This is a genomic window from Lentzea sp. DG1S-22 (assembly GCF_036321065.1).
In the GTDB taxonomy this organism is placed as follows: Bacteria; Actinomycetota; Actinomycetes; order Mycobacteriales; family Pseudonocardiaceae; genus Lentzea; species Lentzea jiangxiensis.
Window position 1 is genome coordinate 1,944,155 of the sequence record NZ_CP143276.1, and the last position, 57,671, is coordinate 2,001,825.

Sequence of the window (57,671 nt, forward strand, 5' to 3'; positions counted from 1 at the left end):
GATCCGTTGGTGCACCGCAGCGGCTCACGTTGGCAGCTTGCCGACCCGCACGACGCGTGGACCCATCTGAGGACACAGGTGAGCGCTACCGACGTCCAGCGGTTCAGCGCGGCGGCCCTCGACGTCCTGAGCGAGGTCGATCCGGTGCTCTCCCTTGCCGGGCCGGAGGTCATGTCGGCGGCCGTCAGAGGCATCGCCCGCACCTTCTCCGACGAGCTGCGCGAGGGAATCGCTCACGGCCTGGCGCGCCTCGGCGACTCCGGAACAACGACCGTAGCGGGCGACGAGGCGAAGACCCACACGGCAAGGGTTGTCGTTCAGCTGTTGAGGAAAGCGAACGACGACCGCACCGGCCTGCTGTGGCGGTCGCTCAGCGACGTGCTCCCGTTGCTCGCCGAGGCCTGTCCGCAGGTGTTCGCCGACGCTGTGGACCAGGCGATGCGCGGCGACAGTCCGGTGCTGCGCACGATGTTCGACGATTCCGAGGAACGGTCGATGTTCCGGCACCCGGCGCACACCGGGCTGCTGTGGGCGCTCGAGACACTGACATGGGCCCCGAAGCACAGCAGGCGCGCGGTCCTGCTGATGGCCCGTCTGGCGGAGGTCGATCCCGGCGGAAAGTGGGCCAACCGTCCGGCCCGGTCGCTGGTGAACTCGCTCATCCACCTTCCGGTGAGCCCCGTGCCGCTCGACCGCCGCCCGGCGCTCATCAAGCAGGTACAGGTGCGTCACCCGGAGGTGGGATGGCAACTACTGCTGGATCTGATCGAGCCACATCCCTTCCTGATGTATCCGGCACGGCCGAAGGTGCGCATTGACTGGACGGGGGTCGGACAGCACCCCTCGGAGACGGCCCAGGCCTACCTGGACAAGGTGCTCGACGCGGTGCTCGTCGATCTGGCCACGGTTCCCCGGCGCTGGGTGGAGTTCCTGCCGCGCATCAGCTGGCTTCCGCAGAGCTGGCGTGATCCGCTGCTCTCCGCCCTCGACGGGGTCGACACGAGTGTCCTGGGCGCACAGGTGACGCGCGAACTGTGGGAGGCGGGCGACGAGGTCGTGCGCCGTGAGCTGGCGGCGACAGACGGGTCTCGGCACCTCTCGCCCGAACACACCGACCGCCTGGGCGCCTTCCTGGATCGGATCGAGCCGGAGTCCGATCCGGCCAGGCACGCCTGGCTGTTCGGCTGGCATCCGCATCTCCCAGGCATCGCCCCGGCAGACCTCGAGCACCACCGGACCAAACTCGAGGAGTTGCGGCGCGAGGTCGTCGCCGAGGAACTGGAACGGCACGGTGTCGACGGAGTCGCGCGGCTGGCCGCAGCGAGCAAGCGAGGAGACCTCGTCGGCATGGTGCTCGCGCAGGTGGCGGGAGACTCGGTGCGGGACGAGGTGTTGGACTACCTGGGGACCCCGTTCGCGAAAGAATGGGTTTGGCGTCGGGCGGCTGAAGGCGGCCAAGAGTGGGTGGCCGACGCAGTGGCAACCTTGTCGGAGGAAACGAGCGCGCGGACCGCTTTCCTGATCGCGCTGCCGGTCGATCTGGCAGCCGAGCCGGTCTCGGCGGAGAGCTGGGAGGTGAGCGACGGCTTCTGGTTGCTGACTCCGGCGTTCCCCTTCCCCTCGGAACGACCTGAGGAGTACCTGGCGGAGATCCTCCAGCGTGGTCGGCCGGACGCCGTCGTCGACGCCCTGTCCATGGCGCTGCACGGAGACGACAAGCCCTGGCGACCTTCCGCTGACTTGATCGAAGCCGCCTTCGACGCACCGTTGAACTCGCCAGGCCGGATCGGCACCCACACCGCGTGGGAGGTGGGAGAGCTCATCAGCCACCTCCACAGCTCGGGGCACGACCTGCGGGCGGTCGCGAGGTGGGAACTCGCCTTCTTCGACCTGTTCCACGACCGTGCACCGGCCGCGTTGCTCGAGGCCATCGCCGCCGATCCCGCCGCGTTCGTCGAACTGCACCGGTTCCGCTACCTGCCAACCGGGAAGCTCAACCCCAAGGCATTCCGCTTCTACCTGAAAGCCGAGCAGCTGCGGTGCGTACCAGGCCAGACCGGCGACCAGGTGGACCGCGAGCGCCTGCTCAGCTGGGTTCGGCACGTCCGAGACGCGCTGCACGACTCCGAGCTGCGGCGCAAGGGTGACCGTGCCATCGGCACGCTGATCTCCGCCGGTCCCCCAGGACAGGACGGAGCCTGGCCGGCCGAGGCGGTCCGGGACGTCCTGGAGCTGCCGGACGCCTACGAACTACGAGACGGGTTCGGCCTCGGTCTGGCCAACAACACCACGTTCTCGACCAGGGACCCGTACGAGGGAGGACCGCGAGAACGGGCGACCGCCCAGCAGTACTCGGACTGGGCGGACCAGATCCAGAACGACTGGCCGTTCACCGCCCAGGTCCTCCGCGACCACGCTGAGTCCCTTCGCACAGAAGGGAAGTACTGGGACAGGCAGGCCGAGGACGACCACGACGAGTAGTCCGGACGCTGGTTCCGCGGCCCGCCACTCACGGCACACGCGGCCCCGAAGCCACAGCAGCTCTGCGCTCATCTGCCGGGGGAATCGATTTCCGTGGATCACTGCCGACATCAGGTGCGCAAGTCGCGCGGACGTTCTCGGGAAGTGATCGGGCATGGTTCGAAGCTACAAATGGCAGCCGCATGACGAGCAGCGCCACGCGATACCGCAGGAGCTGGCTGTCAATGAAGCAGGTCGCACGCTGTGCGGCAGACCCTTCTGTTATCCGGGGGCTCCAAGGTTCCGGCCTCGACCGGCTTCGCATGCCGTCGCGCAGTGTTCACGTCGTTGAGTGGCTCGTCGACGCGCACCACGGAGCGGACGTAGTGCCGTGGCGGGTTGTGAACTTCGCCGGCGATGACCGCCGCATGCGACCGTTGCGGTTGACTTTAGTCAACACTGAAACTACAGAGTAGACAATTCCTGCGCTGGATGCTGCACGAACGCGTTGGTCACAGCACCAGGCGCGAGCAGAGTCGACGAACGTCGAGAGCGGCATGCGGCGGTCACCTTCGATCGCCACGGCGCCGCCACCGCGCACCTGGCCCCGCCCGGCACTCGGGAAGTGACGTGACGCACACCCCGGCGGCACCGGTCCGGGTCTCGCGGGCAGACCCGCAGGGCGACGATGATGCGGGTGGCCGGACGGGCGGGCCGGCGGAGGCGAGGGGCTGCGAGTGGGGTCGATCGGCGCCCGGCGGGTGGTGAGCCAGGACCAGGTGCTGCGCGGCGCGTGCCGGTTCTTCCTGCGGCACGGCCGGGTCGAGATGGACGCGCTGGCGGCGAGCCTGGCCATCAGCCGGGCGACGCTCTACCGGGTCGTGCACAGCCGCGACGGGCTGCTCGCCGACGTGCTGTGGGTGCTCGCGGACCGGCTGCTGGCCCGTGCCCGGCAGGAGCGCACGAACGTCGGCGTCGAGGGCGTCCTGGAGGTCACCCGGCGGTTCGTGGCCGACCTGCGCGCGGCCGGCCCGTTCCGGGCGTTCCTGCGCAGCGAGCCCGACACGGCCATCCGGGTGCTGTTCAACACCGCCGGCGGGGTGCACCGGCGAGCGGTGTCGGCGCAGAAGGAGATCCTGCTCGAAGTGGACGGCGGGCCGTGGTCGGCGGCGGCCCTGGACCAGGTCGCGTTCCTGTACGTGCGGATCGTGGAGTCCGCCCTCTACGCCGAACTGCTCAGCGGCGCGCCGCTCGACCCGGCCCTGGCCGAAACCGCCGCCCGCACGGTGCTGCTGCAGCACCGCTGACCCGGCCACCGCAGCGTGCTGCGACGGCGGTCTCACGATGGCGCCGCGTTCTGGTGCCGGTCGTCCGGGCCTGGCTACGGTCGGTTCCGCACCCATCCCCCATCGCTGTGGGAGCCGGTATGTCCCCTTCCCCCTGGCGTCGCCTCGGTCTGGTCGCGGCCGTGCTCGGCCTGCTGGTCCCGACGTCCGTCCCCGCCTCCGCCTCCGCCTCCGCGCCCGCCGGTCCGGCGCCGCGGGTCGTCGGCCCGTTGCCCGGGACCGTGCCGGGTGACCGGCTGGCCGACCGGATCGAGGACACCTACCCGTTCTTCTCCACGCCCGACGACCTCGCCGCCGCCGGCTACGTCGAGCAGGAATTCCACGTCTCCGGCGCGGCCGACGGCTGGGCCGGCAACGGCACGAAGGTCGCCACCGGTGTGCCGTACGCGACCCGGGTCGTCGTGCGGCGGCCCGCGCACGCCCGCGACTTCAACGGAACCGCCCTGGTCGAGTGGCAGAACGTCACCGCCGGGTACGACCTGGACGCGTTGTGGAACGCCGAGTCCGTCGTCCGCGCGGGCTACGCCTGGGTCGGTGTGTCGGCGCAACGGGTCGGGGTGGACCAGCTCCGCGCGTGGAGCCCCGCGCGCTACGGCGGGCTGGACGTGACCGGCGGCGGTCGGTTCACCGCCGACGAGCTGTCCTACGACGTGTTCACCCAGGCCGGCCGCGCCGTCGAGTCGGGTGCGGTCACGGGCGGCCTGCGGCCCCGGACCGTGCTGGCCATCGGCGCCTCGCAGTCGGCGGCCCGGATGACCGTGCTGTACGACCGGGTCCTGCCGCAGCAGCAGCCGGTGTTCGACGGTTACGGCTTCGTCGTCGGCACGGCGCCGACGCGGGCCGGCGCGGAACCCGTCTTCCAGGTGCAGTCGGAGACCGACGTGCGCAGCGCGACCCGTCCCGCCGACACCGACCGGTTCCGCCGCTGGGAGGTCGCTGGCGCGGCCCACTCCGGCTACGAGGGCCAGGCCTACCGCGTGCCGATCTCCGAACGCGACCTCGGCGGCGCACCGCAGTACGACTGCGACCGGCCGCCGTTCAGCCGGGTGCCGATGCACCACGTCACCGCCGCGGCCTACGACCACCTGCGCCGGTGGGTCGAGCGGGGCACGCCGCCGCCGACCGCGCGCCCGTTGGAGTTCGAGCCGGACGGCGTCACCAAGAAGCGCGACGCGCTGGGCCTCGCGCTGGGCGGCATCCGGTTGTCGCAGGTGACCGCACCCAGGGCGCTGAACACCGGCGACAACACCGGTGAGACGTTCTGCCGCCTGTTCGGCACGCACGTGCCGTTCGACGCGGCGACGTTGGCCCGGCTCTACCCGCACCGCGGGGACTACCTGCACCAGGTGGTGACCGCCGACGTCGCCAACGTGCACGCGGGTTACCTGCTGCCAGCCGACGCGCGGCAGAACCTCGCCGACGCCCTGGCCGTTGGAGGTCGGCGATGAAGGTCCCGTTGCTCGCGCTCGTCGTGGCCCTCGCGTCCACGGTCGCGGCCGTGCCCGCCGGCGCCGAACCGCTCACCCCGATCGTCTTCGTGCACGGCCAGCAGGGGTCGGCGCAGCAGTGGCAGTCGAACGCCAAGCGGTTCTCCGGCAACGGCTACCCGGACGCGCTGCTGCACGCCTACGAGTACGACACGAGCATCCCGACCAACGACCGCGCCGTCGCCGGCCTCGAAGCGTTCATCGCCGCCGTCCGCGCCCGAACGCGGGCGGCCAAGGTGGACGTGATCGCGCACTCGCGCGGCACGACGGTCATGCACAGCTACCTGTCGTCGCCCGAACGGGCCGCGTCGGTGCGCAAGTACGTCAACGTCGATGGGCGCTCCAGCGCCGCACCGCCGGGCGGCGTGCCGACGTTGGCGCTGTGGGGCAGCCTGCAGCCCAACGGGTCCATCGGCGGCGCGACCAACGTCCACCTGACGACGCTGGGCCACACCGAGACCACCACGTCGGCCGACGGTTTCGCCCACATGCACCGGTTCCTGCGCGGTCGGCCCGCGTTGACGACCCGGGTGCTGCCCGAACCGCCCGGCCTGGTCCGGATCGCGGGCCGGGCGACGTACTACCCGCAGAACGAGGGGCTGGCCGGACTGCTCCAGGTTTGGGAGCTCGACCCGCTCACCGGCGCGCGGCGCGGCGAACCGCGGCACAGCGCCCGGACCGGCGCGGACGGCTCGTTCGGCCCGCTGCCCGTCAACGGCCGCGCACACCACGAGCTGGTGGTGCTGCGCGAGGGTCAGGTGCCGCACCACTTCTACTTCGAGCCGTTCGAGCGCAGCGACCGGTTCGTGCGGTTGCAGGTGTCGCGTCCCGGCGGCATCACCGACCACATCGACCGGTGTCCGACGCACAGCGCGCTCACCGTCATCCGCAACCGCGAGTGGTGGTCCGACCAGCCCGACAGCGACCGGCTGGAGCTCAACGGGGTCAACGTCCTCACCGCCGACGTCTCGCCGCGGCTGCGCCAGGTGATCGCCGCGTTCGCGTTCGACGACAACTGCGACCTGGCCTCGACGCCGGGTGCCGCGCTGCCGCCGTTCGCCGCGCTGCCGTTCCTGACGGGCGTGGACGCCTACCTGCCGACGCGGCCGGAGGGCACGATCCGGGTCACCCAGACGGCGCGCGGCACCGGTGGCGGGTCGCGCACGATCGCGGTGCCGAACCGGCCGTCGGACGCGCACGCGGTCACCGTGCAGTTCAAGGATTACCTCGACGTCGGAACCGGAGGACCCCGCGCAACGTCCCCCTGAGCGGAGAAGGGGGTTCGTGCGGTCGAACGGTTGTCAGGGTCTGGCGAAGTCGTCCACCCGGTCGGCGCGGATCTGGTCGGCGCGGATCTGGTCGGCGCTGGGGTCGAGCCCGCCCGACACGTACCCGCTGACCGTCTGGAACCACGGCGGCGAGTTGCTGAACGCCTCCCAGGTGTCAACCCTGTCCTTGATCCGGTCGATCCACCACCGCTGGTTCGCGTCGGCGCCCCAGTCCCAGTGCTCCGGGTTGTCCGGATCCCACCAGTCCACGTCCTCGCGGGTGGTGCCTTCCGGCGCGCGCCAGAAGCCCTCCATCGTCGCGCCGACCTTCATGTAGTCCTTGCGGACGTCCAGCGCGTTCACGCCGCCGATGTTGTAGCGGGTGATGTTGAGCCGCAGCCCGTCCTCGCCGAAGAGCAGGTCGGCCAGGTGGTTGCGGATTTCGTCCGGGTAGCCGCCGGTGATGTTGGCGAACCACACCAGGCTCGTGCCCCAGCCCTCGAACGCCGGCTGCTGGTAGGACGGGTCGGGGCGGACCGTGACGGGCCGGACGTCCGCCTCCTGCCCCGCGGCCTGCGGTGGGCCGGCGGCGGCCAGGGCGCCCGTCAGCACGGGGACCAGACCGAGGTGGGCGCGTCTGCGGGGTGGTTTGCGTGGTTTCATCGTCGTTGATCTCCTCATCACCACTGGAAAGCGCTTGCCTTGCGCGCTGGCCGGGGGCTGGGCGTGGTCAACAGATTCCTGTGGCGCACCCGCGATCTCGCCGCGTGTGGGACTTCTTCCGCATCAGCACGACCGGCTCGATCACCCCGCGCAGGCGGGTGGCGGCGGCGAGGGAACCGTCGGCGATCGGCCGGATGAAACGACGGCGGAACTGCGCCTTGTGCCCGAAAAGCTGCGGGGCGACCAGGTTGAGCAGTGCCCACAGCTCCTCCAGACGATTCTCGACGGGCGTTCCGGTCAGCGCGATCTTCGCGTCGGCCTCGATGGTGCGTGCGGCCTTCGACACCTGGGTGTAGGGGTTCTTGAGCACCTGGGCCTCGTCGAAGACCGCGGTGGCCCACCGGTGCTCCATCAGCACGGGGCCGCGCAGGCGCAGCGTCGGGTAACCGGTGAGCACCACCGTCCTGTCGCCCATCGGCTCCAGCGGCCCGCCGCGCCAGATCATCGTCCGCAGGCCGGGCGCGAACCGCGCGATCTCGTGCGCCCAGTTGCCGACCAGCGAGGTGGGACACACCACCACCTGCGGGCCCTCGTCGGCGCACCCGACGAGGTAGCCGATCGTCTGCAGCGTCTTGCCGAGCCCCATCTCGTCAGCGAGCACCGCGCCGCCGTGCACGTCGATCGTCTCGCGCAACCAGCTCACACCGCGAACCTGGTACGGCCGCAGGTCGGCGGTCAGCGTGCCGCGCAGTTCGGCCGCGACGGCGGTGGTGCGCCGGAAGACCCCCAGCGCGTGCTCGGCCGACGTCACGGCGACCCCGCTGGCGTCGGGGACGGCGTGCCCGGCGATCGGCAGGACCGGGTCGCCGCCCGCGATCCGCGCCCGCCAGGCGTCCACCGACTGGCCGGGTGAGTCGAGCGTCGTGCCGGCGAGCCGGTCGGGCTCGACCAGCGCGCAGTCGATCTCGGACACCTCGAACCCGGCGAGATCGCCGGTCGGGACGGCCAGCGCGACCGTCTGGACGTTCCCGACGGGCGGCGCCTCCCCCACCGCGCTGCTCGACCAGGTCCAAAGGGCGAACATGTGCCGGTCGAGGAGGTACGTCGCCTGGCTGTCGACCTGCACCGAAGTCGTCGTCTCGGTCTTCATCACACTCGCGGCGTCTCGGCGACCCTGGCCTCGGAGCCGGGGATCTCCTCGCTGACCGGCTCCTCCTTCTTCTTCGCGGTGGCGGGCAGGGTGTAGAGCAGCACGACCGCCGCGAGGAGCGCGATGGCCGCGATCCAGCCCGCCCCGAGGTGCATGGCCTCGATGAACGCGTCGTCGGCTGCCTCGGCGAGCGCCGGCTCTCCGGTGACCTCGGCGACGTAGCGCGCCTGCTCGGCGGAGACGCGCGCCTGGTCCTGCACCGGGCCGGGCAGGCCCGCGAGCGCGGGCTCGATCGCGTCCCGGTACGCGATCGCCAGGATCGTGCCGCCGACGGCGATGCCGAGCACGCTGCCGGTCTGGCGCACGGTGTTGGTGACGGCCGATCCGGCACCGGCCTGCTCCAGCGACAGGTTGCTGATCAACGCGGCCGTGACGGGCCCGATCACGATGCCGATCGCGAGTCCCTGCACCAGCAACAGGACCTCGATCCAGAAGAGCGGGGTCTCCAGTCCGAGGAACGCGTACCCGCCCATCGTCAGCGCGGCCGCGGTCATCGCCGGCACGGTGACGAGACGCAGCGACAGGCGCCGGACCAGGCGCGTGGCGAGCGGTGCTCCCACGAGCGCGCCGACCGCGGTGGGGATGCTGGCGAGACCCGCCTCCATCGGCGAGTACCCGAGCGCGCCCTGCAGGTAGAACGCGTTGTAGAAGGTGACGGCGGCCACGCCGAACAACAGCAGGCCGAGCGCCACGTTGCCGCCGCCGAACACCCGTTGCGCGAGCAACCGCGGGTCGAAGCTGGGCGCCTCGGCGCGCAACTCGACGAGGACGAAGCAGCCCACCAGCACCAGGCCGAGGACGATCGGCGCCCAAACGTCGGCGCGGCCCCACTCGGCCACCTGCCCGGCGCGGATCAGCCCGTAGGCCAGCGCCACGAGTCCGGCGACCGACAACACCATTCCGGCGGGGTCGAGCGGCCGCACCACGGGGCTGCGGAAATCAGGCACCAGCACCAGGAGCCCGGCCAGCGCCACCACCGTGACCGGAACGTTGACCAGGAAGACCGAGCCCCACCAAAAATGGTCGAGCAGGAATCCGGCGAGCACCGGACCCGCGGCCATGCCGACACCGGCCGACGTCGAGAAGACACCGATCGCGGCAGCCCGCGCCGCCCCGGTGAACGTCCACATGAGAATGGCCATCATGGCCGGCGTGATCAGCGCACTGCCGACGCCCATGGCGGCCCTGGCCGCGATCAGCTGGCCCGCGTCGCTCGCATAGGCCGCCCACAGCGACGAGCCCGCGAAGACCACCAGTCCGCCGCAGAACACGGTGCGGTGCCCGAACCTGTCGCCCAGCGCCCCCGCGGTGAACATCAGCGTGGCGAAAGCCAGCGTGTACGCGCCGGTGGCCCACTGCAACTCACCGGGATCGGCTCCCAGCCCGCGCACCGGGTCCGCGAGGGTTTCCAGCGCGGTGCTCAGGATCGTGTTGTCCAGCCAGATCAGCACCGAGCACAACATGAGGACGGCAAGAATCAACCGCTGCTTGACTTTGGGCAGCGTTGTAGGCGTGGTCATGACCACCTTCGATAGCGGATCGGCGAGAGCCTGACCGAAACTGGACTGTAAGGAAATGCGTGAGACAGTGTCAAGCTGAAGGTTTATCGCCGAAAACCGTTGCGGTGCAACGAATATTATGCCCTCGGGAAGATTTGCCATCCGTGCGATTGTGTGCCTCCGGACCGCTTCGCCTTTCAACTGATGTCCTTTCTTCGGAGGGTTGCGACTCAACGGAATTCATGCCTCCGGCAGGCTCGCGCAACGGCCGGCCGCTCCGATCGGCTGCCCCGATCACGCTGTTAGGCGCCGTTGTAGCCAGCCGAGCGTTCTACCGCGGCTTTCCGCGAGCACGTTGCGGTGGCCGAAGCTGTCTTCCAGCGCGCCGGCGGTGAACATCAAGGTGGCGAAGACCAGCGGGTGGGACTGGTGGTCTTCGGTGCCGCCTCGTTGTGGGCGGCCTACGCGGGCGACGCGAACCAGCTGATCGCCGCCAGGGCCGCGATGGGCATCGGCGCCGCATTCATCATGCCCGCCAACTTCGCCATCCTCCTGTGACCTTCACCGGACCGGATCGAGCAACGGCGATCGCCATTTCTTCGACGTCGACCGGTGTCGGCATGGCCGCGGGCCCGGTGCTCGCGGGACTTCTGCTCAGCCATTTCTGGTGGGGCTCGGTCTTCCTCGTCAACGTGCCCGTCGTCGTGGTGGCGCTGGCCGGAATCGTGCTGCTGGTACCCAATTTCCGCAGCCCCACCGTGCGACCGCTGGACCCGTTCGGGATCCTGTTGTCGATCAGCGGCCTCTCGGCACTGACCTACGGCCTGATCCGCGCGGGCCAGGTGGACGCCTGGACACGCTGGGACGTCTGGGCGCCGGTCGCGGCCGGGCTCGCCCTGCTGGCCGTGTTCGTGGTCGTCGAACTGCGGACCAGGGAACCGAGCTTCGACCCCCGCCTGCTCGCGCAGCGCATGTTCGGCGGCGGCAACCTGTCCATGTCGCTGCTGCTCTTCTCGGTCGCCGCCGTCACGTTCTACAACGCGTTCTACCTGCAGGGCGCCTTGGGCTTCTCGCCGATGAAGGCCGGTCTGGCCAACGTGCCGGTCGCGATCGGCGCCGTCGTGGGCGCACCGCTGGGCGCCCGCCTGGTCCGCCTGTGGTCACTGCGCGCGGTCGCCGTGCCATCTCTCGCGGTGGGGGCGCTCAGCCTGGGCGCCGTCGGCTTTTTCGACCTCGACACCCCGCTGCTGTGGATCGAGGTCCTGCTGATGGTCCAGGGCCTCGCCGTCGGCATGGTGCTGGCCCCGGTGACCGGGGCGCTGATCAGCAGCCTGCCGCTGGAACGTTCCGGCGCCGGTTCGGCCGTCACCAACACGGCGCGCCAAGTCGGCAGCGTGATCGGGATCGCGGTGGGCGGCACGATCATGTCGATCGCCTACCGGGACGCGATCGAACCCGCGCTGGGTGACGTCCCGAAGGCGGTGCAGGACAGCGTCCGGGTGTCGGCCGAGCAGGCCCGGCACGTCGCCGGCACTCTCGGCCGACCGGATCTCGCGGAGGCGGCAGACCGCGCGTTCATCCACTCCATGCACGTCGGCGCGGTCTGGATCATGGTCATCGCACTCGTCGCCACCGCCGTGCTGGTGTACGCCCTGCGTCCGGCCGGACGGGGCGCGGAGCCTGCCGAGGACAGCCGCTCCGAGGCGGACGCCGCGTCCCACGCCGGGTGAACGGGGGCCTGAGCGGTATCGCGCGGTGGGGCGTTCCGCCGCGCGATACCGCTCAGGACCTGTGATCCGGTTGTCCGGCATGGTCTGTGGTGAGGCGTTCGACCTGGGCGGGCTCAAGAGATTGGAGCGGGGCTCTCAAGGGTGCTGCGGTGGCGAGTGATCGGTGGGTGCGGTGCTCGTTGTAGTGCCGCTCGTACTCGCGCAGTACGTGCTGCAGGTGGATCTGTGACGTATCGCCGTCAGGTTGCAGGCCTGCTCGTCGGCCACCGTGCAACTCGTGACCGTCGTCGGCGTCTGGCGCGTCGCTCTCGGCGAGACGCGGCCGTGGCAGGCGCGAAGGATTTCACCACCACGCGTCTGGTTGCGCTGCGGTCGCTGCTGGAGGTGACCACCTGTGCGGTCGCACTCCAGCCCGCCGCCGAGCAGGTCATCGGCGCCTGCGCGCTGCCTGGCGCAGGTGCCCGACGGGGCGGTCAGGCGCGCTCGACGGAGTCGGCCTGCGGGCCCCGGTCGCTCTGCCGGATGCGGAAGCGCACCCGCTCGCCGGCCACCAGGGGCTCGCCGGAAACCACCGAGACGTGCACGAACAGGTCGGGCCCGCCCGCGTCGGGGGTGATGAAGCCGAAGCCGCGGTCGGCGTCGTAGCGGGCCACCGTGCCGTCGCCGGCGCGGGCCGCGGGCCGGGCGGCCGAACGGGCCTGGCTGGGCGCCGCGGCGGCCTCCACCGGCTCGCCGGCCGCCACGAACCGCACCTCGCGCGCCTGGCGACCCTGGTCCACGGTGACCGTGGTGAACGAGACCCGGTCACCCTCCATCGGCAGATATCGGTCGTCGACCAGGGCGCGCTCGTGCAGGAACACGTCGCCCGCCCCGTCGTCGGCGGCCACGAAGCCGAACGACTTCTCCTCGTCGAACCACAGCACGGAGCCGTCGGCGCCGTCGTCGGCCGCGACCAGAGGGGCCTTGCGGACCCCGGCGTCGAAGCTCAGCGGCACCAGGTGCTGGGCCTGCGGCCCCTTCTCCCCCGCGGTCACGATGAAGGCCACCCGCTGCCCGGCAGCGAGGACGCCCCCGGTGACGATGGAGGAGGAGTGTACGAACACCTCCGCACCCCCGCCGTCCGGCGCGGCGAACCCGTAGCCCTTGGCCGGCTCGTACCAGGAGACGGTGGCGAGCACGCCCAGGGTCGCGTCGGGCGCGGTGTCCCCGGTGACAACGACGTGCAGCGCCTGCGGACCGCGGGGTCCCTCACCGGTCTCGAACTCCACCGTCTGGCCCTCGCGCAGCCCCCGGGCCGCGCCCTCGCCCTGCACCTGCGAGACGTGCACGAAGATGTCGGCGCTGCCGTCATCGGGGGCGAGGAAGCCGAAGCCGCGCTCGAGGTCGTACCAGCGGACGGTTCCCTGCTGCACAGTGCACTCCTGGTCTCACGGGGTGGTTGGGGGTCCAGTGTCCCAGGCGCCGTCTGTGCATCCTGATCCCGACGCGCGGCAGCCCCGCCGTGAGTACACCGCCGAAGCGGACGTGTGGGGTGCCAAAACTCATGCCTGGTGGTCTGACCAGCGCCTCAGGCCTCCGCAGATTCGCACTCGTTGATCAAGCGCCGACCGCCGGGTTGCTGTTTACGACGATCTGTCGTAATGTTTGCGACGGATCGTCGCAAACATGCACCGACACCTCGGATGCAGCGGCACCATGAGAGAACGAGGACAGACATGACCACGCTGAACGATCGCGCCGAGCTCATCGAAGTGATGAGCCACTACGCCGACATCGCAGATCTGAAGGAGTTCGACGCGCTGCCCGGCCGGGTCTACACCGACGAGGTGACGCTCGACTTCTCCTCCGTCACGGGGACTCCGCCCCTGACGATCGCCCTGGGCCAGTACATGGAGGTCCTCCGTGCGAGCTTCGCGCCGTTCAAGGCGACGCACCACGCCATCACCGGTCATGTCATCGAGATCGACGGCGACAAGGCCAGGATCCACGCCCATGTCCGCGCCGAGCACTGGCTGCCGGAGGAGTTCACCGCCGACGGCGTCGGTCCGTGGCTGGTGGTCGGCTTCTACGACAACGAGGCGATCCGCACGCCGAACGGCTGGCGGCTCACGCACGTCAAGCTGACCGCGATTCACCAGGAGAACCAGCCTCGGCTGCCGGACGCCGTGCCGACGGCGTAGGACGAGACCTGTCCCCGCGGACTCCTGAGGAGAACGGCCGGATGCCGCGGATCAAAGCCGCCACCATCGAGGAACACCACGAGATGGTGTGGGCCGACCTCACCGAGGCGATGCGGCACCTGCTGCTCGAACGCGACTACGACTCCATCACCATGGGCCACATCGCCGCGCAGGCAGGACTCGCGCGCAACACCCTCTACAACTACGCCGGCGACAAGCGCGCGCTGGTCCTCGAACTGGCCCGGCGAGCCAGCCGTCCGCTGGCGCACCAGGTGTCCGCGATCGCCGCACGCTCCGCGGACCCGGCTGCCGACAGGATGCGGACGATCATCGAAGCGATCCTGTCGGCCTCCACGAACCACGCCATGCGCCTGATGTTCCTCCCGAACTCCACACCGCTGGTCGCCGATCTCCCGGCAGGGCCGGAGAACCCGTTCACCACCCTTGTGGCCGAAGTGGAGAACGTCGTCCGCGACGGCATCAACGCCGGCGAGTTCCGTGGAGTCGACGACGTCTCGCTCACCGTCGATCTCCTGACCGGCACCATGCGCGCCGGCATCCACCGGATCAGCAGGAACCCGGACGCACTTTCCGCGACCGTCCGCGCGGTGCAGCACGTCGTCCTCGCTGCGATCACCCGCGAACAGGGCTGATCCCGGCTCCGCGGGCAGTATCCGCGCCAGTTCCGTCGATCACCGCACGGGTGATCGACCGCCCTCACCTGTCCTGAGAGGACTTCACCATGAAGGTCATCGCCTACGCGGCCCGCACCGCCGGCGGCGCCTTGCAGCCCTACGAGTACGAGTCAGGACCGTTGGGGCCCAACGAAGTCGACGTGCGCGTGACCCACGGCGGCATCTGCCACACCGATCTCGCCGCCATCGACGACGAGTGGGGCCTTGCCCGGTTCCCGGCCGTGGCCGGGCATGAGGTCGTGGGCGAGGTGGTCGCCATCGGCGCCGCCGTCGACGAGGCGGCGTTGCCGATCGGGCAGCGCGTCGGCGTCGGCGCGCTCGCCGGGTCGTGCTTCCGGTGCGAGTCGTGCATCAGCGGGCGCACCAACCTGTGCCCGCTCCGCGACGCTTTGGTGCTCCGCGGCGACCGCGGCGGCTTCGCCCACCACGTCAGGGCGAGCGATTGGCGGCACGTCTACCCGATCCCCGACTCGATGCCGTCCGAACACGCCGCACCGCTGATGTGCGCCGGCACCACGGTGTTCTCACCGCTGATCGCCAACCGGGTACTTCCGACGCACCGCGTCGCTGTCGTCGGCATCGGCGGACTCGGCCACCTCGCCCTCCAGTTCCTGAACAAGTGGGGTTGCGAGGTCACCGCCATCTCGACCACCAAGGACAAGCAAACCGACGCCGAACGCTTCGGCGCCACCGGCTTCATCGCCTCCCGGGAGCCGGGAGCCCTGCGGGCGGCTGCCGGCTCGTTCGACTTCGTGCTGTCCACCGTCTCCGGCGACCTGCCCTGGGACGACTACCTCGGAATCCTGAGTCCTCGAGGCCGTCTCTGCGTCGCGGGGGTGCCGGAACGGCCCATCTCGGTGTCGGCCCTGGGATTGGTGTCCGAGGCGAAGGAGATCGTGGGAGGCATCGTCGGGACGGTGGCGGAGACCCGGCAGATGCTCGACTTCGCGGCTCGCCATGCCATCCGGCCCGAAGTGGAGATGTTCCCGCTGACCGACTTCGACCAGGCGCTCGACCGGGTTCGCGGGGGAAACGTGCGCTATCGCGCCGTCGTCGACTTCACCTGAGGCAGTCCGGTCCGTCCTGTGGTCACGCCGGATGGATGAGACGGCTTTCGTAGGCGAAGATCACGGCCTGGATCCGGTCGCGGAGCTCGAGCTTGTGCAGGATCCGGCCCAGGTGGGACTTCACGGTCGCCTCCGCGAGGTGCAGGGTGGCAGCGATCTCGGCGTTGGACAGGCCGGAGCCCACCTGGACGAGCACCTCGCGTTCCCGGGCGCTGAGCCTGCTCAGCATCCCGTCGCGGGCGGTGGCGGCGGCACCGGGGATGTGCGGGCGGAGCTTGTCCAGCAGGCGGCGGGTGATGCGCGGGGAAACCACCGCGTCGCCCGCGGCCACGGTGCGGATCGCGGTGAGCAGTTCCTCGGGCCTGGTGTTCTTCAGCAGGAAGCCCGAGGCTCCGGCTTTGAGCCCGGCGAAGGCGTACTCCTCGAGGTCGAAGGTGGTGAGGATCAGCACCCTGGTCCGCGGACAGGTCCGGACGATCTCCCCGGTCGCCTCGATTCCGTCGGTTCCCGGCATGCGGACGTCCATGAGGACGACATCGGGGCGCAGGTCGGCGGCGAGGCGGACGGCGGTGGCGCCGTCCTCGGCCTCGCCGACCGGTGCCAGGTCCGGCTGCGCCTCCAGGATCATGCTGAACGCCATGCGCAGCAGCGCCTCGTCGTCGGCGATCAGGACGCGGATCGTCATGCGGACGCCGCCGCGCCGCCGAAGACGAGGCGGGTGTGCACTCCCCAGCCGCCGCCGGGAAGCGGTCCGGCCAGCACCGTCCCTCCGTAGCCGGCCGAACGTTCGCGCATGCCGGTGATGCCGTGGCCGGAGGAGGCGACGGGGGAAGTCGGCGGGCCGGTGTCCGTGACGGCGACGGTGACGGTCTCGGCGGCGCACTCGATCCGGACCTCCGCCTGTGTACCGGTGGGTGTGTGCTTGAGGGTGTTGGTCAAGGCTTCCTGCACCAGGCGGTAGACGGTCAGCTGCGCGGTGGCGGGGACGTGCGTGTAGCCGCCGTCGACGTCGAGGGCGGTCGGGAGCCCGGCGGTGCGCATCCGGGCCGCGAGGGTTTCCAGTTGCGCGATGCCGGGCAGCGGGTGGCGCGCCGCGTCCGGTTCGTCGGTGCGCAGGACGCCGAGCGAGCGCCGCATGTCGGTCAGTGCCTGCCTGCCTGTTTCGGCGACCTGGAGCATGGCGGCGGTGGCTTTGGCGGGCGACCGGTGCTGCGCGTGGACGGCCGCGTCGGTGAGCGCGACCATGACGGACAGGTTGTGGGTGACGATGTCGTGCATCTCCCTGGTGATCCTGGCTCTTTCCTCGGCGACGGCCCGTCCTCGCACGGCTTTCAGGTAGGCACGGGTGGCCCGGTCGTTCACGCCGAGAACAGTCGCGGCGACGACCATCGCGGTGAGCGCGGCGAACGGGGTCAGGAACGCGCCCTCCGTCGCCCAGCGCAGGCAGGCCAGAACGGCCCCGATCTCCACGACGGTGGCGGCGACGAGTGTGACGCGCCTGCCCGAATTCGCGGCCACCGCGTGGAGCGCCACCAGCAGTGCGATGTCCGCGGGTAGCTGGACGTCCACCAGCCACTGGACGAGGGCCGCGGTCGCCACCACACCGAACACCGTGAGCGGGGCCCGGCGCCGCCACAGGAGGGGCAGCGCGAGTGCGGCGGTGAGCGCGGCGGCCACCGGTAGCTCCGCAGGCGGCCACATGGTCAGGACGTGCAGCAGGAGAAGCGCCGGCAGCAGCGCGTCCCACACCGCCGGCGGCAGCCGGGACGCCCAGCGCCGCTCGGTAGTCACACGGCGATCGTAGGCCGACGGCCCGCCGCGTACATGAGCCTGCCGTCTGACGCCGGCGAGTCGGATTGCGACCGCGGTAGGGGTCCCGACACCTCCCGTGGTCGTAGTCCGGCCGCCGATTCAGGTGCCCGACTGCCACTGGAGACGGCACCGGGATCGCGCCCGGCGAGCGATGCGGTCGCGCGGGTCCGGCACCGACCATGGCCGGGTGACCGAGATCATCACGGGACTGAACCTGTCCCCGTTGGAAGTCCTGGCGTTGCTCAGTGCCGTCGCGCTGGTGGTGGCGCGCTGGCTGCCCGCCGCTGCCCGCCCGCGCGTCACCGTCGCGGCGGGGGCGGTGTTCCTGCTGTCCGCGATCTCGCTGGGCGTGACGGGGATCCGCTGGCAGCTGCTGCCGGTGCTGGCGGGAGCGGCCGTCGCGGCGCCGTTCGCCTTCTCCCCGCTGGTGCGAGACCGTGCTCGGCGGGTCCGCTGGTGGCTGGCGTTGCCGGGATCGCTGGCGTGCGCCTGCCTGATCACCACAGGCCCCGTGACGGCGTGGGCTTTTCCCGTCCCCGTCTTCCCGGAACCGTCCGGTGGCTTCGCGGTCGGCACCCGCGTGCTGCAGTGGACCGACCCGGACCGCCCGGAGACCTTCACCGCCGATCCGCTGGACCGGCGCACGGTCGTGGCGCAACTCTGGTACCCCGCGCGGGACAGTTCGGCGGACGTGGCACGTGCCCAGTACCTCGGACGCACCGAGGACGAAGCGCGCACCGTCTCCGAAGCACTGGCCCGCGGGGTCGGCTTGCCGGGTTTCCTCCTCGACGGCCTGCCGCGCGCCCGCACCCACGCGATTCCGGACGCCCCGGTGGCCGGTGCGGGAGAACGGTTCCCGATCGTGCTGTTCTCCCCGGGATCCGGCGGAGTGCGCACCCAGAACACCGCGTGGGCTGAGCAACTCGCCTCCCACGGCTACGTGGTGGCCGCGCTCGACCACCTGTACGACTCCGCCGCCGTCGTGCTCGCCGACGGCAGGACGATCACCACCGCGACCGTCTCCACCGGCGACCGGGACGAGGACGACAGGCTGGGCGCCGGTTGGACGGCGATCCGGGCCGCCGACCTCGGCTTCGCGCTGACCCGGCTGGAGGGTCTCGACCGAGGTGACGGCGCCGACGCGCTGGCCGGGCGCCTGGACATCGGCCGGGTCACCGCGACCGGTCACTCCATGGGTGGTGCCGCCGCGCTGCAGGCGGCCAGGCGGGACCACCGGTTCGACGCCGTCATCGACCTGGACGGCTATCCTCGCGGTCCCCTGTCGCCCGACCTCGGCCGGCCGACGCTCGCGCTCACCCAAGCCATCACCCCGGACACCGATCCTCGCTACCTGCCTCAGCTCACCGAGGTGCTCGCGCGCGGCACGGCGACCAACTACCGGCTCACCATCCCCGGCGCCGCGCACCTCACCTTCACGGACGGCCCCCTGTACCTGCCGCCGGTGCCCTCGGTGGTCGGCTCGCTGGGCCGCGCCGAGAGCCCACGTGTCGTCGCCGCAGTCGCTCTGACGTTCCTGGATTCCGTTCTGCGCAACGGATCCACTGACCTGGCAGGCACCCTGTCCGCCTACGGCGAGCTCAGCGTGTTCCACCTGGGCAACGGCCGCTGACCGGCTCAGGTTTGGAACGAGCCGATGGCAGCGTTTGAACCGGCCGCTCCCGTGGTATCGACCAAGACCATTTTGTTACTCGTTCCGGAGGGTGCTCATGCAGATCCAGGTCAACACCGACCACAACATCCACGGTGGCGAACGACTGGCCACCTATGTGACCACCGACCTGGAGAGCAGCCTGTCCCGGTTCAGCGGATGGCTGACCCGCGTGGAAGTGCACCTCAGCGAGGACGGGGGCAGCAAGCCGGAGGACAAGAAGTGCGTCATCGAGGCGCGGCCCGGAGGAAAGCAGCCGGTCGCGGTCACCCACCACGCGACCACTGTGGACGACGCGTACACCGGGGCGGCCCACAAGCTGGGAAGGGTGCTGGATTCCCGCTACACCCGCGCCCACGACCACAAGGGCAGTGACAGCATCCGCCACATGCCCGCTCCGGAAGACCCGGAGCTGGTCGGCGCGATCGAGGACGAGCCCCGGGCCTGACACTGCGGTATGGCGCCATAGGCCTCATCGACCGGACCTCGGGTCGGGTGTACCCCGGCCAGTGCCGCTCGCGCGGAACGAAGTCCGCGCGAGCGGAACGGTCCTACGGCACCATCGGGGCGGAGGGCGCCGGCGCCGTCCTCCGCCGGCTCGCCCTTGGACCGGCTCGGCGCTGCGCGTGCCGGACACCGCCTCCACACTGGTTGAGCGGGAGGGTGATCCCCGCGATCGCGGTGGCGGCTGAGGTCCCGGATCGGCACAAGTTGTCCGGTGTCCTCGTGGACCATGAGCAGGTTGCGGACGGCCTGGGTGACCATGCGCGGGTTGGGTGTGCGGTGGTACCGACTACCCATAGGCGCCGGCTGGCGTGCAGGCCACCACCTGCACCGCGGTCATCGAGGCGTTGCAGGAGTTCGTGCTCCGAAGCGGTGCGCGCTCGAACAGGACGGCGTCGACGCCTGGCACCGTCCGTTCCTGGCACGCGCTGACGAGGTTCTCCGACCTGGTGATCGACCTGGCCTCGGACACGAAGTACGCCCGCCTCGTCCTCAAGATCGTTGCGAGAGCAATGCTCGCGGAAAACCTTTGTGGACGGAAAGGCGCTGCCGCCGCCGCGACGACATGATCGATCGCACGTCACGGGTGCACGAAACGGCGGACTCGAGCGTCCACACTCGAATCTGCGTATCGGTGTTATGTCCGGTTTACGGGAAAGATTCACCGTTCCCGCGATGTATCGGTTACCCATGTCATTTGACCTCCATCGGCCCATAACCCGTCGACCGCGGCCGGTCGCGGATCCCGGTCGCAGCTCGGACGCACCGGACGTCGCCGGGACCGGTCCTGCACGCGGCACGGCGGTGGCCGGCCGCCGCCGTGGAGGCGCGGCTACGGTTGCGATACGGATTCGATCAACACGATGATGCGCCGCCCGGGCTGTGCTACGGGGCGTTCCGACATCGCGCACCCGCGGTTCGGCGTCGGCGATTCGGCCGAACCGGTTGACCCGTTCGGCACCTGTTGAGACGCAGCCGACCAAATTCGTATTCGTAATTCAAATAGCCGCATGAAGCGGCAGGAAGACGTTTGACCGCCGCTCCAGGGAAGTGGTGCCAGATGCTCTCGACAAGTCGGGAAGCCGTGCTATAAAACGTCCACCTGGGGGTGCGCGGTAGTGGAAAGACCATCGGTGGCCATGCTGGAGGGAACTGGACGGTTGGTGCCGACGGACCATGGTGATGCGCTCGTTGAACTGGTCGGCCTGCTCGCAGAGTGCTCGGCGGGCGCGGGCAGGCTCGCGCTGGTCAGCGGGGGTTTGGCCTGCGGGAAGACCGAACTGCTCCAGCGGTTCCAGCGGCACGCCGCCGCCTCGGGGGCGTTGTTGCTGACCGCGACCGGCTCACCGGCCGAGCGACCGCTGCAGGCAGGCGTCATCGACCAGTTGTTCCACGGCGCCGGACTGCCGCCGGAAATAGCGGACCGCGTTTCCCACCTCATCACACCGATCGCTGCGGCCGCGAACGACTCCGGAGCGGACGTGCGGGGAATCCACCATTCTTACGTGCGACCCGTGCACGAATTGTGTCAAATTCTTCTCGAATTGTCGCGGGAACGCCCGGTCGTGTTGTGCGTGGACGACGTGCAATTCGCCGACAGCTCCTCGCTGCAGTTCATCCTCTACCTGCGGCGGCGGATGAGGACCGGGCGGGTGGTCGTCGTGCTCGCCGAGTGGCAGCAGCCGCAGCCGACGCTGCCGCTGTTCCACGCCGAGCTGACCCGGCGGCCGCACCACCGCATCCGGCTCGCACCGCTGTCGGTGTGCGGCATCGCCGAACTGCTGCGCGACCGGGTGCCCGATCCCGAGGCGCTCGCGCCTGCCTGGCACGCCCTCAGCGGCGGCAACCCCATGCTGGTCCGAGCCCTGGTCGAAGACTTCGAGGCCGGCCACGACACCGGTCCCGACCAGGTCGGTCCCGCGTTCAAGCGCGCGGTGCTGGAGTGCCTGCACCGCTGGGAGGCGGGGCTGCTCGAGGTCGCGCGCGCCATCGCCGTGCTCGGCGAGGAGCGCACCCCGGTCCTGCTCGGCCGGCTGGCCGGCACCACGCCGGAGGCCGTTGAGCAGGCGGTCGACGTGCTCACCGCCGCCGGCCTCCTCCTCGACGGTCGTTTCCGCCACCGGGGAATGGAGGCTGCGGTTCTCGACAGCACGCCGGGCACCGAACGGGTGCGGCTGCGCGCCCGCGCCGCGGAACTGCTCTACCAGCGCGGCGCGGCGGCGGCCGTGGTGGCCGACCACCTCGTGGCCGCCGACCGGATCACCTCGGGCTGGCCGGTCGCCGTGCTGCGCATCGCCGCCGAACAGGCGCTGATGGGTGACGACGTGGCAGCGGCCGTGCGCTACCTGGAACCCGCGCTGCCCGTGGTCGAGCCGGACGAGCGGCTGGGCGTCACCAGCGTCCTGGTCCGGGCGCTGTGGCGGGTCAACCCGGCCGCCGCCGTCGTGCACATGGACCCCTTGCACGAGGCGATGTGGGCGGGCGAACTGCGCGGCCGGGACGCCATGACCGTCGTGCACCACGCGCTGTGGATCGGGGACGAGGCCACGGCCGTGCGCGCGCTCGCCGTGCTCGACCAGAACCCCGGCATGCTCGACGCGCAGAGCGCGGCCGAGTTGCGGATCGTCTGCCAGTGGTTCCACGGCCTCGATTCGGCGACCGCCGTCGCCGCCGACGTGGTGGCTGACGCGGACCCGTGGGTGGCCGCGGCTCAGGCCATCGGCACCTTCTGGACCGCCGAGTTCCACCCCGACGCCATCGCCAGCGCCGAGCACATCCTGCGGAGCTGCCGGATCGGCGACATGTCGCTGGAGGTCGTGCTCACCGCCCTGCTGATCCTGGTGCACAGCGGTCACCCCGACCGGGCCGAGCGGTGGTGCGACCGGCTCACCGCCGAGGCCGTCCGCGGTGGCGCGGTGACCTGGCAGGCGATCCTGGAAGTCGTCCGAGCCGACATCGACCTGCGGCGCGGAGAGGTGGTGGTGGCCGCCGCACGCGCCGAAACCGCGCTCGCCCTGCTGCCGCACCAGGGCTGGGGCCTGTCCATCGGGTACCCGCTGGCCGTGCTGCTGGAGGCCAACACCGCGCTGGGCCGGCACCGCGTGATCGCCGACGTGATGCGACTGCGCGTGCCCGACGCCATGTTCGCCACCGCCGCCGGCCTGCGCTACCTGCACGCCCGCGGCAACGGCAACCTCGCCGTCGGGCGGGTGCTCGCGGCCATCAGCGACTTCCAGAACTGCGGCACCCGGATGCGGGAGTGGCGCGTCGACCTGCCGGTGCTCGCGCCGTGGCGCTGCGGCCTCGCCCAGGCCAACCTCACCCTCGGCCGCACGGAGGCGGCTCGCGAGCTGATCAGCGAGCAGATGCTGCTGCCGGCCGGGGACCGCCGCACCCGCGGCGCGGCGCTGCGGGTGCTCGCCGCCGCGGGCGAGCCCGCCGAGCGACCCGCGCTGCTGCGCGAGGCCGTGCGGCACCTGCGGCGGGCGGGTGACCGGGTCGAGTTGGCCCGCGCCCTGTCCGACCTCGGTGAAGCGCTCGGCACCGCTGGCGAGCACGGCGAGGCCCGCGGGCTGTCCCGGATCGCGGTGGCCGAGACCAAGGCGTCCTGCTCCGACGCGCTGCCCCTCCCGGTCGACCGGGGGACGGCGACGCCGGTGACGGGCGATCGGTCCTGAGCGAGTCGGAGCTGCGCGTCGCCGAGCTCGCCGCGAAGGGCCACACCAACCGCGAGATCAGCGGCCTCCTCTACATCACCGTCAGCACCGTCGAGCAACACCTCACCAGGGTCTACCGCAAGCTCGGCATGCGCAGCCGGGCGGACCTGCCGCACCGCCTGTCCCCACGGACCGGCGCCGCCCCTCGTGCCTTCGAAGCACGGGGCTGACCTCCGCACCACCCCCGAGCAGACCGAGCAGAAAGAACCCGCCGATGCCCAACCAGTCCCCCTGCCGCGTCTGCGCCGGGACGGTCACCGAGTTCCTCGACCTCGGTTCCCAGCCGCTGTCCGACGCGTTCCGGCTGCCCGAGGACACCTCCGTCGAGTTCACCTACCGCCTCGCCGTGGGCGCGTGCGCGGACTGCGCGATGGTGCAGCTGATGGAAGAGGTGCCCAGGGAGAAGATGTTCCACCAGGACTACCCCTACCTGTCCCAGGGGTCCGCGGTGATGCGCGAGCACTTCCGCGCCCTGGCCGAGCGGTTCCTGAGCACCGAGCTGGCGGGCGAGGACCCGCTCGTGGTCGAGCTGGGCTGCAACGACGGCACCATGTTGCGCACCGTCGCGGAGGCGGGCGTGCGGCACCTGGGCGTCGAACCGTCCGGTGCCGTCGCCGACCTGGCCGCCCAGGCGGGCGTGCGGGTCCGCAAGGACTTCTTCGAGGAGTCCACCGCGCTGTCCATCCGCGACCAGGACGGTCCGGCCGACCTCGTGTACGCCGCGAACACGTTCTGCCACATCCCTTACGCGGACTCGATCCTGCGCGGCGTCGTGGCGCTGCTCAAGCCCGGTGGGGCGTTCGTGTTCGAGGATCCCTACCTCGGCGACATCGTCGAGCAGACCTCGTTCGACCAGATCTACGACGAGCACTTCTTCCTGTTCAGCGCCACCTCCGTGGACGCCATGGCCCGTCGGCACGGCCTGGAGCTGGTCGACGTCGAACGCCTGCCGGTGCACGGCGGTGAGGTCCGCTACACCCTGGCCCTGCCCGGTGCGCGCACGCCCTCCGCGGCCGTCGCCGCCCTGCTCGCCGAGGAGCTGGCGCGCGGCCTGCACGACCGCGCCGTCCTCGACGGGTTCGGAGACCGGGTGCGCACGATCCGCACCGACCTCCTGGCGCTGCTGCAGGACCTGAAGGCGAAGGGAGAGCGGGTCGTCGGCTACGGCGCGACCGCGAAGAGCGCCACCGTCACGAACCTCTGCGGCATCGGACCGGACCTGGTCGAGTTCATCAGCGACACCACGCCCGCCAAGCAGCACAGGCTGGCGCCCGGCTCGGGCATCCCGGTGCGCCCGCCGGCCGCCTTCGCCGACCCCTACCCCGGTTACGCGCTGCTGTTCGCCTGGAACCACGCCGCGGAGATCATGGCGAAGGAGCAGGCTTTCCGCGAGGCGGGCGGCAAGTGGATCCTGTACGTGCCCGACGTCCACGTGGTGTGAGCGTGGCGGGGGAACTGGCCGGCACGCTCGTCGCGGTGCTCGGCGGCTCGGGGTTCGTGGGTTCCGCGGTGTCCGCACGGCTGGCGGCGCGGGGCGCGCGGGTACGGGTGGTGGCACGCGATCCCGGCGTGCCGCCGTTCCCGGCCGAGGTCGTCGCGGCCGACCTCACCGAGCCCGGCGCGGTGGCCGCCGCGGTCGCGGGCGCGGACGTGGTGCTACCGCTGGTGCTGTTCACCGGCAGCGGCACCTGGCGGGTCGCCGACGGCGGCGCGGCCGACGCCGCCAGGGTCAACGTCGGCATCGTCGCCGAGGCGGTGGACGCGGCTCGCGGAACCGTCGTGTTCGCCGGCTCCACCTCCCAGGTGGGGCCGGGTGCGCCGGAACGGATCGAGGGCACCGAGACCGACCACCCCGAGTCGGAGTACGACCGGCAGAAGTGCGCCGCCGAACGGCTCGTCCTCGATGCGGGCGGCTGCTCCCTGAGGCTGCCCACGGTGTTCGGCCCCTCCACCGGCTCCCCGGACCGGGGCGTGGTGACCGCGATGGCGCGGCGCGCGCTCTCGGGCGAGCCGCTGACCGTGTGGGGAGGCGGGGACGTGCAACGCGACCTGGTGTTCGTCGAGGACGTCGCCGAGGCGTTCGCGGCGGCCGTGGCGCACCCCGACCGGCTGGCCGGACGGGCGTGGCTCGTCGGCTCGGGCGCCGGGGTCGAGGTGCGCGCGCTGTTCGAGCTCGTCGCCGCCACCGCCGCGGAGCTGACCGGTCGCCCGGCCGTGCCGGTGCGGTCGGTGCCGCCACCGCCGTACGCCACCGCGTCGGACTTCCGCAGCCTCGTGGCCGACCCGGCCGGCTTCACCCTGGTCACCGGGTGGCGGGCCCGGGTTCCACTGGCCGACGCGGTGTCCAGAACCGTCGCCCACCTTCTCCAGTCCTCAGTGGATAGTGCGCTGCCGAGCACCCCTAAGCACGGATAGGGGTTCCCCTAAGCTGGTTGACCGCGCGGTCCGGGCCTCTGCACGCTGATCACCGTCCTGAGACGGAGGTCGTCGATGAAAGCCCGCGCACTCTCTGTCAGCGGAGCCTGGGAGTTCCAGCCCGAGGTGTTCCCGGACCACCGAGGCCTGTTCGTCTCCCCCTTTCAGCACGAGGCGTTCGCCGAGGCGGTCGGTGCGCCGCTGTTCACCGTGGCCCAGGCCAGCGCCAGCGTGTCACGCCGCGGGGTCGCCCGCGGCGTGCACTACGCCCGCACGGCACCGGGTTGCGCGAAGTACGTGACCTGCTCACGTGGGCGTGTGCTGGACATCGTGGTGGACCTGCGGGTCGGCTCGCCGACGTTCGGCACGTGGGACTCCGTCGAGCTGGCGGGAGACGACTTCCGCGCCGTCTACCTGCCGCCCGGACTCGGCCACGCGTTCATCGCCCTGGACGACCACTCCACCGTGCACTACCTGCTTTCCCGCGCCTACGAACCCGCGGACGAGCTGGCGGTGTCCATCGTGGACCCGGACCTGGCGCTGCCCGTGCCCGCCGACGCCGTGCTGTCCGAACGCGACCGCACCGCGCCGGGCCTGGTCCTCGCACGGGACAACGGACTGCTTCCGGTACACGCCGCCTGAGCCGAGGAGAGCACACCAGGTGACCGCGCCCACCCGCCGTCCCACCCAGACGCGCTTGGCCGAGTCGATGCTCGCCACGCGTGACGCCGACGCCGTGCACGCCTGGCTCGCCCGCACCGCCGAACACAGCTGGATGAACGTCGAGCGCGTGCCGCTGGACGGCCTCGCGGGCTGGCTCACCGAACCGGGCACCGGCAACCTGCGCCACCACACCGGCCGGTTCTTCAGCGTCGAGGGGCTGGCCGTCGACCTGCCGGGCACGCCCGTGCCGCACTGGTCGCAGCCGATCATCAACCAGCCGGAGATCGGCATCCTCGGCATCCTCGTGCGGGAGTTCGACGGCGTGCTGCACTTCCTGATGCAGGCCAAGCACGAACCGGGCAACGCCAACGGCTTGCAGCTGTCGCCGACCGTGCAGGCCACCCGCAGCAACTACACCCGCGTGCACCAGGGCAAGCCCATCCCCTACCTGGAGCACTTCCGCGACACCTCCGGCCACCACGTCCTGGTGGACATCCGGCAGTCCGAGCAGGGCGCGTGGTTCTACCGCAAGCGCAACCGCAACATGGTCGTCGAGGTCGACGACGAGGTCGAGGTGTGCGAGGGGTTCCGCTGGTTCACCCTCGGTGAGATCGCCGGCCTGATGACCGTGCCGGACCTGGTGAACATGGACGCCCGCACGGTGCTGGCCTGCCTGCCCGGCGGTGGCGCGGCCCTCGCCGGAGCGGCGGCCGACCCGTTCGGCGAAGCCCTGGTCCGGTCCGGCGACCCGGCCACTCCCGGCGTGCACACCACCGGGGAGGTGCTGAGCTGGATCACCGAGGTCCGCACGCGCACCGACCTCCACGCCACCCTCGGTCCGCTGGCCGGGCTACCGGACTGGACCCGCGAGGACGGCGTCATCGCGCACCGCGGGGGCGGGTTCTTCACCGTCGTGGGCGTGGACGTGCGTGCCGGCGGGCGCGAGGTGGGGACCTGGTCCCAGCCGATGATCGAACCGGTCGGCACGGGGGTGATCGCGTTCCTGGTCAAGGAGATCGGCGGCGTGCTGCACGTGCTCACCCACGCGCGCACCGAGGCCGGCTACGCCGACGTGACCGAGCTGGCGCCCACTGTGCAATGCGTCCCCGAAACGCACGAGCACCTGCCGGTGCGGCCCCGGTTCCTCGACGAGGTGCTCGGCTCGGCCAGGATCCGCTTCGACGCCGTGCTGTCCGAGGAAGGCGGCCGGTTCCTCGGCGCCCGCAACCGGTACCTGGTCGTCGAGACCGACGCCGAGGTCGCACGGGACGACCCCGAGTACCGGTGGCTGACCCTGCACCAGTACGAAGAGCTGCTGCGCCACAGCTTCTACGTCAACATCCAGGCCCGCAGCCTGCTGCTCTGCTTGCGGAGTCTCCTCGCGCGCGGGTGAGGCGGGCGTCGCCGCCCGCCACCGGCTCGGTCAGAGCGTCGCCAGCACGTGTTTGAGCGCGTCCACCACGTGCTCCTGCGTCTCCTGGGGCAGCGACGGGTACATCGGCAGCGAGAAGATCTCGCGGGCCACCCGCTCGGTCACCGGCAGGCTGCCCTCCGCGTAGCCCAAGTGCGCGAAACCGGTCATGGTGTGCACCGGCCACGGGTAGCTGATGTTCAGCTGGATGTCGTGCGCCTTCAGGCGTTCCAGGATGTCGTCGCGCCGCGGGTGGCGCACCACGTGGACGTAGTACGAGTGCGTGTTGCCCGGTGCGGTCGTGGGCAGCACCAGGTCGGTGTCCGCCAACGCCTCCGCGTACCGCGCGGCCACCGCCTGCCTCGCCGCCACGTAGTCGTCCAGGCGCACGAGCTTGCGGCGCAGGATCTCCGCCTGCACCTCGTCGAGCCGGCAGTTGTGGCCGGGCGTCTCCACGACGTAGTAGGTCTTCTCCATGCCGTAGTACCGGTGGCGGCGCAGGTTCGCGTCCACCTCCGGGTTGTCCGTGATCGTCGCGCCGCCGTCACCGTAGGCGCCGAGCACCTTGGTGGGGTAGAACGAGAACGCGGCGGCGTCGCCCATCGACCCGGCCACCCGGCCGTGGTGGCGCGCGCCGTGCGCCTGGGCGCAGTCCTCCAGCACCAGCAGGCCGTGCCGCCGTGCGAGCTCCTGCAACGGTTCCATGTCCACGCATTGGCCGTACAGGTGCACCGGCAGCAGGGCTTTGGTGCGCGGTGTGATCGCCGAAGCCACCTGGGCGACGTCCATCAGGTAGGTGTCCGGGTCCACGTCGACGAACACCGGTGTGGCGCCGACGGCGTCGATCGCCAGCACGGTCGGTGCGGCGGTGTTGGCCACCGTGACCACCTCGTCGCCGCGGCCGACACCGAGCGCCTGCAGTGCCAGGCGGATGGCGTTCGTGCCGTTGTCCACGCCGACGCAGTGGGCGACGCCGTGGTAGGCCGCGAACTCCGCCTCGAAGGAAGACACGCTCGGTCCGAGGACGAGTCTGCCGGAGGAGAAAACGGTCTCGACCGCGTCGAGTATGTCCTTGCGCTCCAATTCGTATTCGCGCGAGTAGTCCCAGACGAGCGTGGCCATCGGCAGCCCTTTCGCTGTGGTCGGCATCCCGGCCAGCCTAGGTCGAGCCCCCGACTAGGGGGTAACCCCTAATCTGCAGGTCAGGGTGGTCGCCGGAGGCCGTGCGAAGGCGCACGGCCACTCGTCCGGCCGCGTCGGGGGAACAGGGGTGATAGGGGTGTCCAGGCTGCTTGCGGGCGCTTTACGGTGACCACGCTCCCGGCAGGGTCGCCGGATTCCAGCACAACAATCGGGGCGAGGACGACACAATGTCGCGGCATTTCCTGTTCATGTGCCACCCGGATCACGGGCACGTCATCCCGAACCTCGCGGTGGTCACCGAACTGGCCGCGCGCGGGCACCGGGTCACCTACCTGACCGCGCCGAGCATGGCGGAGATCGCCGCCGAGGCCGGCGCCACCGTCGTGACCTACCCGTCCCGGTACCGCGACGCCGATTTCGCCCGCGTGGCGAACGATCCCGGCTACCTGATGGGCGTGCTGCTCGACGAGAGCGAGGCCATGCTCGCCACCGCGACGGCCGAGCTCGACGGCGACCGGCCGGACTGCCTGGTCTACGACACCTCGGTGCTCTACGCGGCCCGTGTGCTGGCCCGGCACTGGGACCTCCCCGCCACGCAGGTCATCCCGGTGTTCGCCTCCAACGAGCACTTCTCCTTCCTCAACGCCATGTACAACCCCGAATCCGGCGCCGCCGAGAGACCGGCCGCGGAACGGCCGAAGGAGATGCCGGAGTGGGTCGGCGCCACGATGGGGCGCATCGGCGCGCTGTGCGCCCGTTACGGGGTGGCCGCCGCGCCGCACGAGGTGTGGTTCGAGGTGCCGCCGCTGAGCCTGGTCACCGTGCCGCGGGAGTTCCAGTACGCGGGCGAGACCTTCGACGAGCGGTTCGCGTTCGTCGGGCCGTGCGTCGGCGACCGCAGCTTCCTCGGGTCGTGGACGCCGCCCGCCGGCGACCTGCCCGTGGTGCTGGTGTCGCTCGGCGCGGTGTTCAACGAGGACGAGGGTTTCTTCCGCACGTGCGTCGAAGCGTTCCGCGATCGGCCGTGGCACGCGGTGATGACCACCGGCGGCGGTGTGGACCGCGCCTCGCTCGGCGACCTGCCGCCCAACGTCGAGGTGCACGACTTCGTGCCGCACGTGGCGGTGCTCGAGCACGCGGCGCTGTGCGTCACCCACGCCGGCATGGGCACCGTGATGGAGGCGCTGCGATCGGGCACGCCGATGGTGTGCGTGCCGGGTTCCGCGCTCGACCGGCCCACCGGCTGGCGGGTCCGCGAACTGGGCCTCGGCACCGTGTTGGACCCCGCCGACCTCACGCCCGCGACGCTGGCCGACGCGGTCACGTCGGTGCTCGGCGACCAGGAGGTCGCGGCGCGGTCGGACCTCATGCGCAAGGCCGTCGCGGAAGCGGGCGGTGCGGCGCGCGCCGCCGACGAGGTCGAGAAGCACCTGGCGCGGTCGCGTTGACCCCCGCCCCGGCCGAGTTCGGCGTGCTGGGCCCGATCCGGTTCCTCCGCGATGGCGTGGAGGAACGGGTGGGCGGTCCCCGCGAGCGCGCGGTGCTGGCGCGGCTGGTGTTCGACGCCAACCGAGTGGTCAGCGTGGACCGGCTCATCGAGGCGGTGTGGCACGGCGACCCGCCGGCCAGCGCACGCGGTCAGATCGCGATCTGCATGTCCCGGCTGCGGCGGGCGCTCGGCGAGGCGGGCCGGGTCATCGACACCGCGAGCCCCGGCTACGTGGCGCGGCTGGACGAGGACGCCGTGGACTGGTTGCGGTTCAACGGACTCGTCGGCCGGGCCCGGCCGCGCGCGGCGAGTGGTGACGTGGCGGGCGCCGCGGCGCTGTTGCGCGAGGCGCTGGGGTTGTGGCGCGGTGTGCCGTTCGAGGACCTGCCCGGTCTGCGCGCGGAAGCGGTGTCGCTGCAGTCCGCGCGGCTGGACGCGGTGGAGGCGTGCGCCGAGCTGGAGCTGCGGCTCGGGCTGCACCACCGGGTCGGCAAGGAGCTGGCCGCGGTGGTGGCGGAACACCCGCTGCGCGAGCGGGCACGGGCCCAGCTGATGCTCGCCCAGTACCGGTCCGGCCGGCGGGCCGACGCGCTGCGCACCTACCAGGACGCCCGGCGGGTGCTGGTCGAGCAGATCGGCCTGGAGCCCGGTCCGGAACTGCGGGAACTGCACGAGCAGGTGCTGCGTGACGCGCCGGCGCTGCTCGCGCCGGTCCGCGGCGAGGTCCAGGCGGTGGCGCCGTCCCAGCTGCCACGCCAGGTCCTGCCGTTCGCCGGACGGTCGGCCGAGCTGGCCGAGCTGGACGCCGCCCTCGCGGCAGGCCCCGACGCGCCCGGCGTGGCCGTGCTGTCGGGTCCCGGCGAGGTGGGCAAGACGGCGCTGGCGCTGCGCTGGGCGCACCACCGCCAGGACCGGTTCCCGGACGGGCAGCTGCACGCCGACCTGGTGGACGACTTCGGCCGCCCCGTGCCGCAGACCGTGCTGCTGGACCGGTTCCTGCGGGCGCTCGGCGTGACCGCGGCGTCCATCCCGGACGATCCGGGTGAGAAGGTCGCGCTGTACCGCAGCACGCTGTCGCACAAGCGCGTGCTGGTGGTGCTGGACGGTGCGGTGGACCACGCCCAGGTCCGGCCGCTACTGCCCGGCGGCGCGCACACGAGGGTCATCGTCACCAGCAGGCATCCGATGGACGAGCTCGTCGCCCGTCACGGCGCGCACCGGGCGTTCCTGGAACCGCTGACGGCGGAGGAGTCGTGGCAGCTGCTGACCATGCTGCTCGGGCACGACTGGGTGGCCGAGGAACGCGGTGAGGCGAACAGGATCGTCGGCTCGGCGGACGGCTTCCCGCTGTCGCTGCGCCGCGCGGCGGCGGGTGTGCGGGCGGCACCGCACCGCCAGGCACGCCGACGGCTGACCGGCGTGCCTGCCTGACCGGTGCTGCCCGCCAACCGCGCGGCGGGTAGCACCACCCCGGCCGGTGAGCCGGTCAACCACGTGCGAGAACGGCGTCGACCGCCGCCGACAGCGCGTCCGCCGACGCGGCGGCCGTGCTGCGCCAGGCCACGTGACCGTCCGGTCGCACCAGCACCGCGCCTGCCGCACCCACGCCGTAGACCGAGGCCCAGTCCGGCGACACCACCGCGGTCGAGCCGTCGGCCGACACCTCGACCGCCGTGATCGCCACGCCGGTCCGGGAGCCGACCTCCTTCGCCGCCTGCGCCCAGCCGCTGCCCGCCGGGGTGAGCAGGACGAACCCCGCACCGAAGAGGTCCAATGTGGACAAGGCCTCCGCTCCCCTGGTCAGTGGCACGTGCGGCGCGCGGTGGCCTGGACGCGCGGTCGCGACGTACGTCCGGTAGGGGTCCTCGACCACCGGTGCGCCGGTGCCGTCCGGCACGACGGCGGCGGAGTCGTAGTGGAAGCCGAGGACCAAGCCCTCGCAGCTGCGCCGGCCCGCCTGCCGCGCGATGGCCTCCTTCATGGACAGCTCCCCCTCCATCATCCGGAACGTGATGAAGGCGTTCGCCAGGCTCTCGCCGACGGTGCGCTCGCCGATCGGGTGGCGCTCGGCGTCGTAGGTGTCGAGCAGGGCCTCGCCGGCCGTGCCGGACAACACCGCCGCCAGCTTCCACACCAGGTTGTGCGCGTCCTGGATGCCGCAGTTCATCCCGAACCCGCCCTGCGGCGTCGACACGTGCGCCGAGTCGCCCGCCAGGAACACCCGGCCCGAGCGGAAGCGCGTCGCGGTCACCGCCTGCTGCAGCCACGGCATCACGCCGACCAGTTCGACGTCCAGGTCCGGCACGCCGACGGCCTCGCGCACGACCTGCACGCAGAACTCGGGCGTGAAGTCGGCGGCGCTTCCGCCCTCCGCCGGGTCGTAGCCGGTCTGGATGATCCAGCGCCGCTGGTTGTCCACCGCCTCCACCGCGCACGGGATCGCGCTGCGGATGAAGTACAGCGCGCACATCCTGTCGGTCAGCAGCGGCACCAGGTCGGCGTCGAACATGATGCTGATCATGTGCCCGAGCGGAGGCGGGCCCTCGACACCGATGCCGAGCCGGTCGCGCACGGTGCTGCGCCCGCCGTCGGCCGCGATGGCGTAGCGGGCGCGCACGGTGGCGCGGCCCGAGGAGGACTCGACCACACCGTCCACACCGGACTCGTCCTGGTCCAGCGACGTGAGGGTGGTGGCGAACCGGACGTCCGAGCCGGGCGAGCGTTCGGCGAGGCCCCGCAGCACCACCTCGAACCTGTCCTGCGCGCAGATGTAGGTGTACGTGGGGCTTTGCGGCGCGTCCTCGGCGAGAGGCGCGACCTCGCGGTGGAAGTCGTCCGCGGTCAGCGAGGAGCCGACGCCGACGGCCAGGCTGTCCTCGCGCGGCAGGCCGGCGCGCTCGACCTCCTCCGCCAGTCCCCACGACCGCACCAGCTCCATCGTGCGGGTGGACACCAGGCGCGCCTTGGGGAAGATCGACGTCCCGGGGTGCCGCTCCACCAGCAGCGACGTCAACCCGTGCCGGGAGCACTCGATCGACGCGGCGAGGCCGACCGGGCCACCACCGACGATCAGGACGTCGACCTCGAAGTCAGCCATGAGCAGGAGCCTGCGACACCGCCGCGGGGACGTCAAGGAGGCGGATATCGAAGTGATAGAGCACTGAAATCGCAGGTCAGTAGCGTTGCGCCGAACGACGGCGTGCGCAGCGGGCAAGCCTTGGACAACGTGGGGAGGCAGCATGTTCGCCGAAGGATCGGTCGCCGTGGTCACCGGCGGGTCGCGCGGGATCGGGCGGGCCGTCGTGGTCGACCTGGCGGCCCACGGCGTCCACGTCGTGGTCAACTACTCGCGCTCGGAGGAACAGGCCAAGGAGTTGGTCGCGCAGGTCGAGCAGAACGGCGGCAGCGCGAGCGCGGTGCGGGCCGACGTGACCGACGAGGACGCGGTGCGGGAGCTGTTCCGCTCCGTGCGCTCCGAGCACGGCAGGCTCGACGTGCTGGTCACCAGCGCGGGCGTGACGCGGGACCGGCACCTGGTCGCGATGAGCAGCGACCTGTTCCGCGAGACGATGGACATCAACGTGCACGGGACGTTCCTGGCCTGCCGCGAGGCGATGCGCATCATGCAGCACCAGCGGCGCGGCGCGATCGTGACCCTCAGCTCCGCGAGCGGCCTGGACGGCGGCTTCCCCGGCCAGACGAACTACGTCGCGTCCAAGGGCGCGATCATCGCGTTCACCAAGGCGCTGTCCTACGAGGCGGCTCCGCACGGCGTGCGCGTCAACGTGGTGGCGCCGGGATTCGTCGAGACCGACATGACCAAGGTCATCCCCGCGAAGCTGCGCGACGGCTACGCCTCGCGCATCCGGCTCGGCCGCATGGGCCGCCCGGAGGAGATCGCGAACCTGGTGACGTTCCTGGCTTCCGACAAGGCGTCCTACATCACCAGCGAGACGTTCGTCGCCAACGGCGGCGGGCTCGGCTGACCCCCGAGCCGGAACACCACCGAGCCGGAGTACCAGTGGACGGAAGGACAAGCGTGACCCTCGACGAACTGCGCGCCACGGCGGCCGCCCGGCACGACACGTGCGCCCAGATCAAGAAGATGATCGTCTCGCGGCTCGACCTGCCGATCGAGCCCGCGTGGATCACCGACGACCAGCCCCTGTTCGGCCGCGGACTCGAGCTCGACAGCCTCGACGTGCTGGAGCTGTACGTGGCGATCGAGGCCGAGTTCGGCGTCGCTCTCTACGACAGCGACATGTCGGTGTTCGGTTCGGTGTCGCGCCTGGCCGACCACGTGAACCCGGCGCTGGCCGAGCGGGCGCCGACCGGTTCGGCATGACGGCGACCCGGGAGCCCGTGCGGGCGGGGACGTCGCTGACCAACGACCAGCTCCGGGAGATCTTGCCGCACCGGTGGCCCTTCCTGCTGATCGACCGGGTCGAGAAGGTCTCCCCCGGCGTCGGCGCGGTCGGGATCAAGAACGTCGCGGCCACGGAGATGTGGTTCCAGGGGCACTTCCCGAGCGCGGCCGTGCTTCCGGGCGTGATCGTCGTCGAGGCGATGGCCCAGCTGGCCGGCGTGGTCGTCGCCCTCGCCGGCGCGGGGCCCATCGGCTACCTGGCGGGCGTGCGGGCGATGCGGTTCCGCCGCCCCGTCGTGCCAGGGGACCAGCTCCTCCTCACCGCCGACCGCACGGCGGGAGGCCGGGGCTTCACCGAGTTCAAGGTGAGCGCCAGGGTCGACGGCCAGGTCGCCGCCGAGGGCACCATCACCATCGCCGACCCGGCAGCCACCAGCCCTACCGGAAAGGTCTGACACGCCAATGGAATCCCTGACGTCGCCGGTGAAGGCCGCGCACCCCGAGGGTGCCGCGTACGGCACCGTCCTGGACGCCGAGGTCGCACTTCGGTTCAGCACGCTCGACGCCGAGTACGAGGCGATCCGGGAGCGGGCCGCCCTGCTGGACCTGTCCGGCGAGCGGATCATCGAGCTCTCCGGCGGCGACGCCGTCGACTTCGCGCAGAAGGTGCTGGCGCGCGACGTGGAGTACCTGACCGCCGAGCGCTGCATGACGAGCCTGGTGCTCGCCGAGGACGGCACCGTCGTGGACCAGGTCGTGGTGTGGGGCCGGGAGGACGGCCTGCTGCTGGAGTCCTCCACCGGCGCGGGCACCCGGCTGCTGGAGCACCTGCGCGCACACGCCGAGCCCGGCGTGGAGATCACCGACCGCACCGCCGAGTACGCGCTCTTCGGCCTGGAGGGCCCGTACGCGTGGGGCGTGGTCGGCCGGCTGATCGACGGCGAGCTGGCCTCGCTGCCGTTCGAGTCTGTTGTGGACACCCAGTGGGACGGTGTGGACGTCCTTTTCGGACGCACCGGCGTGACGGGCGAGTACGGGTACAAGGTGCTGGTGCCGCGCGAGTCGGCCGAGCGGCTGTGGACCAAAGCCCTGGAGCACGCCGTGCCCGCCGGTCAGGAGGCCGTCGAGCTGGCGATGCTGGAGGTGCGGCAGCCGGTCGTGCGCCACGAGGCGGGCGAGGGCGTCGACGTGCTGGAGATGGGCGCGGGCTGGCTCGTGGACATCACCAAGGACGAGTTCGTCGGACGTGACGCCGTGGTGGCCGCCTTCGAGGGCACGGCGGAGCGCCGCACCGTCGGCTTCTCCGGCGGCACCGAGGTGCCCGCGCCGGGTACGCCGGTCACCGTGGGCGGGGAGAAGATCGGCGAGGTCGTCCACGCCGTGCACAGCGTCGGGCTGAAGTCCTCCCTCGGCCTGCTGCGGCTGCCGCCGGACCTGGCCTCCGCCGGGCTCACGCTCACCGTCGGCGACACCGAGGTCGTCACGCTGACCAGCCCGTACGTCACGCCCAAGAGCTGGAGCACCCCGATCATCTGATCTGGTCACCCGGGCCGTCGCCCGGGGGTCGCGAGGAGGAGCAAGCATGGCGCTGCGGCCAGTGGTCATCACCGGAGTCGGGGTGATCTGCGCGGTGGGCAGGGACCCGGAGGAGTTCTGGGCGCGGCTCACCGCGGGCGCGGGCGGCATCACCGCCGTGGAGGACGAACGGTTCGCCGCGTTCGAGGCCAGGTTCGCGGGCCAGGTGCCCGACGAGTGGATCGACGCGCAGCTGCCGGCCGAGGACACCGGGCTGGACCGCACGGCCCGGCTCGCCCTCGTCGCCGCCCGGCAGGCGGTCATCCAGGCAGGGCTGGGCGCGGACCTGCCTGGAGAGCGGTTCGGGTTGGTCCTCGGCAAGTGCCAGGCCACCCCGACCGCGGCGGGCGGCTACCAGCCCATGCACGCCACCGGTGACGTCGTCGCCGGCAAGCTGGGCATGACCGGCCCGCGCATCCTGGTCTCGACCGCGTGCGCGGCGGGCGGCAACGCGGTCGGCCTGGCCAAGGACAAGATCCTGACCGGGGAAGCGGACGTGGTGCTCGCCGGTGGCGTCGACCCGCTGCTGTTCGGCACCTACGCGGGGTTCGCGGGCCTGCAGGCCCTCAGCGCCCGCCCGTGCGGCCCCTACAGCCGCTCGGACGGCCTGAACCTGGGCGAGGGCGCGGCGTTCCTGGTCGTGGAGGCGCTGGACCACGCGCTGGCCAGGGGCGCGGAGCCGTTGGCAGAGGTCGCGGGCTACGGCCTGTCCGCCGACGCCTACCACGCCACCGCGCCGGACCCGACCGGCCGCGGCGGCACCACGGCCATGCGCCGGGCGCTGTCCGACGCCGGTCTGGACCCCGACGCCGTGGACTACGTCAACGGGCACGGCACCGGCACGCCCGCCAACGACGCCATGGAGAAGAAGGTCATGCGCGCCGTGTTCGGCGAGCGGGCGCCGCAGGTGCCGACCAGCAGCATCAAGAGCTTCATCGGGCACACGCTGGGCGCTGCGGGCGCGGTCGAGGCGGTGGCCAGCGTGCTGGCACTGCGCACCGCGACCGCGCCACCCACCATCGGGTTCACCGACGAGGCCATCGCGGAGTCCACTTTGGACTTCGTGCCGAACACCGCGCGCCCTCTGCACATGGACGTCGTGGTGTCCAACAACTACGCGTTCGGCGGCAACAACGCCTCGCTCGTGCTGCGCCGCCCCGGCGGCCCGCGCGAGTACGACGAACTGCCCGCCACCGAGGTCGTCCTCACCGGCCTCGGACCCGTCACCGGCCTGGGCACCGGCATCGCCGAGGTCGCCGAGGCGGTCGCCAACGGACGCACCGCGGTCGGCGCGGAGCCGTCCCTGGAGGGCCGCACGTTCGCGCCGCGCTCGCTGTGGCGGCACATGAACAACCTGTCCCGCATGGCGATCGCCGCCTCCCGGCTGGCCTGGGAGGACGCCGGGCTGAAGCTGCCCCGCGCCGCGCTGGACAACGTGGGCGTCATCTTCGCCACCGCGGCGGGCTCGGTGGAGAGCACCGACGGGTTCGACGAGAGCGTGCTGGCCAACCCGAACAAGCCCGCCGTGCTCAGCTTCTCCAACGTGGTGCTCAACGCCACCGGCGGCGCGGTGTGCCAGACCCTGGGCCTGCGCGGCCCGACCACGACGATCTGCAACGGCGGCGCGTCGGCGTCCATCGCGCTGGACTGCGCGGTGGAAACCGTTCGGGCCGGCAAGGCGGAGGTGGTGATCGTGGTCGCCGCCGACGAGGCGCCGAGGCCCGGCGACGGCACGCGGGTGGACCCCTACGACCGGGACTCGGGCGAGGCGCCCGCGTCCGCGTCGGTGGCCCTGGTCGTCGAGTCCGCCGCGCACGCCGCGGCCAGGGGCGCGACCCCGTACGCGCGGGTGCTGGGCAGCGCCCACGCGAGCGCGGGAGCGGGCGACGAGCGGTCCCTGGTGGAGCGCAGCATCGCCGCGCTGCCCACCGAAGGCGTGGACCTGGTGGTCGGTGCGGCCACCGGCGGCGCCGCCGACGAGGCGGAGGCGCACGCGGTGCTCGACGCCGTCCCGTCCGCCCGGCTCACCGCCACCGCCGGCCTGACCGGTGACGCGGGCGCTGCCACCGGCGCGCTGAACCTGGCGCTGGCCGCGCTCGCCCTGCGCGACGGTGTCGCACCGGCCATCCCGGGGCTGAACAGCCCTCGTGCCGGCACGGTCGAGTCCTACGTCACCAAGCCCGAGCTGCCGGCCACGCCGGCCAAGGCCCTCGTGCTCAGCGCCGCACCGGGCTCGGTGCGCGGAGGAACCCTGCTGGGTGCGGTATGACCGGTCTGCCCTTCGACGTGCTGGAGACCGACCGGCTGCTCACCACCACCCGGTCGGTGCGCCGCCGGCTCGACCTCGAGCGGCCCGTGCCGCGCGAGGTGATCGAGGAGGCGCTGGAGATCGCCGTCCAGGCACCGACCGCGAACGACCAGCAGAACTGGCGCTGGGTCGTGATCACCGAGCAGGCGGTGAAGGACCAGCTGGCCGAGCTGTTCGACATCTCCTGGCAGTTCCACCAGAAGGAGGTGTGGACGCGGTCCGGGCGCCGGCGCAACAACCCGCAGGCGATGAAGAACCACGCCTCCGCCGCCGCGCTGGCCGAGACCATCGCCGGGGTGCCCGCGCTGGTGATCCCGTGCGTGCTCGGCCGGCCGCCGGACATCGGCGCGATCGACGCCGAGTGGCTCGGCGCGACCGGCACGCGCAACCTCGGCACCTGGCAGGAGGGCGTGCGGATCGGGGCCATGCGGGCCAGCAACTTCTACGGCTCGATCTTCCCCGCGATCTGGTCGTTCCAGCTGGCCCTGCGCAGCCGCGGCCTCGGCAGCACGATCACGTGCATGCACCTGCCGTTCGAGCGGCAGGTGGGCGAGCTGCTCGGCATCCCCGCCGGTGTCACCCAGGTCTGCCTGGTACCGGTCGCCTACACGATCGGCACCGATTTCCGCCCGGCCAAGCGGGTTCCGGCCAAGGAGCGCACGTCCTGGGAGAGGTGGCAGGCATGACCGTCGAGCACAACGGGATCGACGTGGTCGTGGTGGGCGGCGGCATCGCCGGCGCGTCCGCCGCGGCCAACCTCGTGCAGAACGGCCTGTCCGTGGTGCTGCTGGAGAAGCAGGAGACCTACCGGGACATCGTGCGCGGCGAGTGGATCGCGCCGTGGGGCCTGCGCGAGGCGCAGACGCTGGGCGTCGAAGAGGCGTTCGGACTCGGCGGCGCGTGGGAGATCCGCGAGTGGACGCAGTGGGACGAGACGGTCGACCCGGCCGAGGCGGAGACCGTGGACATGACGCGGTTCGTGCCTGGTGTCGGCGGCCCCATGTCGTTCCCGCACCACGAGGTCTGCGCGCTGATGGCCGAACAGGCCGAGGACGGCGGCGCGAGAGTGGTCATGGGCGCGCAGCGGGTCCGGGTCACCGCCGGAACCAGCCCGGAGGTCCGCTGGACCCACGCCGGGCAGGAACACCTGGCCAGGCCGCGCATCGTCATCGGCGCCACCGGCCGCGGCTGCACGGTCGGCCGTCAGGTCGGTGTGTCCATGGCGACCTCGGTGCACCACTGGGGCGGCGGGCTGCGGGTCACCGGCCTGGACGACTGGCCGATGGACGTGCAGGCGATGGGCACCGAGGACGAGAAGATGTTCATGGTGTTCCCGCAGGGCGACGGCAACGCCCGGCTCTACATCAACTTCCCCACCGCCAACCGGAAGCTCTACCAGGGCCCGGAGGGCGAGAGGCGGTTCATCGCGGACTTCGAGCTGGCGTCCCTGCCCGACCGCGGCAAGGCCGTGTACGGCGCCGCGAAACCGATCGGTCCGCTCAAGCTGTGGCCGTCGGTGGCGATGTTCCCCGAGCAGCCGATCGTCATGGACGGCGTGGTGCTCGTCGGGGACGAGGCGGGCAACGCCGACACCGTGCTCGGCACCGGCCTGTCGTGCAGCCTGCGCGACACCCGTGCCGTGTGCGAGGTGCTGACCGGAGGCGACGACTGGTCCCCCGCCGCGTTCGAGGGGTACCTCGCCGAACGGAAGTTCCGGATGGACCGGCTGCACTTCGGCGCGGACATCATCGCCAAGCTGCACTGCGAGTTCGGTCCCGTCGCGGCCGAGCGCCGCCGCCGGGCGCGCGAGCTCATGGCCGACAACTTCGCCGCGTCGGTGACCGGCCTGCTCAACATGGTCCCGCCCGAGGACGTGCCGGAGTTCGGGTTCAGCGAGTTCTTCGCCGAGAGGCTGTTCAGGGAGAGGGCATGAGCGTCAAGGACACCCTGCTGACCGGGTCGGCACACGTCAACGGCATCGACATCGCCTACGTGGACAAGGGAGAGGGCGACCCGGTCGTGCTGCTGCACGGCTTCCCCGACTCGCACTACCTGTGGCGGCACCAGATCGACCCGTTGGTCGAGGCCGGCTTCCGCGTCATCGCTCCCGACCTGCGCGGCTTCGGGGAGTCGGGCAAGCCGCAGGAGGTCGAGGCGTACGACATGCGCACGATCGTCAACGACGTCGTGGCCCTGACGCAGCACCTCGGCATCCCCAAGGCGCACATCGTCGGACACGACTGGGGTGCCGCCATCGCGTGGATGTACGCGTTCCTGATGCCGCGCCGCGTCGACCACCTCGCCGTGCTGTCGGTCGGCCACCCCGGCGTGTTCGGCACGCCGTCGATCGAGCAGCGCAAGGCCAGCTGGTACATGCTCTTCTACCAGTTCCCGGGCGTGAGCGAGCAGCTGCTGCGGCGCAACGGGTGGCGGCTGTTCAAGGAGATCATGGGCGGCGAGGGCGACCACCAGCGCTACCCGCGCGAGCTGGCCAAGCCGGGCGCGCTCACCGCGGCGCTGAACTGGTACCGCGCCAACCGCTCCCCCGAGGCCGAGCTGCGCGTGGAGGGCAACTTCCCGCCCGTGCTCGCGCCCACCCTCGGCATCTGGTCCACCGGGGACAAGGCACTGCTCGAAGAGGGCATGACGGGCTCGGTGAAGTTCGTCAAGGGCTCGTGGCGCTACGAGCGGGTCGAGGACGCCAGCCACTGGATCCCGCTGGACCAGCCGGAGATCGTCACGAAGCTGCTGCTGGGTTTCCTGGGCACCGAGAAGGCCGCGGCGGTGCCCACCCGGCGGCGCCGGCTCTGACCCGTGCCCGGCTCGTCGGCAAGGCAGCGCGGAGAACTGGAGGTGCGCAGGTGATCGGCTTCGTGTTCCCCGGCCAGGGAACGGTCCGGATCGGCATGGGCGGCTGGCTGCGCCGCGACCCGGTGGGCGCGGCGGTGGTCGCGCGCGCCGACGGGCTGCTGCCCGAACCGGTGTCGGAGCTGTGCGCCCGCGGGCCGCTGGACAAGCTCGTCGACACCCTGCACGCGCAGCCCGCCGTGACCGCGTGCAACCTCGCCGCGCTCGCGGTCCTGCGGGAACGCGGCGTGGAACCGGACGTCGTCGCCGGGCACAGCGTCGGTGAGATCAGCGCGTTGTGCGCGGCGGGGGTGCTGGACGTCGACACCGCGCTGCGCCTGGTCGCCGTCCGCGCCCGCCTGATGGCCGACCTGCCCGGCACCGGCGGCATGACGGCCGTGCTGGGGTTGGCGGCGCAGCGGGTGGAGGAACTGGCCGCCGAGGCCGCCGGGCCGGGTGAGCCGCTGGTCGTCGGCCTGGAGAACGCCCCGGACCACACCGTGGTCTCCGGCGCGACCGCCGCCGTCGAGCGGCTCGTCGAGCTGGCCGGGGCGGCCGGCGCCCGCAAGGTGGTGGCTCTCAAGGTGAGCAACGCGTTCCACTCGCCGCTGATGGCGGGCGCGCTGGACGGCTGGGCCGAGGCGGTGCGCGCGACACCGATGCGCTCGCCGCGCGTCCCCGTGGTCCCGAACGCGACCGCCGAACCCACCACGGACCTGCCGACCATCGTGGACGCGCTGATCGCGCAGCTCACGGAGCGGGTGCGGTGGACAGCGACGATGCGCGTGCTCGCCGATGCCGAGACCCTGGTCGAGGTCGGTGACAGCAAGGTGCTCGCCGGCCTGCTGCGCGGCGTCGGCTCGAGCTGCGTCAGCATGGCCGACCCGGTCGCCCTGCGCAGGCTGCGCCGCCCGGAGCCCGCGGCATGAGCAGGTGGGGCAGCGCCGCGGTCGCCTTCGGCGGGCTGACCGCACCGTGGCAGCTGGTCGAGCCGATGCCGCTGGAGGTCGTGTTCACCCGCCCGGAACGGCTGCGGTCCGGCGCCGGCCGCACCCTGCAGCACTGGGCGGGCAGGCTCGCGGCCAAGTACGCCGTGCTGCGCTTGCTGGACGAGCCCGTGACCGCCGAGCACCTGGGGGCGGTGGAGGTGCTCCCCCTGCCCGCTCCCCTCTGCAGCCGCACGGCGGCCTGCCTGCACGGTCACCCGCCGGGGGTGCGCCTGATCGGCCCGCTCGACGGGCGGGAGGCGGCGGGCACCCGCGTCCGGGTCTCCGTCAGCCACACCGCCGACCTCGCGTTCGCGGTGGCACTGACCGCGGCCCGGCTGGCCGAGGACCACGACCTGGAAGCGGTGACCGCGTGGACCTGATCGAGACCGCCGCGCGGTGGAGCGCGGCCTGGCGCGAGCGCGACGCCGCCGCCGTCGCCGACGCGGTGGCGGAGTTCTCCGACCCGGACACCCCGGAGCCGGTGGCGGGCGCGGGCCTCGTCGCGCACGTCGAGGCCGTGCTGACCCGGTTCCCGGACCTGGTGCTCGACTTCGCGCCGGCCGCCGGCGCGGGCGGCACCGCCGTGCTCACCTGGACCCTGAGCGGCACGCACCGCGCCCCCTACCTCGGGATACCGGGCACGGGCGGTACGGCGAGGGTGGACGGCGTGGACGTGCTGACCGTCGTGGACGGCGCGGTGCGCGTGCGCCGCCACTTCGACCGGGTCGCCCTGGCCTCGTCGCTCGGCCACACGGCGCGCTTCCTCCTCAGCGACGACGAGGTGCAGGAGTACGGCATCAGCGCACGCACCACCATGGACAGGACCGACTACCCGCGGGTGCTGACGTTCACCTACCTCGACGTCCGCGACGACGTCGAGGGCGCGGAGGTCGACCTGCTCAGCACCGAGGTGGTCAAGTCGATGCGCGCCTCCAAGGGCTTCCTCGGCGTGAGCACGTTCGAGATCGGCACCCGCAAGTACACGATCAGCGCCTTCGACCGCCCGGAGTCGATCCGCGCCGTGCACGCCCGGCCGCACCAGCGGTCCCTGCGGAAGTTCTTCCGCGGCGGCCTGTGCACCGGGGCGTACACCAGCGTGTGGGTGCTGGAGCGCGAGACCCTCCACCTGCGCTGCCCCGGCTGCGAGGAGATGGTCGACGCGGGCGCGGGCAAGACCTGCGCGTGCGGCACCACCCCGACCCCCAACCCGCTGTTCTGATGACGCCAGGAGCTGCCCGATGACGGTCTTCACCGCCGACCACCGGCCCGCGGCGGGTGGTCGGCCACTGGTGGTCTTCATGTCCGCCCTGTTCGCGGGCGGCTGGATCTGGGACCACCCGTTCGCCGCCCTCGCCGACGCCGGGTGGCCGGTGCTGCGCACCGAGGAGCCCATCTGCGGAGTGGACGCGAAGATCGCAGGTTCCATCGAACGCCTCGGGGACGCCCTGATGGAGTCCGTGGACGCGGTCGGCGCGGAGCAGGTCGTGGTCTGCGCGAACTCCCTGGGAGGTCTGGTCGCCATCGACCTCGCGGGCCGCTTCCCGGACCGGGTGAGGGCCATCGCGGTCAGCGGCGCACCCGGCCTGAGCGCCGACCCCGACGTGGGTCTGAACATGGACCGGCGCGGCGACGTGCGGTTGCAGGGCGAGCAGTTCCGCGACCGCATGCTCGCCGCCCTCTTCCACGGTGAACCGCTGTTCACCGACGAGCAGGTGGAGTCGACGGCGCAGCTGCTGCGCCAGGGCTCGGCGATGGTCGCGATGGCCCGCAGCATCCGCGCCACCAGGACCTACCGGGTCGACCCGGCGATGGACAAGGTCACGTGCCCGTCGCTGTACATCTGGGGCCGCCACGACCGCATGACGCCGATCGAGCCGTGGTTGGAACTGGTGCCACAGCACGCGAACACCGAGTTCGTCACCGTGGAGGACTGCGGGCACATCCCGATGATCGAGCGCGGCGAGGTCTACACCGCCGAACTGCTGCGGTTCCTCGACAGGGTCACCGGGTGACCGCGCCGCCGATGCTGTTCGGGGTGGACGTGGTCGACGTCGCCAGGGTCACCCGCGCCATGTCCTACAGCGGGCCCGCCTACACCCGGCACGTCGCCTCCCCCGCCGAGCGGGACCTGCACGCCGACCCCGGCCTCGCCACCGCCGCCGCGGTCGCGGTGAAGGAGTGCCTCGTGAAGGCGGTCGGCGGCCGGCCGCGCGGGTTCTCCTGGCACGACTTCGAGGCGTGCGGCGAGGTGCCGCTGCCCGGTGCGGAGTGGGCGGACCCGCTGCTGGCCGCCGCCGTGCCCGAGGTCGAGGCGGCCACCAGGGTCTCGATGACCGAGCGTTGCGTCTACTCCGTGCTGGGTGCCAGCGGTTCGGCCGCCCTGGCCCGGCTCACCGAGCGATCCGCGGCCCCTGGCGACAGTGCCACCGTCGTGGGCATGGCCCGCTGGGGTTTTCGCGGTGACCTGATCGTCGCCCTTGCCATACTGATCACCATGCCGAGAGGAGCGCTGCGATGTCCGTGACCGAGGTCAGGACCGAAGTCCGCATTCGACCGGGGGACTCCGTTCAGGAAGCGCTCGACACCTGCGCACCGGGCACGGTGCTGCGCCTGGCCGAAGGGACGTACGAGGGCAGCCTGGTGGTCGGCCGCCCGGACGTCGCGCTCGTCGGCGCGGGCGCGGGCCGCACGGTGGTCGTGCCCGGCACCGTCGCGCCCAGCGCCGTGCCGGCACTGCACGACGCCCCCGCCGACGTGGTCAACGGCATCACCGTGCACGACGTGTCCGGTGTGACCGTCGAGGGCCTCACCGTGCGCGGCTTCTCCGGGGCGGGCGTCTACGCGCACACCGCCACCGAGCTGAGACTCGTCGACGTCGAGTCGGTCGGCAACGCGGTGTGGGGCCTGTACGTGCGCGAGTCGGCCGTGGTGGAGGTGCTGCGCTGCCGCGCGGAGGGCAGCCAGTACGGCGGCATCGCGCTGGCGTTCTGCCCGGCCGCCGACGCACTGATCGCCGACAGCGAGAGCACCGCCAACGCCTTCGGCGTGTTCGTGGACAACTCCAGCCGTGCGCGGGTGCTGCGCAACCGCTGCCACGGCAACGCGGCGGGCGTGCTGCTGCTGCACCAGACCTACGAGGGTGAGCTGCCCGGCGGCGTCGCCGACGTGCTCGTCGCGGACAACGACATCACCGGCAACACCCTGGCCTCCGGTGGCGACGAGCCCGGCGTGCTGGGTTTCGCCGGGCCGCCGATGTCCGGCGTCGGCATCGCCGCCATCGGCGTCCAGCGCGTCTCGGTCGTCGGCAACCGGTTGCACGGCAACGAACCCACGGGTCCGTCGGTCATGGGCGCCGCGCTGGTGCTGGCCTCGTCGGCGGACTGGGGCGGCTCCGACTCGGTCGACAACTCCTTCGAGTGGAACACCATCACCGGCAACAGCCCGTTCGACGTGCAGATCGGCACCGACCCCGGCAACCAGCGCTTCCGCAACAACGTGGTGGGCACCTCCCAGCCAGAGCTGATCGACGGGTGCGGATCTTGATCGAGAGGACGACATGACGCCTGCGCTGGTGTGCGAGCGCCTGGTCAAGCGCTACGGCGACAAGACTGTGGTGGACCGGGTCGGCTTCCACATCGACGAGGGGGAGGCGTACGGGTTGCTCGGCCCCAACGGGGCCGGCAAGACCACGACCATCTCCATGCTCGTCGGGCTGCTGCGCCCGGACGAGGGTTCGGTGCGGGTCGGTGGCATCGACGTCGACGAGGACCCGGTGGCGGCCAAGCGGCTCATCGGCTACGTGCCGCAGGAGATCGCGTTGTACCCGGAGCTCACCGCCCGGGAGAACCTGCGCTACTTCGGCAGGCTCTACGGCCTGCCGCGGCGCGAGCTGACCTCGCGCATCGGCGAGGTGCTCGACCTGGTCGGCCTGACCGGTCGTGGCGACGACAAGGTGGACACCTACTCCGGCGGCATGAAGCGGCGCACCAACATCGCCGTGGCCCTGCTGCACCGGCCGCGCCTGCTCATCCTCGACGAGCCGACGGTCGGGGTCGATCCGCAGAGCCGCGTCGCCATCCTGGACCGGGTCGAGGCGCTGGTCGGCGAGGGCATGAGCCTGCTCTACACCTCCCACTACATGGAGGAGGTGGAGCGGGTGTGCACGCGGGTCGGGATCATCGACCAGGGCCGCGTGGTCGCCGACGGCACCAAACGCGAACTGGTCGCCGAACTGGGCGGCACGGATCGCGTGGAGCTGACGCTGGACGGCGACGTCACCGCGGCAGCCGAGAAGTTGCGCACCGTGGAGGGCGTGTCCGAGGCGGTGGTCACCGGGTCGTCGTCGATCCGGTTGCTCGTCGCCGGCGGGCGGCACCTGCTGCCCGCACTGCTGGCCGCCGTCGGCGACGCGGGCGCGGTGACCGGTGTCGAGGTCGTCGAGCCCGACCTGGAGGCGGCGTTCCTGCACCTCACCGGTAGCACCCTGCGGGACTGACGCGGACCGAGCTAGGGATTGGGCGAAAACCTTGGGGAAGAGCACTCTGCGTGCCCTGCTGGTCGTGGGCGGCCACGAGTTGCGGTCGCGGCTGCGGGACGGCACCGCGCCGCTGATAGCGCTCGTCGCGCCGATTCTGCTCGCGACCCTGTTCGGGTTGGCGCTGGGCGGTGACGACGACCCGCCGCTCAAGGCGACCATCGGCGTGGTCGACCTCGACGGTGGCGAGTTCCCGGCCAGCGTGCAGCGCGAAGCGCTGAACACCGACGAGTTGAAGGGCGTGCTGACCTTCCGCCAGTACCCGGACGAGGCCGCGGCGCGCAGCGCGGTCGACGGCGGCGAGACGGGTGCGGCCCTGGTGTTCCCCGCCGGGTTCAGCGAGGGCGTCGGCGCGGGCCGCGGCGGGCAGGTGTCCGTTCTGGAGTCGCCCCAGTCGCCCCTGGCGGGTGTGGTGGCGCGCAGCATGGTCGACCGGATCTCGGCCCTGGTCGAGGCCAGGACGCTGGCCGTGCGCGCCTCGCTGGAGGCGGGCGTGCCCGCGGACCGGGTGCAGCTGTTCGTCGAGGAGAACGGCGCGGCCGGCCCGGCGCTGTCCCTGGTCGGCGACCCGGTCGCGGGCGGCCGGGTCGACCTGGCGGTGCACTACGGCGCCGGCATGGCGGTGATGTTCGCGTTCTTCGTCGTCGGCACCACGGCCCGCAGCCTGCTCGTCGAGCGGCAGAACGGCACGCTCGACCGGATGCGCGCCGCGCCGGTGCCCCTGTGGACGGCGCTGGTGGGCAAGAGCGCGGTCGGGTTCGGGTTGGCGCTGTTCAGCATGTGCGCGACCTGGCTGTCGTCCGTGCTCGTCTTCGGCGCGAGCTGGGGCGACCCGCTCGGCGTTTTCCCGCTGCTGCTGGCGCACGTGTTCGCGGCGACCGCGATCGTGATGCTCGTGGCCAGCCGCGCGAAGACCGATGCGCAGGCCGACGGCTACACGCTCGGTGTGGCGTTCGTGTTCGCGTTCCTGGGCGGCAGCATCGTTCCCGTCTACAACCTGCCCGAGTGGCTGCGCGGCATCTCGCTGATCACGCCCAACGGGTGGGTGTCGGCGGGCCTGTCGGAGCTGGCGGGCACCGGCGCCGGGCCGTCCGCCGTGCTCGTGCCGATCGCCGTGGTCACCGGCATCGGCGTCGTCGCCGGCACGGTGGCGTTGCTCGGCTTCCGCAAAGGCAGGTTCGCATGAGGCCCCGTCCCGTCACCGCGCTGGTGCTGGCCAACCTGAAGCGCCAGCTGCGCGACAAGGTCGGCATGTTCTTCATCGTCGTCATGCCGTTCGTGACGATCGTGTTCGTCGGCATGGCCCTGGGTGGCGACGCGGCGGACGCGAAGCTGCCGGTGGCCGTGGTCGCCGACACCTCCGACCCGGTGTCGGCGGCCGTGGTCGCCGAACTCGAGTCCGACGAGGCGCTGGAGGTGCGGCGCGCGGGGTCCGCGGAAGAGGTCCGCGACGGCGTCCGCCAGGGTGAGCTCGCCGCCGGGTTGCTCGTGACACCGGGCGACACCACCCTCGAACTGGTCATGACCCAGACCAGCGGCAGTGGCATGGCCGCGCGCAGCGAGATCGACGTGGCGGTCGGCAGGGTGGCCGCGGTGCTGGAGGCGACCCGCGCGGCGCGGGCGGCGGGCGCGTCACCGGAGCAGGCCGAGGACTACGTGCGCAAGGCGAAGGAGGAGTCGGTGGCGGTCACCGTCACCTCGACGGGAGGTCAGGAGGCCGCCAAGCCGACCGGCTTCGCCTACACCGCGCCCGCGAACCTGCTGCTGTTCACGTTCGTCAACTCGATGGCCGTCGCCGCCGCGCTGGTCGAGAGCCGCCGCATCGGCATGGTCCGCCGTTCCCTGGCCGCACCGGTGCGGCGGAGCCAGGTGCTGCTGGGTGAGGCGGTGAGCCGGTTCGCGGTGGCGCTCGCGCAGTCCCTGCTGATCATCGTGGTGAGTCGGCTCCTGTTCGACGTGCGGTGGGGCGACCCGCTGGGCGTGGGAGTGGTCGTCGCGCTGTTCTGCCTGATCGCGACGGGTGCCGCGATGCTGGTCGGCGCCTTGGTGCGCTCGCCGCAGCAGGCTCCCGCCATCGGTCCCCCGGTCGGCATCGTGCTGGGCATGCTGGGCGGCTGCCTGTGGCCGCGCGAGGTGGCCGGCGAAACGCTGAGCACGATCGGCTACCTGTTCCCCCACTCGTGGGCGATGGACGCGTTGCTCACGCTGTCGCGTCCATCGGCAGGGCTGGGGTCGGTTCTGGTCGAGACTGGTGTGCTCGCGGGCATGGCGGTGGTGGTGCTGGGCGTCGCGATGGTGGTGTTCCGGCGGCGTGCGCTGGCGACCGTCTAGGCGGACGGACCACACCACGCGCGTCGAGCGCACGCGCCAACGACGCCACCGTCCTGCACGGTCATGCCTGTGCGTGCCGAGAACTACGTCCATTCAGGTCGAGCCGCATGGCGATACTCGCGGACGACTCCGCCGGGACGATCTTGCTGATCTGAGATCGCACTTCATCCGGCGCGTTTCGGCACCCCGTTCAGTTCGGCTTGAGCAGCCGCGCACTTCTCCTGCGCCTTGCGGCAGCCTGATAGACCAGGTCAGGCCCACCGGACCGTCTTTTGCCCCACGGCTTCAACCTGCATGGCTGGAGTTGTGGCAGGCACAGCGCTCAGCGCACCTTCGCGGCGATCTTCTGAACCTCCTCGAACCGGGACTTGTCCGTCAGCGCGTGGTAGTCGTCAGCCGGGTCGCGGTCCAGCAACGCGGAGGCGTGGCTGGCGCATTCGGTTCGCAGGCGCGTCAGTTCGTCGCGCAGGGCTTCGCGGCGTGCGCCGAACGTTGCGCGCATGGCGGTGCGGACCGAGACCGCGTGCTGGTAGAGCAGTTGGGTGAGCTGGTAGCGGGCGTGGGAGTTGTCCTTGTCGTCGCGCAGCAGCTGGCGGAGGTCTTTGGCCAGTGAGTCCGGGTCCACCTCGCCGGGACGGCGCCGGTGTTTGGCGATTGTCACCTCGACCACGAGCTGGCGGCGGGCGTCACCGGCGTCGAGGGACGACATCTCGCCGAAGTCTTCGCCGATCTCCATGTTCGTGGGCAGAGGACCGTCCCACTGCATCCAGCGGCGGTACACCGTGATCATCAGCCGGTGCACGTCCTCCAGGTGTTTGCCCCTGGCGGCGAGCCTTCGCAGCCGGGTGCGGGCGTCCGCGAAGTCGTCGCACTGGACGGAGAGGCGCACGTACGGCAGCGAGTCGCGGGGGACGCAGGCGGCGCGGGCTTCGGCGAGCAGAGGTCGTGCCCGGTGTTGCTCGTCCACCGCGTTCAGTAGCTCGCCGAGCATGGCGGCCGGGCCTGCGGCACCGCGCAGGCGGGTGATCCAGTGCTCCATGGCGGGCAACGCCGCCAGCACCGCGTGCCGGACCTCGTGGTCCGGGGCGTCGTTGTTCAGGAGGCCGAGTGCGTGTTCCACCGACGGCAGGTAGACCGTGTGCGGGTCGTCCAGCAGGTCGAGGTAGCGCTCGGGTGCGTCGTTGCGGTGCCAGGAGCGGCAGAGGCGCTGGTAGCGGCGGGGGAAGTCGGCCGAGGAGTCGAGCCTGTTCTCGGCGGCGCGGAAGATGCGTTCGACGGCGAACCGGGCGGCGAGCTCGGACAGGTCGTTGAGCTGTCTGAGGTACGTGGACGGCGCGCCGAGCCGCAGGACTGCCTTGCGCACGGTCTCGTCGGCCGGGTCCAGCCGCAGCTCGTCGAGCAGGCGCAGGCTGGTGAGGATCTCGCCGGAGGTTTCGGTGACGGGCCAGTCGTCCGCGCCGAGCAACTCGTTGGCGATGCGCGACTTCCACCGGACGCGTTCGTGCGTCCAGGCGACGTGCGCCGCCTCCTCGTCCTGATCGATCGCCTCACGCACGCGGCTGCCGGGGTTGCAGGCGGCTTGGTGCGCGGCTTGGAATGCGGTGCGGCACAGCTCTTCGAATGGTGCGCGCACGCGTCTCGGCAACGGGGCGCAGGCGGTCGCGACGAGGTCCAGACGGGCGTCGAACGCCTCGTCGAGCTGAGAACGCCGCACCGACCGTGTGACACCGAGGCGCAGCGCCGGGCCGCGGTACGACAGCGCGCGGTTGAGCTCCTCGAGGCGCAGGTGGGCGATGGCGAGCGCTACCCGCGCCGGGCTGGTCAGCTCGGCGGGGACACCGCGCGGCGGCGGGTTGGGCGTGCCGTCGTCGGCCTGCCTGCCGCACAACGCCGCCGTGCCGAACGAACCCGCCAGCACGCGGTGGATGTCGGCCCGCTCGGCCGCGCCCCGCGCCGGCGTGCCCGCGAGCAGCGCCTCCCCGTAGAGGGCCTCGAGGTACCGGTTCCAGGACTGGGTCGCCGCGGCCACGTCGCCTGCCGCCGTGTGTGCGACCGCGAGGTTGTGCAGAACCGCCGTGGACATCGGGTTTTCGATGAGCATCGCCTGCCAGTGCCTGCGAGCCGGCGTGTGCGCACCCATCCGGTGCAGTGACTCGGCGAGGCGGCCGTTCAGGTGGGACCGCAGCAGCACGAGCGCGGAGCGGCGGCTCAGTGACGGTGGATACGCGTCGAGCGACCTCCAGGCATGAGCGATGTTGTCCGCGAGCGCGCGGTCGACCGCTGCCACCGCGGCGGCGACTCTCTCCCGAGGATCGCCGGAACGCGCAGGAGACGGGGCCGGCTCGGTCCGAGGCGGGATCGGCTCGGCTTGGGGCGCGGGAGCGAAGGACTCGAGTTCCGCGTCGATCTCGGCAACACCCGCCGACGGCGGCACCGCGTCCGACACCTCGCATGAGTGCAGTCTTTTCCGGATCTTGCTGAGGTGACCGTTCAGCGGGCTCGGCGCCTGCAACGCCTTCTTGCAGTCTTCGAAGCGGTCACCGAAACGCGCGGAGCGAGCGCGGTCCGCCGTGCTCTGGACGAACTTCTCCAGTTCCCGCACCCGTTCGGCGCAGATGTGGTCGAGCCGTTTCGCGATGCGGGCCAGCACCGCGTGATCCGCACGGATCCGGGCCGCGTCCGCCAGTTCGGCGCGGACGAGCGATTTGGCGATGGCGTTCGCGTTCTTCTTCAGCCGCCCGAGCGTTTCGGCGTCCCGTTCGAACGCCGCCAGCGTCACGTCCGGATCGGCCTCCGCCGCCTTGTCCGTGACGACGTCGGCCGGCGTCTTCGGCGGTGTGGCCGTGGTGATGGCCCGCAGCGCGGACGCCATCGCGTCGAGGTGGACCGCCGGGTCGCCGCCGACGAACCGCCGTGCCGCCACGTAGGCGCTCAGGTTCGGCACCTGCAGCGGCCGCCACAGCAACCGCCGCTGGTGGACGAGCGCGACGAGCAGATCGGGCAGCTCCCGCCGTTCGAGACACTCGGCGAGGCGTGCGGGCACCGCCTCCTCGCCGGCCTCGAACAGCTCGCGCACCAGGTCCAGCACGCGCCGGGCCGGGCCGTCCCCCACCGGTGCCGCGAACCTGCGGATCGTCGCGGGCGGATACCCGTGCACCAGCCACTGCACGGCCGACACCGCGAACGCCGCGGCACCGCCCACCCTCCGCTCGGCGAGCTCGGCGATCCACCGCAGGTCCTCGGCGATCAGGTCCCGGCCGCGCTCACCCGCGGGCCTGCGCAGCACCCGTTCCGCGGTGATGTCGTGGATCCCTGACCAACGGGACTTGCCAGGACGCAACAACGACGCCGGCGCCGTGCTGTCCAGGTCCCTGCCCTCACGAACGGCCGATGTGATCTCATCGACCCGTTGCCGCTCCTCGCCTTCGTAGGAGGGGTCGCCGACGCGCTGCTCGTGCAGGCCCTGGTGGACGATCGACAGGTGCGCCCAGACCCGGTGGTTGGCCGGTGCGAGCTCGGCCGCCGCGGTCAGCCAGCTCACCGCGGCGTCGAGCCGTCCGTGCCGCAGGTGGATCAGGCCGACGTGGTAGGGGTGCTTGGGGTTGACCGGATCGACGCGGTGGGCTGTCGCCAGCAACGACAGCGCCTCCTCCGGCGGCGTGGCGGGGTGCACGGCCAGCCGGAAGCACGCCTCCGCCAACGCGTCCCGCTCGTCGGCGCCCAGCCCGGCGCCCTGCTCGTGGCGGGCCAGCAGCTTCTCCGCGATCGGGCGCAGCACCTCCGGCCGGTTCTCGAGCGAGGTCACGGCTGTTCCTCCGCGCCGGTGCCGAGCTCCTCGACCGGCAGGACCAACGTGCCCCTGCCGTCCGACGTCGCCGCGAGGCGCCCGTCCGGCGAGATCGCGAGCGGGTGGGCCGAGGTGACCTCGATGCGGCCGTCCTGCATCAGCACGTGCGAGCCGTCCGGGTACTCGAACACGACCAGCCTGCCGTCCCGGGACGCGCACACGATGCGGGCGCCGGGCACCGTGCGGAAACCCAGGTGCACGCCCAGTTCCGCGTCGAAGCAGACACCGAGGCCCTCGTCGTCGAGCACGATCGACAGGTCCGGCCCGACCAGCGCGTCGGCGAGCTGCGTGACCGGCAGGTCCACGACGAGCGGGCGCTCGGATCCGCTGTCGAGGCGGTAGACGTGGTGCTCGCCCGCGATCAGCGTGTACCCCGGTTCGTGGTGGATGCCGAGCAAGAGGCGTTCCAACGCGTACTCGGCCTTGACGTGCCCCTGGTCGTATACGGTCAGGACGCCCTCCAGATCACCGACGAGCAGCCGCCCGTCGCCGTCGACCTCGAGCAGCTGCACACCCTCGCGATGGTCGAGCACGGTCTCGGGTTCCGCGCCCGCCAGTGACCAGACGGAGCCGCTCCACATGCCGACGAGCAGCGTGTCGCCGTGGAACACCAACGCTCCCGGCACGGTGAGGCCGGGCGCACGAGCGAGATCGGCCGTGCGAGTGCTCCCGTCCGGTGCGGCCACCACGACGCGGCCCGTCCAGTCGGCGACCGCCACCCGGTCGCGTCCGCGCGCCCACAGCCGCGGCCGTCCGGCGAGGCTCGTGACGCCGTGCCTGCGGCCGGGTTCGTCGAGCGAGTGGACGGACAGGTGCAGACCGTCCAGCACCACGATCCGCCGCGCGTCGGGGAAGAACGCCTGACGTCCGCTCGCGGGCAGGCGCGGGTGCACGCGATCCGGGCCGGCGGGCTGCGGCGCGGGCGGGCTCACCTGGATCGGCGCGGTCTCGACGGGTTCACAACCGGGTGCCCGCGCGAGCAACCGCACGGACTCGACCGCCCGGCGGAACGACAGGTCGGCGAACGTGGCGGTGCCGTGCACGGTCGGGTGGACGAGCGTGCCGTTGAGACCGGCGTCGGGCGGCACGGTGGTGAGCGTGATCGGCTCACTGCTCTCCAGCACCGTCGTTCCATCGGCGCCGATGACCGACACCCGTACCGTGGGCAGGGTGTGGTTGACCACGGCGCTGGGCAGCGGCCCCTCGAACCGGAGCTGCCTGCGGTTTCGCGCGGGTCGCAGGCCCAGCGCGGTGCGCAGGGTCTCGAACCAGTTCGGGTGCGTGACGGCGACCCAGTTGTACTTGCTGGCGGTGAACCAGATCTTGTCCTTGGCCGCCTCCTCCATCAGCACCGGGATGAACCCGATCTTGCCGGCCTTGTTGAGGTCGACGGCGCGCTGGAGCTCGAACTGGCAGACGTTCTTGGTGAAGTACCGCAACGAGTACAGGGCGACGAAGTACCTGGACCGCGGCAGCGCCGTCTCCAGGTACTCCTCCCAGTCGACGCCGGGCGGGAAGCCTTCGCGGTCGACGTCGATGAAGATCCGGGGCGGCACGCCCCGGGACGTGATGCACTTGTGCAGGCCGTCCGCGAGGTCTCTGGCCTTCTGGTAGTCCTCACGCGCGTAGCTGATGAAGACGTCCCACCCGTCGTGGCTCTCGGGCTCGGTCATCTGCTGCCCTTTCACGCGAACCGGTCGACTGCGGTCAAGATGTCCTGGAGCGCCCGGCGCGACCGCGGGTCGGTGGTGGTGCGCAACAGCCGCCTCGCCTCCTGGCCGATGCTCGCGAACTCCGAGCGGTAGACGTCCCGCAACGCCATCACGTCTGCTGGGAAGAGCGGACCGGACCCCAGCACCTCCGCCACTCTGTTGAAGCGCAGGACCAGCGCGTTGACCTCCACGTTGACCATGGCGCGATCGATCTCCGCCAACCTCTGGGCCACCGCGTCGGCGAGCTTCTGCACGTGCCGCTTGTTCTCCTTCGTGCTGGCCATCGCCTGGAGCCCGGGGATCCGGCCGCGCAGCTCTCCCATGGTGCGGCGCAAGGCGATCAGCTGGGCCTGCGTCGGCGGGTTGCCGACCTTGGCCATGGCGGTGTTGTGCTCGTCGAACGCCGCGTTGATCGCGAAGACCTCCTTCGCCTCCACCGCCCTGCGCAGCAGCGCTTCCGCCTGCGTCAGCCGCGGGTCACGCGCGGCGATCCCGGCCGCGGTGATCGCACGTTCCGGATCCTTGCCCTGCACCAGCAGGCAGAACGCGTACAGGTAGTTGGGCGGCGGGAACGACGGCACGAGGTGCAGGACCTTGGCGAGCACCCGCTCCGCCTCCGCCCAGCGCTCGTCCTCGATCAGACCGAGTGCCTCCTCGCGGTACTGCTCGGCGATCAGCTCGTACAGCCGCATGGCGCGTTCGGGCGAGAGCTTGGGCGGGGGCAACGGTTTGGCGGGCGAACGGCGGGTGCGGAGGAGGCCTTCGACATACGTGTCGAAGTCACGCACCACCTCTGCCTCACGCCAGTCACGATCCAGTCGCCGCAACTCCTTGCGGGTGCGCAGGTACGCGCCGTCGGCGAGAGCACGCACGGCGTTTCTCGTCAGCGGCCTCAGTGCCACCGTCTGGAGCGCGTCCGCGAACGTGCGGAGATGGCTCGCGTCGCCCTCGACCACATCGGCCGCGGACCGCGCGGTGCGAAAGGCCGTCGTGTACTCACCGTCCATCGCCTGCATGATCGCCAGCAGGTACGGCGGTTCGGACTCCTCCGGCGCGACCTCGATGAACCGGCCGATCCGCTCGTCCGCGGCGCGCCGGTCGTGGTGCCGGGTGTCGAGGAACGTGCCGATCTCCTGCGGCGTGAGCACGTCGCGCAGCGTGCGGCGGAGTTCGAGAACCCCCGTGCGCAGCTGGGGATCCAGTCGTTCGGTCCGCAACGGCAGGGTGGTCTCCAGCGCCGTCGTCAGGTCGCCGAGCCGGTAGTGGCAGTACGCCTGGAGGTACCGCGCCTCGGGGTGACCGGGCGAGATCTCCAGGAACTCCGCGAGCTGCTCCAGCGCGATCTCGTACTCGCCGTCGGCGATGTTGGCGCGAGCGTCCTGGAGCAGGTCGTCGCCGTCGTCGTCGAGCTGGAGCGAGTCCTCGGCGGCGAGCGTCACGAAGTCCGGCAGGAAGACCGTCGACGGCGCCGAGCGTTCGGTGCGCCGCCTGGTGAACTCCTCCAGCCGCCGGAAGTGCTCGCCGAGGTCCCCGCCGCCGCCGAAGCTCAGCCCCGCGAGGTCGGGGAGCCGAGGCGGCAGGTGCGGGAGCGCCGGAGTGTCGCGTTCGGTCATTCCGGCAGCGCTTCGGGTTCGGGTACGGAACCGAGCGCGCGTTCGGCGACCGCGCGGCAGAGCAGGTACTCGGCCTCCTGGTCGAGCTTCAGCATCAACGGCAGCGCCGCGGGCAGCGCGGCCTCGTCGAACAGCTGCCGCTCGTCGGTCTCCCGGTGGTACTCGACCGGCGGCAGCAGCCCGACCAGCCGGTCACGGTCCACGCTCGGCGGCCGTGTCCACGCGGTTCGGATCCAGCTCAGCGGTGACGGCATGGTCGTCCCATTCCTCCTGCGGCAGCAGGAACTCTCCGGTCGTGATCACCAACTCGTGTTCGCTCTGGTGCAGCGCCTGCGCCTGTGCCGCGAACCCGTCGGCGACCACGTCCAGCTCCTGCAGCCGTTCCCGCAGCTGGACCCGGGCCGGGGCGTCGTCGGGCAGGTCGCGCAGCCGCGGGTAGACGATCAGCTCGATGCGCCTGCGCACGGCCTCGATCCGCCGGCGCAACTCCTCCGGCGACACCGGCCGCGTCGGCAGTGCCAGGTCCTCGCCGAGATCATCGGCGTAGCGGGCGAACTGGTCGCGCAACGAACGCAGCTCCGCCCGGTGCGACGCGGGCACGGCCGGGTCGGCGAGGAACTCGTGCACCAGCCGCAGGAAGCGCGACAGGGCGTCACCCTGCCCACCGAGCGCGCGTTCCCTCTCCACGAGGTGCAGCACCTCGGGAACGATGATGGCCTTGGCGCTCTGCAGGCCCATCCCGCGTTCGAGGATCGCGAGTCCGGTCTCCCGCTGGCCCTCGTTGGCGGCGAAGTAGTACCAGAGCAGTCCTTCGACCAGATAGGCGTCGCCCCACTCCTCGTCGAGTTCCAGCATGAGGTTCAGCCGCTCGGACAGCTCGTGACGTTCCTCGGAGCTCGGCACCCCGGACAGCTCCGGCCGGTTCGCCCAGCCCCGCAGCAGCAACACCACTCGCAGCAGCGCGACCACCGCAGCCAGCTGCCTGAGGTAGTCCTGGTCCGCGGACGTGTCCTCCGCCTCGCCGGACCGGTCCCGCCACGCGCGTTGCTTGCGGATCTGCGTCAGCCACCGGTCGAGCCTCCTCGGGTTGGCCGTCTCCCAGTCGCACGCGAGCAGCCCCAG

Annotated in this window: 51 protein-coding genes and 1 pseudogene (2 of these 52 running past the window's edge); 38 read left to right on the forward strand and 14 right to left on the reverse strand. The window is 71.7% G+C overall.

The features are described 5' to 3' along the window. The 5 genes from V1227_RS08575 to V1227_RS08590 form a co-directional block, all read left to right on the forward strand. Positions 1-2,481, forward strand: the 3' portion of a protein-coding gene (locus V1227_RS08575; RefSeq protein ID WP_329791976.1) for a hypothetical protein. 1,149 nt of this gene lie to the left of the window's left edge; 2,481 of the gene's 3,630 nt are visible here — the last part of the coding sequence; its start codon lies off the left edge, out of view; the stop codon is at positions 2,479-2,481. A 154-nt stretch (positions 2,482-2,635) separates the two neighbouring features. After that, positions 2,636-2,812 (forward strand): zinc finger protein, encoded by a 177-nt coding sequence (locus tag V1227_RS40590; protein WP_442916470.1) that lies wholly within the window; start codon positions 2,636-2,638, stop codon positions 2,810-2,812. A gap of 385 nt (positions 2,813-3,197) precedes the next feature. After that, positions 3,198-3,767 carry a QsdR family transcriptional regulator gene (locus V1227_RS08580; protein ID WP_089961360.1) on the forward strand — a complete coding sequence of 190 codons (570 nt, stop codon included), beginning with the start codon at positions 3,198-3,200 and terminating at the stop codon, positions 3,765-3,767. 119 nt (positions 3,768-3,886) lie between these two features. Continuing rightward, positions 3,887-5,254, forward strand: coding sequence for an alpha/beta hydrolase domain-containing protein (locus tag V1227_RS08585; protein ID WP_329791977.1), 1,368 nt, complete (start codon positions 3,887-3,889; stop codon positions 5,252-5,254). Beyond that, positions 5,251-6,561, forward strand: coding sequence for a hypothetical protein (locus V1227_RS08590; protein ID WP_329791978.1), 1,311 nt, complete (start codon positions 5,251-5,253; stop codon positions 6,559-6,561). The genes V1227_RS08585 and V1227_RS08590 overlap by 4 nt, the downstream gene beginning before the upstream one ends. A 33-nt stretch (positions 6,562-6,594) precedes the next feature. Here the strand turns inward: V1227_RS08590 and V1227_RS08595 are convergent, their stop codons facing one another. The 3 genes from V1227_RS08595 to V1227_RS08605 all read right to left on the reverse strand — a co-directional run bounded on the left by V1227_RS08595 (position 6,595) and on the right by V1227_RS08605 (position 9,954). Beyond that, entirely contained in the window at positions 6,595-7,224 is a 630-nt protein-coding gene (locus V1227_RS08595) for a hypothetical protein (RefSeq protein ID WP_329791979.1), read from the reverse strand. 67 nt (positions 7,225-7,291) lie between these two features. Next, a complete protein-coding gene (locus V1227_RS08600) occupies positions 7,292-8,374 on the reverse strand; it encodes a DEAD/DEAH box helicase (protein ID WP_329791980.1) in 1,083 nt (360 codons plus the stop codon). After that, positions 8,374-9,954 (reverse strand): MFS transporter, encoded by a 1,581-nt coding sequence (locus tag V1227_RS08605; RefSeq protein ID WP_329791981.1) that lies wholly within the window; start codon positions 9,952-9,954, stop codon positions 8,374-8,376. The genes V1227_RS08600 and V1227_RS08605 overlap by 1 nt, the downstream gene beginning before the upstream one ends. A 339-nt stretch (positions 9,955-10,293) precedes the next feature. Here V1227_RS08605 and V1227_RS08610 point away from each other — a divergent pair, with 339 nt between their 5' ends. Further along, positions 10,294-10,491 (forward strand): hypothetical protein, encoded by a 198-nt coding sequence (locus tag V1227_RS08610; protein WP_329791982.1) that lies wholly within the window; start codon positions 10,294-10,296, stop codon positions 10,489-10,491. After that, positions 10,488-11,663, forward strand: a complete 1,176-nt coding sequence (locus tag V1227_RS08615) for an MFS transporter (RefSeq protein ID WP_329791983.1) — start codon at positions 10,488-10,490, stop codon at positions 11,661-11,663. Before V1227_RS08610 ends, V1227_RS08615 begins: the two co-directional genes overlap by 4 nt. 473 nt (positions 11,664-12,136) lie before the next feature. Here V1227_RS08615 and V1227_RS08620 read toward each other — a convergent pair whose 3' ends face one another. Both V1227_RS08620 and V1227_RS08630 read right to left on the reverse strand, forming a co-directional pair. Further along, positions 12,137-12,841, reverse strand: coding sequence for a cold shock domain-containing protein (locus tag V1227_RS08620; protein ID WP_442916523.1), 705 nt, complete (start codon positions 12,839-12,841; stop codon positions 12,137-12,139). Between the two features lie 30 nt (positions 12,842-12,871). Continuing rightward, positions 12,872-13,075: pseudogene (locus V1227_RS08630) on the reverse strand (cold-shock protein); the annotation flags it as partial. Between the two features lie 303 nt (positions 13,076-13,378). On the opposite strand from V1227_RS08630, the gene V1227_RS08635 reads away from it, so the two are divergent. The 3 genes from V1227_RS08635 (at position 13,379) to V1227_RS08645 (ending at position 15,605) form a co-directional block, all read left to right on the forward strand. Continuing rightward, a complete protein-coding gene (locus V1227_RS08635) occupies positions 13,379-13,843 on the forward strand; it encodes a nuclear transport factor 2 family protein (RefSeq protein ID WP_329791984.1) in 465 nt (154 codons plus the stop codon). Between the two features lie 41 nt (positions 13,844-13,884). After that, the gene (locus V1227_RS08640) at positions 13,885-14,496 is read left to right on the forward strand and encodes a TetR/AcrR family transcriptional regulator (protein ID WP_329791985.1); all 612 of its coding nucleotides are present in this window, start codon (positions 13,885-13,887) and stop codon (positions 14,494-14,496) included. A gap of 89 nt (positions 14,497-14,585) precedes the next feature. Next, positions 14,586-15,605 (forward strand): NAD(P)-dependent alcohol dehydrogenase, encoded by a 1,020-nt coding sequence (locus V1227_RS08645; RefSeq protein ID WP_329791986.1) that lies wholly within the window; start codon positions 14,586-14,588, stop codon positions 15,603-15,605. 22 nt (positions 15,606-15,627) lie between these two features. On the opposite strand, the gene V1227_RS08650 is transcribed toward V1227_RS08645, so the two are convergent. After that, positions 15,628-16,290, reverse strand: a complete 663-nt coding sequence (locus V1227_RS08650) for a response regulator transcription factor (RefSeq protein WP_329791987.1) — start codon at positions 16,288-16,290, stop codon at positions 15,628-15,630. Continuing rightward, a complete protein-coding gene (locus V1227_RS08655) occupies positions 16,287-17,396 on the reverse strand; it encodes a sensor histidine kinase (protein WP_329791988.1) in 1,110 nt (369 codons plus the stop codon). The genes V1227_RS08650 and V1227_RS08655 overlap by 4 nt, the downstream gene beginning before the upstream one ends. A gap of 208 nt (positions 17,397-17,604) precedes the next feature. Between V1227_RS08655 and V1227_RS08660 the strand changes: the two genes are divergently transcribed. From V1227_RS08660 to V1227_RS08700, 9 genes are all read left to right on the forward strand, one after another. Next, a complete protein-coding gene (locus V1227_RS08660) occupies positions 17,605-19,047 on the forward strand; it encodes an alpha/beta hydrolase family protein (RefSeq protein WP_329791989.1) in 1,443 nt (480 codons plus the stop codon). Positions 19,048-19,144: 97 nt separating this feature from the next. Further along, positions 19,145-19,534: an HPF/RaiA family ribosome-associated protein gene (locus tag V1227_RS08665; protein WP_236223812.1), complete on the forward strand. Its 390-nt coding sequence runs from the start codon at positions 19,145-19,147 to the stop codon at positions 19,532-19,534. Between the two features lie 367 nt (positions 19,535-19,901). Further along, on the forward strand, positions 19,902-20,159 hold the full coding sequence (locus tag V1227_RS08670) for a hypothetical protein (protein ID WP_329791990.1): 258 nt from the start codon (positions 19,902-19,904) through the stop codon (positions 20,157-20,159). A 594-nt stretch (positions 20,160-20,753) separates the two neighbouring features. Then, a complete protein-coding gene (locus tag V1227_RS08675) occupies positions 20,754-23,267 on the forward strand; it encodes an AAA family ATPase (RefSeq protein WP_329791991.1) in 2,514 nt (837 codons plus the stop codon). Between the two features lie 11 nt (positions 23,268-23,278). After that, on the forward strand, positions 23,279-23,476 hold the full coding sequence (locus V1227_RS08680) for a helix-turn-helix domain-containing protein (protein WP_329793983.1): 198 nt from the start codon (positions 23,279-23,281) through the stop codon (positions 23,474-23,476). A 44-nt stretch (positions 23,477-23,520) separates the two neighbouring features. Beyond that, the gene (locus V1227_RS08685) at positions 23,521-24,747 is read left to right on the forward strand and encodes a class I SAM-dependent methyltransferase (protein ID WP_329791992.1); all 1,227 of its coding nucleotides are present in this window, start codon (positions 23,521-23,523) and stop codon (positions 24,745-24,747) included. Positions 24,748-24,749: 2 nt separating this feature from the next. Beyond that, a complete protein-coding gene (locus V1227_RS08690; RefSeq protein ID WP_329791993.1) occupies positions 24,750-25,721 on the forward strand; it encodes an NAD-dependent epimerase/dehydratase family protein in 972 nt (323 codons plus the stop codon). Between the two features lie 75 nt (positions 25,722-25,796). Next, positions 25,797-26,363 (forward strand): dTDP-4-dehydrorhamnose 3,5-epimerase family protein, encoded by a 567-nt coding sequence (locus V1227_RS08695; protein ID WP_329791994.1) that lies wholly within the window; start codon positions 25,797-25,799, stop codon positions 26,361-26,363. A 19-nt stretch (positions 26,364-26,382) separates the two neighbouring features. After that, positions 26,383-27,777 (forward strand): NDP-hexose 2,3-dehydratase family protein, encoded by a 1,395-nt coding sequence (locus tag V1227_RS08700; RefSeq protein ID WP_329791995.1) that lies wholly within the window; start codon positions 26,383-26,385, stop codon positions 27,775-27,777. Positions 27,778-27,807: 30 nt separating this feature from the next. Here the strand turns inward: V1227_RS08700 and V1227_RS08705 are convergent, their stop codons facing one another. Next, a complete protein-coding gene (locus V1227_RS08705; RefSeq protein ID WP_329793984.1) occupies positions 27,808-28,917 on the reverse strand; it encodes a DegT/DnrJ/EryC1/StrS family aminotransferase in 1,110 nt (369 codons plus the stop codon). Positions 28,918-29,165: 248 nt separating this feature from the next. Between V1227_RS08705 and V1227_RS08710 the strand changes: the two genes are divergently transcribed. Together V1227_RS08710 and V1227_RS08715 are read left to right on the forward strand one after the other, a co-directional pair. After that, positions 29,166-30,386, forward strand: a complete 1,221-nt coding sequence (locus tag V1227_RS08710; protein ID WP_329791996.1) for a macrolide family glycosyltransferase — start codon at positions 29,166-29,168, stop codon at positions 30,384-30,386. Continuing rightward, positions 30,383-31,858, forward strand: a complete 1,476-nt coding sequence (locus V1227_RS08715; protein ID WP_329791997.1) for an AfsR/SARP family transcriptional regulator — start codon at positions 30,383-30,385, stop codon at positions 31,856-31,858. Before V1227_RS08710 ends, V1227_RS08715 begins: the two co-directional genes overlap by 4 nt. 55 nt (positions 31,859-31,913) lie before the next feature. Here the strand turns inward: V1227_RS08715 and V1227_RS08720 are convergent, their stop codons facing one another. Beyond that, positions 31,914-33,524 (reverse strand): FAD-dependent monooxygenase, encoded by a 1,611-nt coding sequence (locus V1227_RS08720; protein ID WP_329791998.1) that lies wholly within the window; start codon positions 33,522-33,524, stop codon positions 31,914-31,916. 142 nt (positions 33,525-33,666) lie between these two features. Here V1227_RS08720 and V1227_RS08725 point away from each other — a divergent pair, with 142 nt between their 5' ends. The 17 genes from V1227_RS08725 to V1227_RS08805 are packed head-to-tail and all read left to right on the forward strand — an operon-like array spanning position 33,667 to position 49,377. Next, positions 33,667-34,413 carry a 3-oxoacyl-ACP reductase family protein gene (locus V1227_RS08725; RefSeq protein WP_236223787.1) on the forward strand — a complete coding sequence of 249 codons (747 nt, stop codon included), beginning with the start codon at positions 33,667-33,669 and terminating at the stop codon, positions 34,411-34,413. A 53-nt stretch (positions 34,414-34,466) separates the two neighbouring features. Next, on the forward strand, positions 34,467-34,772 hold the full coding sequence (locus V1227_RS08730; protein WP_090104595.1) for an acyl carrier protein: 306 nt from the start codon (positions 34,467-34,469) through the stop codon (positions 34,770-34,772). Further along, positions 34,769-35,248 carry a 3-hydroxyacyl-ACP dehydratase FabZ gene (gene fabZ, locus V1227_RS08735; RefSeq protein WP_090104597.1) on the forward strand — a complete coding sequence of 160 codons (480 nt, stop codon included), beginning with the start codon at positions 34,769-34,771 and terminating at the stop codon, positions 35,246-35,248. Before V1227_RS08730 ends, fabZ begins: the two co-directional genes overlap by 4 nt. A 7-nt stretch (positions 35,249-35,255) precedes the next feature. After that, entirely contained in the window at positions 35,256-36,329 is a 1,074-nt protein-coding gene (locus V1227_RS08740; RefSeq protein ID WP_329791999.1) for an aminomethyltransferase family protein, read from the forward strand. Between the two features lie 46 nt (positions 36,330-36,375). Then, positions 36,376-38,637 (forward strand): beta-ketoacyl-[acyl-carrier-protein] synthase family protein, encoded by a 2,262-nt coding sequence (locus V1227_RS08745; RefSeq protein ID WP_329792000.1) that lies wholly within the window; start codon positions 36,376-36,378, stop codon positions 38,635-38,637. Beyond that, complete coding sequence (locus V1227_RS08750; RefSeq protein ID WP_329792001.1) at positions 38,634-39,362, forward strand: nitroreductase family protein; 729 nt, start codon at positions 38,634-38,636, stop codon at positions 39,360-39,362. Before V1227_RS08745 ends, V1227_RS08750 begins: the two co-directional genes overlap by 4 nt. Further along, positions 39,359-40,609: an FAD-dependent oxidoreductase gene (locus V1227_RS08755; RefSeq protein ID WP_329792002.1), complete on the forward strand. Its 1,251-nt coding sequence runs from the start codon at positions 39,359-39,361 to the stop codon at positions 40,607-40,609. The genes V1227_RS08750 and V1227_RS08755 overlap by 4 nt, the downstream gene beginning before the upstream one ends. Further along, positions 40,606-41,487: an alpha/beta fold hydrolase gene (locus V1227_RS08760; protein WP_089926939.1), complete on the forward strand. Its 882-nt coding sequence runs from the start codon at positions 40,606-40,608 to the stop codon at positions 41,485-41,487. Before V1227_RS08755 ends, V1227_RS08760 begins: the two co-directional genes overlap by 4 nt. 50 nt (positions 41,488-41,537) lie before the next feature. Continuing rightward, entirely contained in the window at positions 41,538-42,452 is a 915-nt protein-coding gene (locus tag V1227_RS08765; protein ID WP_329792003.1) for an ACP S-malonyltransferase, read from the forward strand. Then, the gene (locus V1227_RS08770) at positions 42,449-42,892 is read left to right on the forward strand and encodes a phosphopantetheinyl transferase (protein WP_329792004.1); all 444 of its coding nucleotides are present in this window, start codon (positions 42,449-42,451) and stop codon (positions 42,890-42,892) included. Before V1227_RS08765 ends, V1227_RS08770 begins: the two co-directional genes overlap by 4 nt. Beyond that, positions 42,883-43,731 carry an ester cyclase gene (locus V1227_RS08775; protein ID WP_329792005.1) on the forward strand — a complete coding sequence of 283 codons (849 nt, stop codon included), beginning with the start codon at positions 42,883-42,885 and terminating at the stop codon, positions 43,729-43,731. Before V1227_RS08770 ends, V1227_RS08775 begins: the two co-directional genes overlap by 10 nt. Positions 43,732-43,750: 19 nt before the next feature. Further along, positions 43,751-44,524, forward strand: coding sequence for an alpha/beta fold hydrolase (locus V1227_RS08780; RefSeq protein WP_329792006.1), 774 nt, complete (start codon positions 43,751-43,753; stop codon positions 44,522-44,524). Next, positions 44,521-45,036 carry a phosphopantetheinyl transferase gene (locus V1227_RS08785; protein WP_329792007.1) on the forward strand — a complete coding sequence of 172 codons (516 nt, stop codon included), beginning with the start codon at positions 44,521-44,523 and terminating at the stop codon, positions 45,034-45,036. Before V1227_RS08780 ends, V1227_RS08785 begins: the two co-directional genes overlap by 4 nt. Beyond that, positions 45,027-46,055 carry a right-handed parallel beta-helix repeat-containing protein gene (locus V1227_RS08790; protein ID WP_329792008.1) on the forward strand — a complete coding sequence of 343 codons (1,029 nt, stop codon included), beginning with the start codon at positions 45,027-45,029 and terminating at the stop codon, positions 46,053-46,055. Before V1227_RS08785 ends, V1227_RS08790 begins: the two co-directional genes overlap by 10 nt. 13 nt (positions 46,056-46,068) lie before the next feature. Next, positions 46,069-47,007, forward strand: coding sequence for an ABC transporter ATP-binding protein (locus V1227_RS08795; RefSeq protein ID WP_329792009.1), 939 nt, complete (start codon positions 46,069-46,071; stop codon positions 47,005-47,007). Between the two features lie 31 nt (positions 47,008-47,038). Next, positions 47,039-48,232, forward strand: a complete 1,194-nt coding sequence (locus V1227_RS08800; protein ID WP_329792010.1) for an ABC transporter permease — start codon at positions 47,039-47,041, stop codon at positions 48,230-48,232. Further along, the gene (locus V1227_RS08805; protein WP_329792011.1) at positions 48,229-49,377 is read left to right on the forward strand and encodes an ABC transporter permease; all 1,149 of its coding nucleotides are present in this window, start codon (positions 48,229-48,231) and stop codon (positions 49,375-49,377) included. Before V1227_RS08800 ends, V1227_RS08805 begins: the two co-directional genes overlap by 4 nt. 322 nt (positions 49,378-49,699) lie before the next feature. Here the strand turns inward: V1227_RS08805 and V1227_RS08810 are convergent, their stop codons facing one another. The 5 genes in view from V1227_RS08810 to V1227_RS08830 are tightly spaced (at most 11 nt apart) and all read right to left on the reverse strand, a layout consistent with a single transcriptional unit that may run on beyond the window. Then, a complete protein-coding gene (locus V1227_RS08810; RefSeq protein ID WP_329792012.1) occupies positions 49,700-53,182 on the reverse strand; it encodes a hypothetical protein in 3,483 nt (1,160 codons plus the stop codon). After that, complete coding sequence (locus V1227_RS08815) at positions 53,179-54,897, reverse strand: toll/interleukin-1 receptor domain-containing protein (RefSeq protein WP_329792013.1); 1,719 nt, start codon at positions 54,895-54,897, stop codon at positions 53,179-53,181. Before V1227_RS08815 ends, V1227_RS08810 begins: the two co-directional genes overlap by 4 nt. Positions 54,898-54,908: 11 nt before the next feature. After that, positions 54,909-56,549: a hypothetical protein gene (locus tag V1227_RS08820; protein ID WP_329792014.1), complete on the reverse strand. Its 1,641-nt coding sequence runs from the start codon at positions 56,547-56,549 to the stop codon at positions 54,909-54,911. Further along, a complete protein-coding gene (locus V1227_RS08825) occupies positions 56,546-56,752 on the reverse strand; it encodes a hypothetical protein (RefSeq protein ID WP_329792015.1) in 207 nt (68 codons plus the stop codon). The genes V1227_RS08820 and V1227_RS08825 overlap by 4 nt, the downstream gene beginning before the upstream one ends. Then, positions 56,742-57,671 carry the 3' portion of a hypothetical protein gene (locus V1227_RS08830; protein WP_329792016.1) on the reverse strand. It continues 705 nt past the right edge of the window, so 930 of the gene's 1,635 nt are visible here — the last part of the coding sequence; the start codon falls outside the window, past its right edge — the gene reads right to left on this strand; its stop codon occupies positions 56,742-56,744. The genes V1227_RS08825 and V1227_RS08830 overlap by 11 nt, the downstream gene beginning before the upstream one ends.

Excerpts from the sequence above, each read along its gene's own strand:
- V1227_RS40590 (WP_442916470.1), top strand. The coding sequence starts at position 2,636 with ATGGTTCGAAGCTACAAATGGCAGCCGCATGACGAGCAGCGCCACGCG.
- V1227_RS08585 (WP_329791977.1), top strand. The coding sequence starts at position 3,887 with ATGTCCCCTTCCCCCTGGCGTCGCCTCGGTCTGGTCGCGGCCGTGCTC.
- V1227_RS08590 (WP_329791978.1), top strand. The coding sequence starts at position 5,251 with ATGAAGGTCCCGTTGCTCGCGCTCGTCGTGGCCCTCGCGTCCACGGTC.
- V1227_RS08595 (WP_329791979.1), bottom strand. The coding sequence starts at position 7,224 with ATGAAACCACGCAAACCACCCCGCAGACGCGCCCACCTCGGTCTGGTC.
- V1227_RS08600 (WP_329791980.1), bottom strand. The coding sequence starts at position 8,374 with ATGAAGACCGAGACGACGACTTCGGTGCAGGTCGACAGCCAGGCGACG.
- V1227_RS08605 (WP_329791981.1), bottom strand. The coding sequence starts at position 9,954 with ATGACCACGCCTACAACGCTGCCCAAAGTCAAGCAGCGGTTGATTCTT.
- V1227_RS08635 (WP_329791984.1), top strand. The coding sequence starts at position 13,379 with ATGACCACGCTGAACGATCGCGCCGAGCTCATCGAAGTGATGAGCCAC.
- V1227_RS08640 (WP_329791985.1), top strand. The coding sequence starts at position 13,885 with ATGCCGCGGATCAAAGCCGCCACCATCGAGGAACACCACGAGATGGTG.
- V1227_RS08645 (WP_329791986.1), top strand. The coding sequence starts at position 14,586 with ATGAAGGTCATCGCCTACGCGGCCCGCACCGCCGGCGGCGCCTTGCAG.
- V1227_RS08650 (WP_329791987.1), bottom strand. The coding sequence starts at position 16,290 with ATGACGATCCGCGTCCTGATCGCCGACGACGAGGCGCTGCTGCGCATG.
- V1227_RS08665 (WP_236223812.1), top strand. The coding sequence starts at position 19,145 with ATGCAGATCCAGGTCAACACCGACCACAACATCCACGGTGGCGAACGA.
- V1227_RS08685 (WP_329791992.1), top strand. The coding sequence starts at position 23,521 with ATGCCCAACCAGTCCCCCTGCCGCGTCTGCGCCGGGACGGTCACCGAG.
- V1227_RS08695 (WP_329791994.1), top strand. The coding sequence starts at position 25,797 with ATGAAAGCCCGCGCACTCTCTGTCAGCGGAGCCTGGGAGTTCCAGCCC.
- V1227_RS08705 (WP_329793984.1), bottom strand. The coding sequence starts at position 28,917 with ATGGCCACGCTCGTCTGGGACTACTCGCGCGAATACGAATTGGAGCGC.
- V1227_RS08710 (WP_329791996.1), top strand. The coding sequence starts at position 29,166 with ATGTCGCGGCATTTCCTGTTCATGTGCCACCCGGATCACGGGCACGTC.
- V1227_RS08720 (WP_329791998.1), bottom strand. The coding sequence starts at position 33,524 with ATGGCTGACTTCGAGGTCGACGTCCTGATCGTCGGTGGTGGCCCGGTC.
- V1227_RS08725 (WP_236223787.1), top strand. The coding sequence starts at position 33,667 with ATGTTCGCCGAAGGATCGGTCGCCGTGGTCACCGGCGGGTCGCGCGGG.
- fabZ (WP_090104597.1), top strand. The coding sequence starts at position 34,769 with ATGACGGCGACCCGGGAGCCCGTGCGGGCGGGGACGTCGCTGACCAAC.
- V1227_RS08740 (WP_329791999.1), top strand. The coding sequence starts at position 35,256 with ATGGAATCCCTGACGTCGCCGGTGAAGGCCGCGCACCCCGAGGGTGCC.
- V1227_RS08745 (WP_329792000.1), top strand. The coding sequence starts at position 36,376 with ATGGCGCTGCGGCCAGTGGTCATCACCGGAGTCGGGGTGATCTGCGCG.
- V1227_RS08750 (WP_329792001.1), top strand. The coding sequence starts at position 38,634 with ATGACCGGTCTGCCCTTCGACGTGCTGGAGACCGACCGGCTGCTCACC.
- V1227_RS08755 (WP_329792002.1), top strand. The coding sequence starts at position 39,359 with ATGACCGTCGAGCACAACGGGATCGACGTGGTCGTGGTGGGCGGCGGC.
- V1227_RS08760 (WP_089926939.1), top strand. The coding sequence starts at position 40,606 with ATGAGCGTCAAGGACACCCTGCTGACCGGGTCGGCACACGTCAACGGC.
- V1227_RS08770 (WP_329792004.1), top strand. The coding sequence starts at position 42,449 with ATGAGCAGGTGGGGCAGCGCCGCGGTCGCCTTCGGCGGGCTGACCGCA.
- V1227_RS08780 (WP_329792006.1), top strand. The coding sequence starts at position 43,751 with ATGACGGTCTTCACCGCCGACCACCGGCCCGCGGCGGGTGGTCGGCCA.
- V1227_RS08790 (WP_329792008.1), top strand. The coding sequence starts at position 45,027 with ATGTCCGTGACCGAGGTCAGGACCGAAGTCCGCATTCGACCGGGGGAC.
- V1227_RS08795 (WP_329792009.1), top strand. The coding sequence starts at position 46,069 with ATGACGCCTGCGCTGGTGTGCGAGCGCCTGGTCAAGCGCTACGGCGAC.
- V1227_RS08805 (WP_329792011.1), top strand. The coding sequence starts at position 48,229 with ATGAGGCCCCGTCCCGTCACCGCGCTGGTGCTGGCCAACCTGAAGCGC.
- V1227_RS08815 (WP_329792013.1), bottom strand. The coding sequence starts at position 54,897 with ATGACCGAGCCCGAGAGCCACGACGGGTGGGACGTCTTCATCAGCTAC.
- V1227_RS08820 (WP_329792014.1), bottom strand. The coding sequence starts at position 56,549 with ATGACCGAACGCGACACTCCGGCGCTCCCGCACCTGCCGCCTCGGCTC.